This is a genomic window from Vibrio sp. Vb0888, from assembly GCF_033338835.1.
GTDB lineage: Bacteria > Pseudomonadota > Gammaproteobacteria > Enterobacterales > Vibrionaceae > Vibrio > Vibrio alginolyticus.
The window spans coordinates 1-57,671 of the sequence record NZ_JAWOTL010000001.1; the positions used below are offsets into that span (position 1 = coordinate 1).

The 57,671-nt window shown below is 44.2% G+C and carries 50 protein-coding genes and 4 tRNA genes (1 of these 54 running past the window's edge); 25 read left to right on the forward strand and 29 right to left on the reverse strand.

The annotated features are described in order from the left end of the window. Nucleotides 1-312 precede the first annotated feature (312 nt). Together R7P72_RS00005 and dld are read left to right on the forward strand one after the other, a co-directional pair. Nucleotides 313-1,215, forward strand: coding sequence for a LysR family transcriptional regulator (locus tag R7P72_RS00005; RefSeq protein ID WP_017633645.1), 903 nt, complete (start codon nucleotides 313-315; stop codon nucleotides 1,213-1,215). 382 nt (nucleotides 1,216-1,597) lie between these two features. Beyond that, nucleotides 1,598-3,304 (forward strand): D-lactate dehydrogenase, encoded by a 1,707-nt coding sequence (gene dld / locus R7P72_RS00010; protein WP_005375984.1) that lies wholly within the window; start codon nucleotides 1,598-1,600, stop codon nucleotides 3,302-3,304. 140 nt (nucleotides 3,305-3,444) lie between these two features. Here dld and R7P72_RS00015 read toward each other — a convergent pair whose 3' ends face one another. The 4 genes from R7P72_RS00015 to R7P72_RS00030 all read right to left on the reverse strand — a co-directional run bounded on the left by R7P72_RS00015 (nucleotide 3,445) and on the right by R7P72_RS00030 (nucleotide 7,855). Further along, the gene (locus R7P72_RS00015) at nucleotides 3,445-3,753 is read right to left on the reverse strand and encodes an AzlD family protein (RefSeq protein WP_005375985.1); all 309 of its coding nucleotides are present in this window, start codon (nucleotides 3,751-3,753) and stop codon (nucleotides 3,445-3,447) included. Then, nucleotides 3,750-4,481 carry an AzlC family ABC transporter permease gene (locus R7P72_RS00020; protein WP_005375986.1) on the reverse strand — a complete coding sequence of 244 codons (732 nt, stop codon included), beginning with the start codon at nucleotides 4,479-4,481 and terminating at the stop codon, nucleotides 3,750-3,752. Before R7P72_RS00020 ends, R7P72_RS00015 begins: the two co-directional genes overlap by 4 nt. Before the next feature lie 311 nt (nucleotides 4,482-4,792). After that, nucleotides 4,793-6,022: an alanine racemase gene (gene alr / locus R7P72_RS00025; RefSeq protein WP_005375987.1), complete on the reverse strand. Its 1,230-nt coding sequence runs from the start codon at nucleotides 6,020-6,022 to the stop codon at nucleotides 4,793-4,795. A 201-nt stretch (nucleotides 6,023-6,223) separates the two neighbouring features. Then, entirely contained in the window at nucleotides 6,224-7,855 is a 1,632-nt protein-coding gene (locus tag R7P72_RS00030) for a methyl-accepting chemotaxis protein (protein ID WP_005375988.1), read from the reverse strand. Between the two features lie 549 nt (nucleotides 7,856-8,404). Between R7P72_RS00030 and R7P72_RS00035 the strand changes: the two genes are divergently transcribed. The 4 genes from R7P72_RS00035 to R7P72_RS00050 all read left to right on the forward strand — a co-directional run bounded on the left by R7P72_RS00035 (nucleotide 8,405) and on the right by R7P72_RS00050 (nucleotide 10,817). After that, a tRNA-Leu gene (locus R7P72_RS00035) sits at nucleotides 8,405-8,491 on the forward strand. 36 nt (nucleotides 8,492-8,527) lie between these two features. Continuing rightward, a tRNA-Cys gene (locus R7P72_RS00040) sits at nucleotides 8,528-8,601 on the forward strand. Between the two features lie 307 nt (nucleotides 8,602-8,908). Continuing rightward, nucleotides 8,909-10,432, forward strand: a complete 1,524-nt coding sequence (gene amyS, locus R7P72_RS00045) for an alpha-amylase (protein ID WP_005375989.1) — start codon at nucleotides 8,909-8,911, stop codon at nucleotides 10,430-10,432. A gap of 130 nt (nucleotides 10,433-10,562) precedes the next feature. Beyond that, nucleotides 10,563-10,817 carry a hypothetical protein gene (locus R7P72_RS00050; protein ID WP_005375990.1) on the forward strand — a complete coding sequence of 85 codons (255 nt, stop codon included), beginning with the start codon at nucleotides 10,563-10,565 and terminating at the stop codon, nucleotides 10,815-10,817. Nucleotides 10,818-10,891: 74 nt separating this feature from the next. On the opposite strand, the gene R7P72_RS00055 is transcribed toward R7P72_RS00050, so the two are convergent. After that, complete coding sequence (locus R7P72_RS00055) at nucleotides 10,892-11,680, reverse strand: lipase family protein (RefSeq protein ID WP_005375991.1); 789 nt, start codon at nucleotides 11,678-11,680, stop codon at nucleotides 10,892-10,894. A 69-nt stretch (nucleotides 11,681-11,749) separates the two neighbouring features. Continuing rightward, nucleotides 11,750-12,679, reverse strand: a complete 930-nt coding sequence (locus R7P72_RS00060) for a CHAD domain-containing protein (RefSeq protein ID WP_054574471.1) — start codon at nucleotides 12,677-12,679, stop codon at nucleotides 11,750-11,752. A 301-nt stretch (nucleotides 12,680-12,980) separates the two neighbouring features. On the opposite strand from R7P72_RS00060, the gene R7P72_RS00065 reads away from it, so the two are divergent. Then, nucleotides 12,981-13,067 (forward strand) — tRNA-Leu (locus R7P72_RS00065). A gap of 36 nt (nucleotides 13,068-13,103) precedes the next feature. After that, nucleotides 13,104-13,177: transfer RNA gene (locus tag R7P72_RS00070), tRNA-Cys, on the forward strand. Between the two features lie 5 nt (nucleotides 13,178-13,182). On the opposite strand, the gene R7P72_RS00075 is transcribed toward R7P72_RS00070, so the two are convergent. The 5 genes from R7P72_RS00075 to rnk form a co-directional block, all read right to left on the reverse strand. Further along, nucleotides 13,183-14,175: an LLM class flavin-dependent oxidoreductase gene (locus R7P72_RS00075; RefSeq protein WP_005376038.1), complete on the reverse strand. Its 993-nt coding sequence runs from the start codon at nucleotides 14,173-14,175 to the stop codon at nucleotides 13,183-13,185. 222 nt (nucleotides 14,176-14,397) lie between these two features. After that, on the reverse strand, nucleotides 14,398-15,603 hold the full coding sequence (locus R7P72_RS00080; RefSeq protein WP_226977227.1) for a GGDEF domain-containing protein: 1,206 nt from the start codon (nucleotides 15,601-15,603) through the stop codon (nucleotides 14,398-14,400). 133 nt (nucleotides 15,604-15,736) lie between these two features. Further along, nucleotides 15,737-16,723: an ABC transporter substrate-binding protein gene (locus R7P72_RS00085; protein WP_005376042.1), complete on the reverse strand. Its 987-nt coding sequence runs from the start codon at nucleotides 16,721-16,723 to the stop codon at nucleotides 15,737-15,739. Between the two features lie 227 nt (nucleotides 16,724-16,950). Next, complete coding sequence (locus tag R7P72_RS00090; RefSeq protein WP_031778912.1) at nucleotides 16,951-17,910, reverse strand: GGDEF domain-containing protein; 960 nt, start codon at nucleotides 17,908-17,910, stop codon at nucleotides 16,951-16,953. 238 nt (nucleotides 17,911-18,148) lie between these two features. After that, nucleotides 18,149-18,556 (reverse strand): nucleoside diphosphate kinase regulator, encoded by a 408-nt coding sequence (gene rnk / locus R7P72_RS00095; protein ID WP_005376048.1) that lies wholly within the window; start codon nucleotides 18,554-18,556, stop codon nucleotides 18,149-18,151. A gap of 526 nt (nucleotides 18,557-19,082) precedes the next feature. Here rnk and nirB point away from each other — a divergent pair. From nirB to cobA, 4 genes are all read left to right on the forward strand, one after another. Further along, nucleotides 19,083-21,647, forward strand: coding sequence for a nitrite reductase large subunit NirB (gene nirB, locus R7P72_RS00100; protein ID WP_005376051.1), 2,565 nt, complete (start codon nucleotides 19,083-19,085; stop codon nucleotides 21,645-21,647). Between the two features lie 13 nt (nucleotides 21,648-21,660). After that, nucleotides 21,661-21,984 carry a nitrite reductase small subunit NirD gene (gene nirD, locus R7P72_RS00105; protein ID WP_005376053.1) on the forward strand — a complete coding sequence of 108 codons (324 nt, stop codon included), beginning with the start codon at nucleotides 21,661-21,663 and terminating at the stop codon, nucleotides 21,982-21,984. 195 nt (nucleotides 21,985-22,179) lie between these two features. Continuing rightward, complete coding sequence (locus R7P72_RS00110) at nucleotides 22,180-23,028, forward strand: formate/nitrite transporter family protein (protein ID WP_005387971.1); 849 nt, start codon at nucleotides 22,180-22,182, stop codon at nucleotides 23,026-23,028. Nucleotides 23,029-23,235: 207 nt separating this feature from the next. Then, complete coding sequence (gene cobA / locus R7P72_RS00115) at nucleotides 23,236-23,994, forward strand: uroporphyrinogen-III C-methyltransferase (protein ID WP_005376057.1); 759 nt, start codon at nucleotides 23,236-23,238, stop codon at nucleotides 23,992-23,994. A gap of 16 nt (nucleotides 23,995-24,010) precedes the next feature. Here the strand turns inward: cobA and R7P72_RS00120 are convergent, their stop codons facing one another. Then, complete coding sequence (locus tag R7P72_RS00120; protein ID WP_005376058.1) at nucleotides 24,011-24,451, reverse strand: DUF4174 domain-containing protein; 441 nt, start codon at nucleotides 24,449-24,451, stop codon at nucleotides 24,011-24,013. 119 nt (nucleotides 24,452-24,570) lie between these two features. Between R7P72_RS00120 and R7P72_RS00125 the strand changes: the two genes are divergently transcribed. Further along, nucleotides 24,571-25,059, forward strand: a complete 489-nt coding sequence (locus tag R7P72_RS00125; protein ID WP_005376059.1) for an NYN domain-containing protein — start codon at nucleotides 24,571-24,573, stop codon at nucleotides 25,057-25,059. A gap of 85 nt (nucleotides 25,060-25,144) precedes the next feature. Here the strand turns inward: R7P72_RS00125 and R7P72_RS00130 are convergent, their stop codons facing one another. After that, nucleotides 25,145-26,476, reverse strand: coding sequence for an anaerobic C4-dicarboxylate transporter (locus R7P72_RS00130; protein WP_005376060.1), 1,332 nt, complete (start codon nucleotides 26,474-26,476; stop codon nucleotides 25,145-25,147). A 419-nt stretch (nucleotides 26,477-26,895) separates the two neighbouring features. Between R7P72_RS00130 and R7P72_RS00135 the strand changes: the two genes are divergently transcribed. After that, nucleotides 26,896-27,633 carry a siderophore ferric iron reductase gene (locus tag R7P72_RS00135; RefSeq protein ID WP_005376062.1) on the forward strand — a complete coding sequence of 246 codons (738 nt, stop codon included), beginning with the start codon at nucleotides 26,896-26,898 and terminating at the stop codon, nucleotides 27,631-27,633. Between the two features lie 89 nt (nucleotides 27,634-27,722). Further along, on the forward strand, nucleotides 27,723-29,894 hold the full coding sequence (locus R7P72_RS00140) for a TonB-dependent receptor (RefSeq protein ID WP_005376064.1): 2,172 nt from the start codon (nucleotides 27,723-27,725) through the stop codon (nucleotides 29,892-29,894). Between the two features lie 49 nt (nucleotides 29,895-29,943). Here R7P72_RS00140 and R7P72_RS00145 read toward each other — a convergent pair whose 3' ends face one another. After that, nucleotides 29,944-30,135, reverse strand: a complete 192-nt coding sequence (locus R7P72_RS00145) for a DUF2986 domain-containing protein (RefSeq protein WP_005376066.1) — start codon at nucleotides 30,133-30,135, stop codon at nucleotides 29,944-29,946. 136 nt (nucleotides 30,136-30,271) lie between these two features. On the opposite strand from R7P72_RS00145, the gene R7P72_RS00150 reads away from it, so the two are divergent. Then, a complete protein-coding gene (locus tag R7P72_RS00150; protein WP_005376068.1) occupies nucleotides 30,272-30,781 on the forward strand; it encodes a GNAT family N-acetyltransferase in 510 nt (169 codons plus the stop codon). A 14-nt stretch (nucleotides 30,782-30,795) separates the two neighbouring features. After that, nucleotides 30,796-31,185, forward strand: a complete 390-nt coding sequence (locus R7P72_RS00155) for a nitrous oxide-stimulated promoter family protein (RefSeq protein ID WP_005376070.1) — start codon at nucleotides 30,796-30,798, stop codon at nucleotides 31,183-31,185. A 58-nt stretch (nucleotides 31,186-31,243) separates the two neighbouring features. On the opposite strand, the gene R7P72_RS00160 is transcribed toward R7P72_RS00155, so the two are convergent. Together R7P72_RS00160 and trxC are read right to left on the reverse strand one after the other, a co-directional pair. Further along, nucleotides 31,244-32,404, reverse strand: a complete 1,161-nt coding sequence (locus R7P72_RS00160) for an MFS transporter (protein ID WP_005376072.1) — start codon at nucleotides 32,402-32,404, stop codon at nucleotides 31,244-31,246. A 176-nt stretch (nucleotides 32,405-32,580) separates the two neighbouring features. Further along, on the reverse strand, nucleotides 32,581-33,015 hold the full coding sequence (trxC, locus tag R7P72_RS00165; protein WP_005376074.1) for a thioredoxin TrxC: 435 nt from the start codon (nucleotides 33,013-33,015) through the stop codon (nucleotides 32,581-32,583). A gap of 162 nt (nucleotides 33,016-33,177) precedes the next feature. Between trxC and R7P72_RS00170 the strand changes: the two genes are divergently transcribed. Further along, complete coding sequence (locus R7P72_RS00170) at nucleotides 33,178-34,272, forward strand: ketoacyl-ACP synthase III (protein ID WP_053349917.1); 1,095 nt, start codon at nucleotides 33,178-33,180, stop codon at nucleotides 34,270-34,272. 86 nt (nucleotides 34,273-34,358) lie between these two features. Here the strand turns inward: R7P72_RS00170 and R7P72_RS00175 are convergent, their stop codons facing one another. The 10 genes from R7P72_RS00175 to R7P72_RS00220 form a co-directional block, all read right to left on the reverse strand. Further along, complete coding sequence (locus tag R7P72_RS00175; protein WP_213906873.1) at nucleotides 34,359-35,684, reverse strand: DUF1501 domain-containing protein; 1,326 nt, start codon at nucleotides 35,682-35,684, stop codon at nucleotides 34,359-34,361. 9 nt (nucleotides 35,685-35,693) lie between these two features. Beyond that, entirely contained in the window at nucleotides 35,694-37,262 is a 1,569-nt protein-coding gene (locus R7P72_RS00180; protein WP_005376079.1) for a DUF1800 family protein, read from the reverse strand. 407 nt (nucleotides 37,263-37,669) lie between these two features. Next, nucleotides 37,670-38,932, reverse strand: a complete 1,263-nt coding sequence (locus tag R7P72_RS00185; RefSeq protein WP_005376082.1) for a hydroxymethylglutaryl-CoA reductase — start codon at nucleotides 38,930-38,932, stop codon at nucleotides 37,670-37,672. Nucleotides 38,933-39,284: 352 nt separating this feature from the next. Then, the gene (gene manA / locus R7P72_RS00190; protein ID WP_005376084.1) at nucleotides 39,285-40,502 is read right to left on the reverse strand and encodes a mannose-6-phosphate isomerase, class I; all 1,218 of its coding nucleotides are present in this window, start codon (nucleotides 40,500-40,502) and stop codon (nucleotides 39,285-39,287) included. A 124-nt stretch (nucleotides 40,503-40,626) separates the two neighbouring features. Then, entirely contained in the window at nucleotides 40,627-41,967 is a 1,341-nt protein-coding gene (locus tag R7P72_RS00195; RefSeq protein WP_005376086.1) for an MFS transporter, read from the reverse strand. Nucleotides 41,968-41,973: 6 nt separating this feature from the next. Beyond that, nucleotides 41,974-43,476, reverse strand: coding sequence for a signal transduction histidine-protein kinase/phosphatase UhpB (gene uhpB, locus R7P72_RS00200; protein WP_213906871.1), 1,503 nt, complete (start codon nucleotides 43,474-43,476; stop codon nucleotides 41,974-41,976). Continuing rightward, nucleotides 43,476-44,084 carry a transcriptional regulator UhpA gene (gene uhpA, locus R7P72_RS00205; protein WP_005376090.1) on the reverse strand — a complete coding sequence of 203 codons (609 nt, stop codon included), beginning with the start codon at nucleotides 44,082-44,084 and terminating at the stop codon, nucleotides 43,476-43,478. Before uhpA ends, uhpB begins: the two co-directional genes overlap by 1 nt. Before the next feature lie 138 nt (nucleotides 44,085-44,222). Further along, on the reverse strand, nucleotides 44,223-45,617 hold the full coding sequence (uhpT, locus tag R7P72_RS00210; protein WP_021707729.1) for a hexose-6-phosphate:phosphate antiporter: 1,395 nt from the start codon (nucleotides 45,615-45,617) through the stop codon (nucleotides 44,223-44,225). 406 nt (nucleotides 45,618-46,023) lie between these two features. Beyond that, nucleotides 46,024-46,854 (reverse strand): formate dehydrogenase accessory sulfurtransferase FdhD, encoded by an 831-nt coding sequence (gene fdhD / locus R7P72_RS00215; protein WP_005376095.1) that lies wholly within the window; start codon nucleotides 46,852-46,854, stop codon nucleotides 46,024-46,026. Between the two features lie 53 nt (nucleotides 46,855-46,907). Continuing rightward, nucleotides 46,908-47,792, reverse strand: a complete 885-nt coding sequence (locus R7P72_RS00220; protein ID WP_005376096.1) for a LysR family transcriptional regulator — start codon at nucleotides 47,790-47,792, stop codon at nucleotides 46,908-46,910. Nucleotides 47,793-48,459: 667 nt separating this feature from the next. Between R7P72_RS00220 and R7P72_RS00225 the strand changes: the two genes are divergently transcribed. Further along, the gene (locus R7P72_RS00225) at nucleotides 48,460-50,784 is read left to right on the forward strand and encodes an FdhF/YdeP family oxidoreductase (RefSeq protein WP_005376098.1); all 2,325 of its coding nucleotides are present in this window, start codon (nucleotides 48,460-48,462) and stop codon (nucleotides 50,782-50,784) included. A 195-nt stretch (nucleotides 50,785-50,979) separates the two neighbouring features. Further along, on the forward strand, nucleotides 50,980-51,456 hold the full coding sequence (locus R7P72_RS00230) for a DM13 domain-containing protein (RefSeq protein ID WP_005376099.1): 477 nt from the start codon (nucleotides 50,980-50,982) through the stop codon (nucleotides 51,454-51,456). A 198-nt stretch (nucleotides 51,457-51,654) separates the two neighbouring features. On the opposite strand, the gene R7P72_RS00235 is transcribed toward R7P72_RS00230, so the two are convergent. After that, nucleotides 51,655-52,104 (reverse strand): YkgB family protein, encoded by a 450-nt coding sequence (locus R7P72_RS00235; RefSeq protein ID WP_005376100.1) that lies wholly within the window; start codon nucleotides 52,102-52,104, stop codon nucleotides 51,655-51,657. A 147-nt stretch (nucleotides 52,105-52,251) separates the two neighbouring features. Between R7P72_RS00235 and R7P72_RS00240 the strand changes: the two genes are divergently transcribed. Beyond that, complete coding sequence (locus R7P72_RS00240) at nucleotides 52,252-53,052, forward strand: PhzF family phenazine biosynthesis protein (RefSeq protein WP_213906870.1); 801 nt, start codon at nucleotides 52,252-52,254, stop codon at nucleotides 53,050-53,052. Nucleotides 53,053-53,192: 140 nt separating this feature from the next. Beyond that, entirely contained in the window at nucleotides 53,193-53,891 is a 699-nt protein-coding gene (locus tag R7P72_RS00245; RefSeq protein ID WP_005376102.1) for an aspartate/glutamate racemase family protein, read from the forward strand. Nucleotides 53,892-53,958: 67 nt separating this feature from the next. Here the strand turns inward: R7P72_RS00245 and R7P72_RS00250 are convergent, their stop codons facing one another. Continuing rightward, entirely contained in the window at nucleotides 53,959-55,662 is a 1,704-nt protein-coding gene (locus tag R7P72_RS00250) for an FAD-dependent oxidoreductase (protein WP_042520939.1), read from the reverse strand. Between the two features lie 151 nt (nucleotides 55,663-55,813). Between R7P72_RS00250 and R7P72_RS00255 the strand changes: the two genes are divergently transcribed. Genes R7P72_RS00255 through R7P72_RS00265 form a run of 3 tightly spaced genes read left to right on the forward strand, consistent with a single transcriptional unit; the run spans nucleotide 55,814 to nucleotide 56,978 of the window. After that, a complete protein-coding gene (locus R7P72_RS00255; RefSeq protein ID WP_005376206.1) occupies nucleotides 55,814-56,104 on the forward strand; it encodes an ArsR/SmtB family transcription factor in 291 nt (96 codons plus the stop codon). A 5-nt stretch (nucleotides 56,105-56,109) separates the two neighbouring features. Continuing rightward, nucleotides 56,110-56,523 (forward strand): YeeE/YedE family protein, encoded by a 414-nt coding sequence (locus tag R7P72_RS00260; RefSeq protein ID WP_372058356.1) that lies wholly within the window; start codon nucleotides 56,110-56,112, stop codon nucleotides 56,521-56,523. A 14-nt stretch (nucleotides 56,524-56,537) separates the two neighbouring features. After that, the gene (locus tag R7P72_RS00265; protein WP_054700899.1) at nucleotides 56,538-56,978 is read left to right on the forward strand and encodes a YeeE/YedE family protein; all 441 of its coding nucleotides are present in this window, start codon (nucleotides 56,538-56,540) and stop codon (nucleotides 56,976-56,978) included. Nucleotides 56,979-57,031: 53 nt separating this feature from the next. Here R7P72_RS00265 and R7P72_RS00270 read toward each other — a convergent pair whose 3' ends face one another. Continuing rightward, nucleotides 57,032-57,671, reverse strand: the 3' portion of a protein-coding gene (locus R7P72_RS00270) for an endonuclease/exonuclease/phosphatase family protein (protein ID WP_005376211.1). It continues 224 nt past the right edge of the window; the window shows 640 of its 864 coding nt (coding positions 225-864); its start codon lies off the right edge, out of view — the gene reads right to left on this strand; it ends in the stop codon at nucleotides 57,032-57,034.

The window sequence follows — 57,671 nt, forward strand, 5'->3', positions numbered from 1 at the left end:
ACACTAGCTCAGTTGGTAGAGCGCAACCTTGCCAAGGTTGAGGTCACGAGTTCGAACCTCGTGTGTCGCTCCAAATTATTCAGATATGGCCATGGCGGTATCTCGATGCCAAGTGCATCAACTTAAAACCAGCGAAAGCTGGTTTTTTTGTATCTGAAGACTGATAAATTCACACCATCTCTTTTTCATTACCTGTGAGCTTAGCAACCCCATCTCTGTCACGAGTTTCTGATATTAAGTGTGACCCGATGTTTCGCACCTCAGCCAATTTCAGTTTACAATACGGGCTTCCAAAGGATTTGACGAAGACGCATGAGAAATACCGACGATTACATCATTTTTTATCACTTGATCGAGCAAGGTTCATTCAGTGCTGCCGCGAGACATATGTCACTGACCAAATCGGTCGTCAGTAAACGGATTGCCAAGCTTGAACAAGAGCTTGGTGTACAGCTTCTCTACCGAACAACGCGAACGCTAACGTTGACTGAAGCAGGACGAGCGTTTTTTACTCATGCAAAAGCGGTTTATCAAGCGGTGGCAACGGCGGAAGAATCCATTGTGGGTTTAGGTAAAAACTTATCTGGAAACATTAAAATTTCGGTGCCTACTATCTCTGGTGAATTAATTCTTCCTCAAGTGATTAATGAATTTAATCAGAAATACCCAGACATCAATATCGATATGGATCTAGATAATCGTTTCGTCGATATCGTGAATGAACGTTTTGATTTGGCAATTAGAACGGGTGTGTTGCCAGATTCTAGTCTGATTGCAAGAAAGCTGGTGGATGCAAATTGGATCATTTGCGCGTCACCCCAATACCTAGCTAAACATGGCATACCTAAACAACCTCAAGCCTTGGCTAAACACAATTGTTTAGTCTATTCCTACCAAGAAACCGGAGCGCATGAGTGGGCGTTTAAAGATGGAGACGAGGTATATCAAATCACCGTCGACGGTAACCTCTGTACTAACAATTCTTCTGTATTGAGAAATGTGGCGCTGTTAGGGCAGGGAATCATCTATGTGCCGCGTGTATTGGTTTATGAAGACTTAAAGCAAGGCAGTCTGATTCAGTTATTTAAAGACGAAACAGCCAAATGTTTGGGTATTTATGCGGTGTACCCTTACACTCGTCAGCAACCAGAAAAAATTAAGATCTTTATCGATCATCTATACACAAGCTTTCAAAGTCAAAACCATCGATTTTAAGCCAATAACTCAACACCGATCGTTATGTTGGTGTTGAGCTTATGTTTCCATCTTCATTTCTAAGAGTCCTCTTAAATTTAGGAGCTTACGCTTCTCCTCGTTTTCTTCACTAATATTGATAACAAGATACCCCGCACAACTGTTAACAAATGGTTTTGCTATTGTTTCTTTTAAGAAACGGTCTGTTTCTTACGTTAAATTTCTCAAATGTGAAAGATAAGTAACAGAAAAATAAAGAATTATTTTGTTTGTTGTTTATTGATTACGTATTGTTCGTCCGCCTGACATAGACGCAGAGAAATGGACTGCTTATAGTGGCTCAAACGCCATGCCTGCCGCTAAGCGGTGTTGTGAGCGAAGTACAATAACTAGAGATACGGATATGAAACAAAAGCAGCTGATTGAAGAATTTAAAACCATCGTGGGGGAAGAAAATGTTCTAACCGACGAGGTTAAAACGAAATATTACCGCTCGGGGTTTCGTTCGGGTAGTGGTAATGCGCTTGCTATCGTGTTTCCTAACACTCTTCTAGAACAATGGAAGATTATTAAACAGTGTGTTGAAGCAAACTGCATCATTATCATGCAGGCGGCTAAAACAGGTTTAACAGAGGGCTCAGCTCCGAGTGGTAATGATTATGATCGCGATGTGGTTGTGATCAATATTACCAAAATCAAGAAGATTCACTTATTAGATGGTGGTAAGCAGGCGGTTTGCTTGCCTGGTGCGAGCTTACACTCTTTGGAGAAAGAGTTGAAGGCAGTGAACCGAGCACCGCATTCTATCATCGGCTCTTCATCGCTAGGTGCCACTGTGGTCGGTGGTATCGCCAATAACTCAGGCGGTGCGCTAGTTAAGCGTGGTCCTGCTTATACGGAACTGGCGCTCTACGCGCAGGTCGATAAGCAAGGCCAGTTACATTTGGTGAACCACCTTGGTATTGAAGGGTTAGGTGAAACGCCAGAAGAAATTCTAACAAACCTGCAAGAAGGGAACTTTGACCCAGCGAAGATCATTCATGATGAGCGAATGGCATCAGACAAAGAATACGATGAACGTGTTCGAGACGTGACTTCTGACATTCCTTCTCGCTTTAATGCCGATGAACGCCGATTATTTGAAGCCAGTGGCTGCGCTGGTAAGTTGGGGGTTTTTGCCGTTCGGGTTGACAGCTACCCAGTACCCGAAAAAGAGCAGGTTTTTTACCTTGGCACCAATGACCCTGCGAAACTAACGAAGTTGCGAAAAGACTTCTTATCTACGTTTGATAACTTGCCTGAGATGGGAGAATACTTGCATCGAGATATCTTCAACATGGCAGAGAAGTACGGCAAGGATGTGTTCTTATCCATCGACTTGTTAGGCACAGATAAGCTGCCAAAAATGTTCGCACTTAAAGCTAAGGTAGAAAACTTCTTAGAGCGCATCCCGTTTGTCAGTAAATATCTGCCAGACACCATTTTGTACTACGCGAGCAAGTTGTTCCCACAACATTTACCAGAGCGAATGCTGGATTTCCGTGACAAGTATGAGCATCACCTGGTATTGAAAATGAGTGATGGTGGTATTGCTGAAGCACAAAAATACCTCAAAGAAGTTTGGGCTGTTGAAGACGACTGTGATTTCTTCGAGTGTACGCCGGAAGAAGGTAAAAAAGCTTATTTACATCGCTTTGCAGCCGCTGGTGCAGCAATTCGGTACGAGACGATTCATCGAAAAGACGTAGAAGACATCGTTGCACTTGATATCGCATTGCGACGCAATGATGAAGAGTGGCTAGAAACTTTGCCTGAAGAGGTGAGTAAGAACCTTGTTCAAGCGCTCTATTATGGTCACTTTATGTGTTACGTCTTCCATCAAGATTACATTTTCAAAAAAGGGACTGACACGAAGTTGATGAAAAAGCTGATGCTAGAGCACCTCAATAGCCGTGGTGCCAAATACCCAGCAGAACATAATGTGGGTCACTTGTATGAAGCCGAAAACTCGTTGCAGAAGTTTTACCACGAATTAGACCCAACCAATACCTTTAACCCTGGTATTGGTAAAATGGACAAATATAAGCGCAATTGTAACTGCTGTGCGTAATGTGCTGTCTCACTATGATTAATAATCGTTGTTCATCGTTCAAATGATGAGCATAAGATAAGCCCTGATGACACTTGTGACATCAGGGCTTTGTGTTTTGGGTCTTTTATTGATGACTGGTATCGGCGTTGAAACAGCGACTAAAGAGCACGTACCGCGGCGGCGGCGATGATGCCTGCTGCAATTGCTGGTAGAGGCTTTTTCACGATGAACATGACAACAGCAGTAGAAAACAGTGCTGCTCTAGCACCATTATCACCCTCTACTGCTAGCGGAGCTAAAAGGGCAACCAGTACGGAGCCTGACATCGCAGTAATGAAACGTTGAACCCGTTCGCTAATTGGAATGAATGACATAACATACACTCCGCCCCAGCGGGTTATGAGCGTGACTAACGCCATAGCGATGATGATAAGCAGTGTGCCACCTATGGTTGTTTCGATGTTCATGCTTTCTTCTCCTTCCAACAAGCACCCAATACTCCGCCAGTAATGGCGCCAACCACTACGTGGCTATTCTCTGGCAAATACCAATACGCCAACATAGAAGAGGCTGCTGCTATGGCCCAAATCGCAAAGATTCTTAAGTCTTTCGGCCCGGCCACCACCATAGACAGCAGGAAGCATCCCATAACCATATCGAGCCCGAGGCCCACCGGATCTTTGATTGCGCTACCAAAATAAATGCCGATCCAGGTGCCCACAATCCAAAAAGACCACATCGCTAAGCCGCCACCAACAAGCAAGCCAAAGCCTGGTTCTTTTCTACCAAATGCATTGAGTGCCATTGCCCAGTTAGCGTCTGATGCTACCAGCATTACACCGTAACGTTTTGTTGGTGGGAGTTGTCGTAACCATGGATAAAGTGTGGCTCCCATCAAGAGGTGACGAGCATTAATCGCAAATACAGTAATAAGTACTGGAATGAAAGGGACTTCCGCTCCCCACATTTCTAACGTGGCAAATTGTGAAGCACCGGCGAAGACCAGTGTGCTCATCAACATAGTGGGAAATACATCTAGTCCAGTCTGTACCGCAGCAACACCGAAAGCGAGGCCAAATATGACCACGAACATAGAGAGGGGTAAAAGTTGGGTGAAGCCGTTCCAGACGTCAAGCCGATTAAATTCGTGCAACTCAGTGGAGGAGCGTTGAAGATGTTGAGTATTTTCTGTCATAGAGATACCTAGCTAGCAGGCAAAGGGGCAGTGCCATACGAGTGTGTTTGTTATTCTTTTGTAAACTTCATGTTTAACATCAATTGGAGGGGCTTTCAAACTCTAAGTGCTATATAAAATTGAGCCATCCAAGCGGCTTTAAGAAACAGAGTGTAGAGAGTCGCGCTTGGTAGTGCTAAAGGAGAATAAAACAACAGAAATAGTAAGCTCTGTTTAATTGATAACATCACGAGCTAGTACAGATTAGTAAATAAGAAAGAAAGCGAGCACGAGGCTCGCTTTTTCGCTCTGTTACGAATAACTGAATAGGTTTATTTTACGTAGACACGAGGGTTCGCGCTTCCCCAAACCGTGTATAGTTCAGGGAAGATGACTTCTGCGTGTTTTTCCATCTCAGCAGCTGAAATCGTTTTGCCTTGTTGGGAGCCAAACAAAACAACTTCAGAACCAGGCTCAACATCTTTGATACCTGTAACATCTACCATTGTGGTGTTCATTGAAGCAACGCCCGCAACTTTTGCACGTTGGCCATTGATCAGAACTTCTGCCGTATTCCCCATTTTTCGTGGATAACCATCAGAGTAACCAACAGGAATGTTCGCCATTAAGCTTTCTTTGCTTGTTGTGTAGCTGCTGTCGTAACCGACTGTGCTATTTTTTGGCAGGTGGTGAACGGATGCCACGCGTGTTTTGAAAGACACGATAGAAGGGTACTCAGGGTTAGTTGGTAAGTCTCCGTATAAAACGCCACCAGGACGAACCATATCAAGCTGCGCCTCAGGAACATTAAGCGCGGTGTAAGAGTTTGCTACGTGCAGTAAAATGTTGTCGCGTTTTAGATTCGCTTCTTTAATCAGCCATGCAGAACTGTCTTTGAATGAAGCTAACTTTTGGCGCACGTCGTCTGCATTGTAGTTAGGGAAATGAGTCATGATACCAACAATATTAACGCCAGCTTGTTGAGCGATTTCTAGCGCTTCTTTCTTGCCCGCTTCTGTCGTCATATCAACACCATTACGTCCCATACCACCGTCGTTCAGAGCAAGGTGAACTTTGATTTCTTTACCAGCTTTCTCGGCTAGTTTAGACAGTGCTTTAGCTTGCTCTGCTGTGCCTATCAACTCTTCGACATTTAGGTCGATTACGGCTTCAATCTCGCCAATATCCGCTGAGCGTACACGCATAAGTTGGCCTTTAAAGCCACTGTCGCGAACAGTTTGTGCTTCGGCGTTACTTGCAACGGCAACGCAAGGAATTTGTTGCTCGATAATAGTCGGCATCAGGCCTGCGATACCATTGCCGTATGCGTCGGCTTTCATCACGGCGCAGATTTTCGTTTTGCCATCCATGTGCGATTTAAACTGCTCAATATTATCGCGGAACTGACCTAAGTTTATTTCTAGCCAAGCGTTAGCACCTTGAACTTGCTCTGCTTTTGCTGCTGTATTGCTAATTTGAAGAGGAGCGGCAGTGGCTTGCATTACAGGAACCGCGACTGCAGCAGCGATAGTCAGTGATAGTAAGGTTTTATTTAAGCGCATAAAGTCTCCGTACGCGTTTTTTGTATTGGTTATGTTATTGAGTACTTGGGGAAAGTACCTGACGAAGTAAAACGCTCCAAGTGGTGCTTTGGAGCGTTTATTAAGATAGTGATTTAATATATACCTAAATATACCTAAGTGATGACATTCAATTTAAGCAAATCGGGATTGATTTGATATCTACTAAGGTATCCACTGAGTTTAACTCAGTTTAAAGCGGCTCATTACATCTTTAAGAGAAATGGATAGCTGGCTTAGTTCGCGGCACGCCTGTGCGGTTTGCTCCGAACCTTGCGAGACCTCTTGAGATGCCAAATGTATGTTTTCAATGCTGCGGTTAAGCTCTTCCGCAACAGAGTCTTGCTGGTTACAAGCCGTGGCGATTTGGGTACCCATGTCTGAGATGTCCGAAATCGAATGCTCAATGTCGCTCATCAGCTGTTTTGATTGAATGCCTTGTTCTGCACATTCTGAAATACTGGTTCTAGAAAGTTCAGTGGCTGATTTTGCGTCTTTTGCAAGTGATTGTAGCTGCTCAATGATCGAAGTGATTTCACTCGTTGAATCTTGCGTACGGCCGGCAAGAGTTCGAACTTCGTCTGCAACGACGGCAAAGCCACGACCAGACTCACCAGCACGCGCCGCTTCAATGGCTGCATTAAGTGCAAGTAGGTTGGTTTGATCGGCGATGTCGCGGATAACATCCACGATCACGTTAATTTTATTCGATTGCTGTTCAAGCTCAGCTACGGTATCGCCTGCAGCGCCAATTACGTTTGAAACTTCTTGAATCGCGTCAACCATACCTTGGGTTTCACGAACACCGTGTTGTGTGCGGCGGTTTGCTTCGTTAGCTTGGTTCGCTGAGTCTTCAGTGTTACGAGCAACATCGGCTACGGCCGCTTTCATTTCTGTCATTGCTGTTGCGATGTGCGTAATTTGCAGCTGTTGATCTTTCATACCAGACGCAGAAATATCGGAGATTTGGTTCATCTCTTCGACAGCGCTGCTTAACTGAGTAACTGCAGCAATCACGTTATCGATAACTTGGCGTAAGTCATCTTGCATCTTAGTGGTCGCGTCTGCCAGTTCACCAAGCTCATCATTGCCGATTGCTTTACGGTCAATGTCACTTGATAGATCACCTGTTGCGATGGCATTTGCTTGCTCAACAACAAGTTTAAGTGGGCCACAAATTAGGCGAGTCAGCACGTATGTCATGCCTACCATGATCAGTAGAATAATCACGTTACTTGCAATTGAAGAATTACTCAATCCATTTACAGAGGACAGGATATGAGTTTTGTTGCTGTCCATAGCTTCTTTAAGGAGACGGATTAGTTCGCCTAACTCTGAGTCAACCGCTTCGAAAGCAGACAAAGAGTTCGCCAAAATAGGGTGGGCCTTGCTTTTGTCGTTAGCTAGCATCGCTTCATTGTACTGGTCCATAGTAACCAAGTACTTTTTCCACTGACGCATAAGACGCTGGTAAGTTTGCTGCTCTTCGCCAGGCCAGATAGTTTCACCGTAAGCGTTGAGCTCTCTAGTGATCTTTTCGCGTTCTCTAATATTGTTAGAAATTTTAGTTTTGACTTGATCTGCGTCTTCATAAGTGTACGCAGCAAATTGAGCTCGGCGCCAGCGAGACAAGTGATCTCGAATCGAATCGACCCTTTCCATTGCAGGAAGCGTATCGTCGGTATAGTTTAAAAGCTCAGATTTGATGCTTTTGAGCTCTGTAGATAAAAATACGCCAAATGCAATGTTGACGATGGCAATGAGTAAAAACGATAGCGATATCTTTTTCGCTATAGAAAGATTCTTGATAGACATTAGTGATATACCTTGTTTTTCTTATGTTGTGTCGCCAAAGTAAACCACATCCTTATATGTGATATATGTCCATTAAATTACTGCAACTCGTGTAACGTACCATTATTTATTGATATTTTCGATAATGAATTGAGCTTTGTTTGAAAATAAAAAAAGTCAATGATTTTATAAAGGTACGACCACATTCGATATAAAGTTATCGGTAACAAAATATGATGTTCTGTACGCAGTCGTGCCAAGAGTAGGGAATCAAATTGTTACAGATGTTACAGCGGTGAAAAGATCAGCGTTCATAGCTGATAGTCGCGTGTTTACCTCGAAGCAGTTTCGGGCACTAGTATGCGTATGACTTTATAGCTAATGAAAGGGAACGGGTGCTTATTGGTCTAATTGAATGCCAAATATACTAGGCAGATCGCTTTTTAAGCACTTAAATCAAAAAGATAAAATTTATTGTTGACCAGATAAATTAATCCGTTAAAGTACGCCTCGTTCTCACGGCAAAGGTCGCTGAGACAGATGGTGTCTAACCCATCGCATGATTGCGTTGCCCTGGTGGTGGAATTGGTAGACACAAGGGATTTAAAATCCCTCGGCGTTCGCGCTGTGCCGGTTCAAGTCCGGCCCGGGGCACCATCAAAATCTTTGGTGACAGAGATAAAAAATCAGAAAGGCGCCTTGGCAGAGTGGCTATGCAGCGGATTGCAAATCCGTGGACCTCGGTTCGACTCCGGGAGGCGCCTCCACTATTTCGAAAGCCAGTCTTAAATGACTGGCGTTTTTCGTTTTTAGTCCACCTTTTCGTAACCCTTCGCGCTTTCCTAAAGTCTCCCATGTTTTGATCACCATTCAATATTTTTAACGTGCTAATCATTGATTTTATAAATGTTAGACAACTCAATAATTGTATAGTGTGATTGGTGATAGTTTCTCTTCGATTGTAATCCGAACTTTTTGTATTACAGGCAGCAACCTAGCTAGCGTCATAGTTAGTATCGCTTGGTGCGTATATGCAGAAAGGAGGATTCTAGTCCTTAACGTGAGAGAAAAATAATGAAAACATTCAACCTTAAACCTACACTTTTACCCTTAACTTTGCTGCTCAGTTCGCCTGTAATGGCGGCACAAAATGGCACCATGATGCAGTATTTCCATTGGTATGTGCCAAATGACGGTGCACTCTGGACACAAGTTGAAAACAACGCTTCGGCACTATCTGACAACGGCTTTACTGCGTTATGGTTACCGCCCGCCTATAAAGGTGCTGGTGGTAGCAACGACGTCGGTTATGGCGTTTATGATATGTATGATTTGGGAGAGTTTGATCAAAAAGGTTCGGTGCGCACCAAGTATGGCACCAAAGATCAGTACCTAAGCGCCATCAATACTGCCCATAAAAACAATATCCAGATTTATGGCGATGTGGTGTTCAACCATCGCGGCGGTGCGGATGGTAAATCCTGGGTCGACACCAAGCGAGTCGATTGGAACAACCGAAATATTGAACTTGGTGATAAATGGATTGAAGCGTGGGTAGAGTTTGATTTCCCTGGGCGCAACGATAAGTACTCAAACTTTCATTGGACGTGGTACCACTTTGATGGCGTGGACTGGGACGATGCTGGCGAAGAAAAAGCTATCTTCAAATTCAAAGGTGAGGGTAAGGCATGGGATTGGGAAGTGAGCTCGGAAAAAGGCAACTACGATTACCTTATGTACGCTGATCTAGACATGGATCACCCTGAAGTTAAGAAAGAACTTAAAGACTGGGGTGAGTGGTATATCAACATGACTGGTGTTGATGGGTTTAGAATGGACGCGGTGAAGCACATCAAATATCAATACCTGCAAGAATGGATTGATCACCTACGTTGGAAAACAGGGAAAGAACTATTCACGGTCGGAGAGTACTGGAACTACGATGTGAATCAGCTGCATAACTTTATCACCAAAACCTCTGGCAGCATGTCTTTGTTTGATGCACCGTTACATATGAACTTTTATAATGCGTCTAAATCGGGTGGTAGCTACGATATGCGTCAAATCATGGATGGTACGCTGATGAAGGACAATCCAGTCAAAGCGGTTACCTTAGTAGAAAACCATGACACTCAGCCTTTGCAGGCGTTGGAATCAACCGTTGATTGGTGGTTCAAGCCGCTCGCTTACGCATTTATCTTATTGCGTGAAGAAGGTTATCCATCCGTGTTTTATGCAGATTACTACGGCGCGCAGTACAGTGATAAATGGCATGACATCAATATGGTCAAAGTGCCTTACATTAAAGAGCTAGTAACACTGCGTAAAGATTATGCCTATGGCAAACAACATTCTTATCTCGACCACTGGGACGTAATTGGTTGGACTCGAGAAGGTGATGCAAAGCATCCACATTCAATGGCCGTGATCATGAGTGATGGACCTGGCGGCTCGAAGTGGATGTATACGGGTAAACCAAGTGCTCGCTACGTAGACAAGTTGGGTATCCGAACTGAAGACATTTGGACTGATGCGAATGGTTGGGCTGAGTTCCCAGTAAACGGCGGATCTGTCTCGGTTTGGGTTGGCGTTGAATAATCCATTCCTGTGATTTTGATACAGAGTAGGCAATTCTTGATAAAACTCTTCAATGAATCAATGTGTTATTTGATATTCATTCGACAAATGAGTAACTTATAGTTGAGCATAATCTAGAGGAAGATAAAGAATGGAATCTATTGCTGATGTATTGGTTGTGGCTATTGTGTTCGGTGCCATATTTGGGGGCGGGATAATAAAGTTAATCTTGAACCATCGTAAAGAAGTAAGAGCGTTGGAGATATCTGAACGTAATACGATGAGCCGAGAAGAACAAGATAACCTTAACAAGCAAATTGGTGACTTGAAGCGACGTGTTGAAGTGTTAGAGCGAATTGTCACAGATAACAAATATCAACTTGAAAAAGAAATCGCCTCTCTGTAGATCACCACTTAATCGTAAAGCCGGCGAAGTCCGGCTTTTTGGTGTCTGTACGTCATACCTTTCGGATGTTTAACTCAGCGTTCATCAAAAAAGTCTTTGTCGCGAATGTATTTACTCATAAAGTGATAAGAGAACGGTCGCATTAACCAACTAAATAAGGAGCGCCCAAGCCGTATGAGCGTTGGGGTGTTCTCGTATATTCTCCCGTTATATAACCATAGCATTTTGCCTACATGCCAATACAAAAAAGGTACGGGCGGCATAAAGGTCACGATGTCGATGTCGCAACAAATCCTGTATGTTTTGTGCCCCAAACGGTAGCGTTTCTTAAACGTCCAATCTCCGACAGCGGGCTGTCCGAAAGTGACCACGCGTTTAATGCTTTTGGGGTATTTTTTCTCAATATAGTCAGCAAAAACACTGCCAATCGCGCCACCTGAAGAGTGGCCAGTAATAGTGATTCTTTTTCCCCTGAGAATAAGTGGTACAACGATACCTTCGAGGCGTTCGATCACGGTCAACCCTAACCGATCTTCATTCCGGCTCGGTAAACTTTCTTGGAACAACAGATGATAGAAACCCGCGTGAATGCGATAGTTTAGTCCCAACCTTCGACAGCTTCTCGTCCACATCGCGAAGTTCAACAACCAATCACTGATACTGTGTGAGCCTTTAATCACTACGACCACTTCACTCTGTTTTTTACTCCAGAGCACGCGAATCATAATCTTACCGTGTTCATTTCTAATGACTCGTTGCCCATTAGGATCGAATCCATATTGAGTTTGTCTGAAGACGCGAGGGTAGGCGAGATTACAAAGCACCGCATAGCGCTCGTATTGGTATCGTTTTAATGGTTTCACGTTATCTTTCTTAGTGGAGCCCAACGATTGACTGTAATTAATGAATATTAAGAATACGTGAACCTTGATTTAGGGTCGGTAGAGATTTTGTGTATTGGAATCGCGAATGAAAGACTCAAACTGGCTTAAATGCGTCAAGATGGTTTGGCGAGAGAGTTCATGATGTTCGCTAAGCACGTTAATTAGCTTTTTCAAAGCCTTACGATCTTGTTTATTGAGATTTGCTGTTTCTTTGAGTTGTGCGAAAAATTCAATTTGACTTGAAGTGTCGTTAAAGTCACCGAGCTTGTCTTGCAATAGTTTTAGTTGTTTCACGTTGTTTTTGTGCTGTTGGGAAGGATAGAGCGTGGAAAATCCTTCTAACAAATAACGAAGCGCTTTGCACTTTATCCGCATCGAATGAATCACGCTGTCACGACTTTTGTCCGAGATTTTGCGTCGTGCTTTATCAACTTTTTTAAATTGATCGGAGATTTTTTGGCTTGCGAAGAGTAACGCAGGTACGTTGCTATCCACTCGTTCGTGTTGCGTACTTCGCAGCAGACTATTCCTGACCAAAGTGCAGTGCGTTGTGTATTCTTCTGTAGCTAGCCAACGCGTAACTTTTGCCTGTTCGTAAGCACGTTCGGCTTCGATAAAGCCAAAAAGCTGCTCAAGAGACGATTTGTGGTTTGGGATCATTTCAATGTATTGGTTTTTGCCCAAGATAAATACGTCCAAATCACGCAGCTTATTTGTTTTCTTCATCATTATTTTTAAATGAGGTTTCAAAATACGCTGTTCAAAAGGAGGGATCAGTTCGCGAAGTAGTAAGCATAGTGAGCGTATGCGCCTCAGTGTGACGCGATATTGATGTGTATATTCAGGATCTAAGTCTTGGATGACTCCCAGCTCCAGAGAGCGTCCATAATCAAATTCACTAAGGAAGAAGTAGGGCACTACGAAGTCGAGTTCGGAGTCGGCATGTAAGGGTAAGTGAAATGATGATTTTCGAAACATGATGAGCGCTATTTTGTTCTCTGAAATACACGTTAAGTTTATACCCATACTGTTAACTTGCGCGATTTGTTGGCTCTTCATTGATATAAAATGAGAAGGTTAAAAGGCACGAAAGCAAAGCGCATTGATGATCAAATAAGCAAAATGATCACCCTTTGTTCGTTGGAGTCGTCTTTTTAACCATTTGAATAAAAAAGACTAATTTTTTGTTGACCAGATAAATTAATCCGTTAAAGTACGCCTCGTTCTCACGGCAAAGGTCGCGAGATAGATGGTGTCTAACCCATCGCATGATTGCGTTGCCCTGGTGGTGGAATTGGTAGACACAAGGGATTTAAAATCCCTCGGCGTTCGCGCTGTGCCGGTTCAAGTCCGGCCCGGGGCACCATCAAAATCTTTGGTGACAGAGATAAAAAATCAGAAAGGCGCCTTGGCAGAGTGGCTATGCAGCGGATTGCAAATCCGTGGACCTCGGTTCGACTCCGGGAGGCGCCTCCATTCTTTTACTTGTCCATGAGTTCCGATAGTAACCTGTAGGATCTCAACTTCTCAGATTGTTCAAACACCATCGTGTTTACCATAATTTCATCTGCCCCAGTGCGTTCCAAAAGTTTCTCAATTTTCTGTCTTACATATGTTTGATCACCATGGATAGATTCACGTAATTGAGTTTCAACGTGAAGCTTTTCCTGTGCTGACCATAGTGGTGCCATACTTTTCACTGGTGCGCGAAGTTTTTCGCGATTGCCGCGAATCATTTTTAAGAATTTTTGCTTCTCTGTTGTCGCGAGAAAATCTGCATGTGACTGAGTATCCGCTACGATAACGTTGGCACAAATCATCACATAGGGTTGAGCTAAATGCTCGGATGGGACAAACTCATCTCGATAAAAGTTTAGAGCACGAGACATTGCATCTGGAGCAAAGTGTGCAGCGAATGCGAAAGGTAAGCCTCTCTTAGCTGCTAAACGTGCACTGTATGTACTCGACCCCAGAAGCCAAATCGGCAGAGATGTGTTGTTACCTGGATAAGCCGCGACTGGTTGATTTCGAGATACGGGACCAAGAAAGAAATTAAGTTCCTCCAACAGCTCTTCAAAGTCAGGATCCATATGCTCTGGTTCCCGCCTTAATGCATGCATTGTTTGGTAGTCGGTGCCTGGTGCGCGTCCTAATCCGAGGTCAATACGACCAGGGTATAATGCCTCTAACGTTCCGAATTGCTCTGCAATTACTAGTGGGGCATGGTTAGGTAACATGATTCCACCTGAACCTAAACGGATCGAGTTCGTGTGCGCTCCAATATGACTGAGTAATACACTGGTTGCGGCACTGGCGATATCGGGCATGTTATGGTGTTCAGCCATCCAAAACCGATGATAGCCCCAGGACTCGATTGATTGAGCTAATTCAACGGAGCGTTCGAACGTTTCGGTGAAGTTTGTTCCGTCGGACACGGGTGCCAAATCCAGAACAGATAAACGAGGAAAAGACATTGGATAGTTATAGCCTGTTAATGAATCTTAACTATCATATGGTGGTGAAAGTTGACGTTTAAAAGGGGAGGATTAACCATTCACAATGGATTATTTTTCTTCAATGCCTGGAGGGCGTTTAGCTTTTGCTATGTGATAAAAGCGGCTTTATTACTGTAAGTGGCCACAGTGGTCGATGTCGTTGAATATTCGCACGTAGAACGTTTCCACAGCTACTTTAGATTAAAACATAGGCCTCTTTAACAGCGAACTGCTGTTGTCGACAATAGTGAACGAGCTAGCTTTAGAACGTTTTGACTGATACATAGACTTGTCTGCGGCTGTTAATAATTCATGTACATTCGACCCATGCTCAGGATAGAGTGCAATACCAATGCTAGCTCCGACGCATAACTCTTTACCTTTAAAATGAATTACTTTTTCTATTTCTTGGATATAACGTAGTGCACATGCAGACAGAGACGTACCTGTTGTGTGTGAACGATGAATAATAATAAATTCATCTCCACCAAAGCGGCCTACCATGTCTGATTCGTCGATAATACTTGATAATCTACTAGCTACAGATTTTAACACTGCATCACCTGCCTCATGGCCATGGCTATCGTTAATATCCTTAAATAAATTTAAATCTATAAAAAACAAACTAAAACTATTCTCACTGCCTCTGAAATTACGCGTAAGCTGGATCAAATGTTTTTCTATTGCTCGACGATTGTAGATATTAGTTAAGGAGTCGTGCTCAGACAAAAATACCAAACTTTCTTTTTGACGATTTAGAACTGAAGTTTGATTCTCTACTTCTTCTTTAAGTTTTGATTTTGATATTGTTGTGTGGTTTAACAATGCCGCCATTTTATTGAAGTAACAAGACAGATTTTCAAATTCCGTGAATTGATTTTCTGAAGGGATTTTATAGTCAAAATTTGACCTGCTTAATTGTTTTATTCCATTTATAAACCTTTGAAAGCTTCTCTTGAACTTTATTTTTATATAAAAGCACAATAGCATAACAACCAGAGAGATAAAAATAATACCTGCTTGAGTGTAATAATTTAAATTTTGTAGTTTTGTAGACTTATTATTAAGTATTTTTTTATAAATATATATTATTTCATTATTCATATCCTGGGATACAATGTTTATTCTGGATTGTATGACAGGATTTGATTTATTATAATTTACGACTGAATCATAATGGCGATCTTTGTCTAGTAAATGATTATTTTCGTATTGAACTAAAAAATACAGCTCGAGATTCATTTTTTTTAGGTCTTTAGTAAGGTATAAAACATCTTCATTTTGAGATAATAATTCGTTTAATTTGTTATGAGAAATCATGAATTGTGTGAAATTGTTTTTTCCCCTATTTTGAGTGTAAGCCCAAAGATAACTACTTAATGACTCTAATGATATTTGTATGTCCATTATTTGGTTTAATTGTTTCTTGGCTTTATAATCTTCTATTTTTATGAAGCTTATGTATACTATAACGCTGATACATAGTATTACGCTTAGACTGAATAGTGATGCTAAATAGTGGTTTAACGAACGATGCATTTTAATCTAGACCATCAAAATATGAATTGATATAGTTTTCTTTAAATATTTTTCTGTAATTTGGAATCTGTCCTTCTACATAGTTTTGTTTTAATGCCCAATTAGCTTCTGATTGTAATGTAAATAATAAAGAATTCGTTAAATTTAATCGAAAGTTATAATCATCCCAACTCCAAGATATTTCTTCAACTGTTGTGTTAAGTTTTTGTGATAGTATTTTCATTGTTAAATGAGGGTTTTTATCCATCCAGTTAATTGAGTGATGAAGTGACTTTATTATTTTCATTACTTCTTGATCTGATTTTTCAATGTGTATTTCTTTTGATACAAGCAAAAAGTAAAGTTTATACACGCCAATAATTCCTATGTTCTTTACTTCTTCATTTATTCTATTCTTGGCCATAAATCCGTATGGCTCCCAAGTAGATATTGCATCGACGTTTCCTTGCATTAAATGATTTATAATAACCTGCGTTGTTGATGATATTTTTTCTACTTTTTCTAAATCAATGTCATTTACCTGTAGCAACAAGTCTAAGTAATATTCGCTAGCGCTCTTTTTTATTACACCAACCTTTTTTCCTGGTAATTTATCTATACTTTCTATGCCAGACCGCTTTTTAGTTAGCAGCTTAATATCATTCGTAGAAGATGCAAAAGAAGTGATTAATGCTAAATCTTTGTATTCAAAGCTTTTAAACATCAGTACGCTTTCAGAAAAAGTGGCGTAATTAACATGGTTTTCTAGAAGTAGGTTTGAACATTCGACCCCTCCAAAGCACATGATAAGTTCGACGTTTAAATCGTTTTCTTCAAACGCACCTATGTGCTCTGCAATGATAAAAGGGGCTGACAGAGGCGTCTTAGATATACCGATTGTTGTAGGTTTGTGGATAGCATTTGATACCGTTGTTAACTTTAAATAAGCAACTACTAATGCAGAAAGAACTAAAATTATGATAACTGTAGAAATCTGTTTTGTATCCATCAAAAACAACTCCCTTCATAATAGTAGTAATTAATCTATCAGTTAAATGAGTGTAGTTGCTTATTGGGTTGATGCTAGGAGAGGAGGGGATTTATTTGTATCGTGCCAAATTTATGAGTACCTAGGGGTAATTTCGGTAACTGGCTTAGATATAAAGAATTTATCTTGAGTTAGTTCAAGTTGTAGCAAATGACTGATTTCATAACATGATGATTTATGGAGAGATATCAACTTTTTAAGTTGAAAAATTGTACTCCATTTTTGCCATTTTTCTTTATCTCATACATTGCGTGATCGGCTTTTTGATACACTTCATTAAACGGTTGCTTTCCTTTGTTAAAGAGACAAACACCGATACTCATTCCTATCGTTACTTTATGTAAGTCTTGATTCATCGCTGGAATGATTGAATCTAAGAGTTGATTGCAAAGTTGGGATATTTCCTCTCGACTTGAATGCCAGTTTAAGATAACAAATTCATCGCCTCCTATGCGTCCAACTTGAGACTTGCTTGACGCAAGCTCTGTTAAGCTATTGGCGATATTGATGAGGAGGGTGTCGCCAGTATGATGGCCTAGCTGGTCGTTAACTGCTTTAAAATTATCTATATCAACAAACACTAAAGCAGACTGCTGAGACGGTTCGGTTTGAGGTTGATGATTAAAGTTTTCCTCAATTGCTTTTCTATTTAACAATCCAGTCAATGGATCACTCGAAGCCAACTTGGCCAGTTGCTGCTCATAACGCTTTTCTTTTGAAATATCGATATGAGTACCCATCATCCGTAGTGGTTCGCCATCAGAACCATACTCGACGATGCGCCCTCGATCGTAGACCCAGCTATCACTGCCGTCTTTATGAATCATGCGATGCACTACCTCATAAAGGTCGGTCTTGCCTGCTAGGTGATCTTCAAATGCACCCACCGCAAGATCGTAATCTTCAGGGTGGAGATTGTTTTTCCACGTTTCAACCGTCGCGGTTAACTCATGGGGCTGATAACCTAGCATTTTGCCCCACTGCATATTGAATATCGTCAAAGTACCTGAAGGAATATGCTGCTCCCACAAACACAGTCCATTACTGTCGAGTGCAGCATTCAACTTTTCTTGTAGTCGCGCATTCTTCCGCTTCAGCTCTTCATTTTCTTTTTCTAAGCAGGCAATTCGAGTTAGATATTCTTCCATTTTGCGCATAATTTACGTCGTTTTCGGAGCGACAATATACGAAAAATACTTTGCAATTTCTATGATTGAGCTTGGAGATATAAGTATTGAATATGCGGTAAATAATAAAGAATCGGTGATGTTACTTAAGAGCTGCAAAGTAAATGCTTGGAAAACAAAGAAGGAAATAGGGGGTAAGCGAGGGGCTCTCCTGGTGCAAAGTCTTAAATGGAGGCCTTTGCACCGGGACTACTGAGGGTTAGCGGTTTAGTGCACCACAACGCTCAGGCTGGTAGGTGATATCGACAATTTCAATTGTCTTCACTTGATTATTTGGCATTGGCCATTCAAGTTTTTGGCCGACAGACAAACCGATCAGTGCACTGCCTACGGGCGCGAAAATAGAGATATCATCACTGCTTTTCAGTTCAGAAGGGTAAACCAGTGTCTTTGTCATGGTTCTATCTTCACCTGAAAATTTAAACTCTACAGTCGAGTTCATCGTGACCACGTTATCTGGCATTTGTTCTGGCTCAAGAACTGTTGCTCGGTCGAGCTCTGCTTCTAATTCCACAAGCTCCGCTGCGATGTTTGGCATTTTATCCAACAAGGCCGTGATTCGGTTCATATCTAAGCTTGAGATGTAGATAGAATTGTTTTCTGACATTTTATGACTCCCAAATAAAAGGCCGCCTCACAAAAATGGGACGGCACTCTATATGTCAATTACGGTATCAATCATATGGACGCTATTCCATATGAACTAAACCTGATTTTAGTCTTTATAGTGCGACTTAGCTAGTAAAAAATTTTTGTTGTGAAGCTTGATTTTTCTAAATCTTTCAATCACTTCAGATATTGTTCTCTGATCACCTTGAAACGGTGAAGTCAAGTGAGTGCGTCGTTTAGAAGCAAAGCAGGATTTATCGTAGGTGTGCTCGGTTTCGATGGTCAGCCTTACTTCATAAAGCAAAACGGTATAGTCCGTTGCTAGCATGGCTTCGGTTATCTCAGTTTGTTAAAACTACCAATATCCGTTAATAAATTACTTTTTATTTCGCAATAGTCAGATAAATACGTTCATCTACCCCTTTAGGGTAGTTTGAAATTGTAATTGATTTACATCATGTATTAATTTTCTTTCACAATTAACAATGAGCTCAGTGATAAGAACCTAACCCTTAGGAATTATAATGAGCAAGTTGAAGCTAGTAGTCATCGGTAACGGTATGGTAGGGCACCGTTATATTGAAGACTTAGTCGAGAAAGCTGATATGTCTAATATAGACATTACGGTTTTCTGTGAAGAACCTCGTGTCGCATACGACCGTGTGCACCTTTCCTCTTACTTTTCTCACCATACTGCAGATGAACTTTCTTTAGTAAAAGAAGGCTTCTACGAGAAACACGGTATTAACATGCTGATCGGCGAACGCGCGATTAACATCAACCGTGAAAACCGCATTGTTTACTCAAGCACTGGCCGTGAAGTTCAATACGACAAGCTGATTCTTGCTACTGGCTCATTCCCATTTGTTCCACCTATCAAAGGTCACGAAAGCAAAGACTGTTTTGTTTACCGTACTATTGAAGATCTTAAAGCGATCGAAGCGTGTGCGAAGAAGAGCAAATCAGGCGTTGTTGTCGGTGGTGGTCTGCTAGGCCTTGAAGCAGCAGGCGCACTGAAAGCACTGGGTGTAGAAACGCACGTTGTTGAGTTCGCGCCAAAACTAATGGCTGAACAACTTGACCTTGCTGGTGGTAACCAACTTCGTCAAAAGATCGAGCGTATGGGCGTGAACGTTCACACCAGCAAAAATACGCTTGAGATTGCGCCAGAAGGCACAAATGCACGCAATGTTATGCGTTTTGCTGACGGTTCAGAGCTAGAAACAGACTTCATCGTATTCTCTGCAGGTATTCGTCCACAAGACAAACTAGCACGCCAAATGGAGCTGGAAGTGGCACCTCGTGGCGGTGTTGCTATCAACGACCATTGTCAGACTTCTGATGAGAACATCTACGCTATCGGTGAGTGTGCGTCTTGGAACGAAATGTTCTACGGCCTTGTTGCTCCTGGCTACAAGATGGCGACAGTTGCCGTTGATCACCTACTAGGTAACACAGAAAGCAAATTCGAAGGCGCTGATATGTCTGCGAAGCTGAAACTTCTAGGTGTAAAAGTAGGTTCAATTGGTGACGCGAACGGTCGTACTGAAGGCTGTAAGAGCTACGTTTATCAAAACGAAGAGCAAGAAGTTTACAAACGTCTTATCGTTTCTAAAGACAACAAGAAACTGCTTGGCGCGGTTATGGTTGGCGATACGTCTGACTACGGCGACCTGCTTCAACTTATGCTGAACGAAATCGACCTACCAGAACACCCAGATGCGTTGATCCTTCCTGCACACGCAGGCGCTGAGAAACCAGCACTAGGTGCAGATGCTCTACCAGAAAGCGCAGTGATCTGTTCTTGTTTCGACGTAACCAAAGGCAAGATCGCACAAGCGGTTGCTGATGGTCACCACACATTGGGCGACATCAAAGCAGTGACTGGCGCAGGTACAGGCTGTGGTGGTTGTATTCCTCTAGTGACGTCTGTTCTAAATGCTGAGCTTGCTAAATCTGGTATCGAAGTGAAGAACGACGTGTGTGAGCACTTTGCATACTCACGCCAAGAGCTGTTCCACCTAATCCGTATTGAAGAGATCAAAACGTTTGATGAGCTTCTAGAGAAATACGGTAAAGGTTACGGCTGTGAAGTTTGTAAACCACTGGCTGGTTCTATCTTGGCTTCTTGCTGGGGTGAGCACATTCTTAAGCCACAACTGGTTAAGCTGCACGACACGAACGATAACTTCCTAGGTAACATCCAAAAAGACGGTACTTACTCTGTTATCCCACGTATGGCGGGTGGTGAAGTAACACCTCAAGCACTGGGTGCACTAGCGAACGTTGCTGCAGAGTACAACCTATACACCAAAGTCACCGGCGCTCAACGTATTGGTCTGTTTGGTGCTCAAAAAGACGATCTTCCAGAGATTTGGCGCAAGCTTATCGACGCTGGTTTCGAAACAGGTCAAGCGTACGCAAAAGCCCTTCGTATGGCGAAGACATGTGTGGGCTCAACTTGGTGTCGTTACGGCGTTCAAGATTCTGTTGGTCTGGGTTCTTACATCGAGAACCGTTACAAAGGCATTCGTACCCCTCATAAGATGAAGTTCGGTGTTTCTGGTTGTACTCGTGAGTGTGCGGAAGCACAAGGTAAAGACCTTGGCATTATCGCGACTGATGCAGGTTGGAACATGTACGTATGTGGTAACGGTGGTATGAAGCCTCGTCACGCAGACCTACTTGCAAGTGACCTAGATAAAGAAACACTAATCAAGTACATCGACCGCTTCATGATGTTCTACATCCGTACTGCTGCGCCACTACAACGCACATCAGTTTGGATGGAAAACATGGAAGGTGGCGTTGACTACCTACGCGAAGTGATTGTTAACGACAAGCTTGGTATCAACGCTCAACTAGAGGCAGACGTAGCGAAGCTTGTAGACGAGTACGAGTGTGAGTGGACTGCGACCATCAACGACGAATCACAACTGACTCGTTTCGCGCACTTCATCAACTCTGACAAGCGCGATGACAACGTTGTGTTTGTACAAGAGCGTGAACAGCACCGCCCAGCAACCTTCACGGAAAAACATCCTGAAGCGAAAGGCGACATCCTACACGTAGCGATCACTGAAGCATAAGGGAAGGTTGATTATGTCATTTGAAAAGATTTGCCAAATCAGCGACATCGTACCGGGCACGGGTGTTTGTGCACTGGTTGATGGTCAGCAAGTTGCGGTATTCCGCCCAACACAAGCAGAAGAAGTGCTGGCGATCAGCAACACAGACCCGTTCTTCCAATCAAACGTGCTTTCTCGCGGTTTGATCTGTGAGCACCAAGGCGAGCTTTGGGTGGCTAGCCCACTTAAGAAGCAACGCTTTAACCTGACAACAGGTGCGTGCATGGAAGACGAGCGTTTTAGCGTGAAAGCGTACAAAATCCGCGTAACCAACGGCGAAGTAGAAATCTCTGCGTAAGCTTGGTTTTCATTCCCTCCTCTTAGGGGGAGGGAATGAACTGAAACCTAGATTTAATAGACAAAGGCTTTCCAAGCATCAACTCAGGGGAACAGGGAAGCGAGGTGTTGTAGATAGCGTTCAGGTGTCAACGGGAAGCCTTTCTCTATTCAATCTTTAACTTTTTAACTTTCAATTTTGGATAAGGACACATTCATGTCTACTGATTTTAAGCCTGCAGAATTCGTGCAAACCATGATCAATGTTGGTGAAGCGAAAACTAATACAAGCACGCGAGACCTTCTGCTTCGCGGTACGATGGCTGGCGTTATTCTTTCGCTTGCGGTGGTGGTTGCTATTACCGCGATTGTACAAACGGGTATCGGTCTTGTAGGAGCACTTGTTTTCCCCGTTGGTTTCGTGATTCTAAGTGTGATGGGGTATGACCTAGTAACCGGTGTTTTTGGTCTAGCGCCTCTGGCTAAGTTTGCAAACCGTCCTGGTATCACTTGGGGTCGTATCTTCCGTTGTTGGGGTCTTGTGGGCTTGGGTAACCTTATCGGTTCTCTAATCGTTGCTTACCTAGTGGCTATCTCACTAACAGGTAACTTCTCTCTAGAACTGAACGCAGTAGCGAAGAAATTTGTGGCTGTTTCTACCGCGCGTAGCCTTGGTTTTGAAAACATGGGTATGGACGGATGGATCACGTGTTTCGTACGTGGCATCTTCTGTAACCTAATGGTATGTCTAGGCGTTATCGGTAACATGACTGCACGTTCAGTGTCTGGTCGCGTAGCAATGATGTGGTTCCCAATCTTCATCTTCTTCGCACTAGTATTCGAGCACACAGTAGTAAACATGTTCCTATTCCCACTAGGTATGATTCTAGGTGCGGATTTTGGTATCGCGACTTGGTTGAACTTCAACCTTATCCCAACCATCCTAGGTAACATTGTTGGTGGTCTAGTAATGACTTGTATTCCACTGTACCTAACTCACGCTAAAACTGCGCCTTCTATCAATGCTGAAGAAGAAGTAAAAGCACAACCTGCAATGGCTAAATAACCATTAACGGGTAATTCGCTTAATATGGTCCCGCTTCTGGATGGGCGGGACTGTTCTCTAACTTGGATTTCAATTTTTAACTTTCACTTTCGCGACATATTTTATTGGTTTAGCTATAAAAAGTAATAACTCCTTAGAGTGGTTTTAGCCCTAAGTGCATAACGCGAGTGTTACTCTTTATATCTAAATTTTTCGATAGGCGTTGATATGACTACTGCTCACTCATCTTTAAACAGCGGCTTAGTTTCTCTTGTTGGTGCAGGTCCAGGTGATCCTGATTTGCTCACAGTAAAAGGCTTAAAAGCCATTCAAGCGGCTGAAGTTGTGGTGTACGACCGATTGGTGTCGAAAGATATTCTTGAATTGGCTCATGCATCAGCAGAGATGATTTACGTTGGCAAAAAATTGGACTTTCACTGCGTGCCTCAAGATCAAATCAATCAAATCTTGGTGCAGAAAGCGCAAGAAGGTAAGCGTGTTGTACGTCTGAAGGGCGGTGACTCATTTATATTTGGCCGTGGTGGTGAAGAGCTAGAAGAGCTAGCCGAATTTGGCATCAAATACGAAGTGGTTCCGGGTATTACGGCGGCGGCGGGCGCGACGGCTTATGCTGGTATTCCATTAACACACCGCGACCATGCACAAAGCGTTCAATTTATCACTGGTCATGTACAAAAAGATGGTCGTGAGATTGAATGGCATTCACTAGCGCAATCCAACAACACACTTGTGTTCTATATGGGTTTGAAGCAAAGCGGCCATATTATGGATAAGCTGGTCACTCACGGGTTAGATCCTGAGATATCATGCGCCATTATTGAAAACGGTACGCGCCCAGAGCAGCGCGTGTTCCAAGGAAAGTTGAACGAGCTATCGATCATGGCAGAGCAAGCCGTGAGCCCTGCATTGATTGTGGTTGGCAGCGTGACTCAACTTCACAACAAGTTGGATTGGTTCGCAAAGTAATACTGCTCAGAAGTGACTATATTTTACAGGGGCTTTGTTGCCTCTGCATTTCTTGCTTACGCATAGGCATTTGATCAATGAGGTTGTTGATAAACGGCCAGTCTGTTTCTGCGCCCCAACGGTGCTTTTCTAGACCATCTTTACCAAGCAAAATAGCGGTATGAGAACCTTTTTCGACCTCATAAAGACGAGCTAGCATTTTTAGGTCGAACTCTTCTTTAAGCCAAGCAGGAAAAGTATAACCTTGTTCTGTAATGACCAGCGTGACGACATCTCTGTCTTCCAACTCACACTCATTCATAAGTGTTTCTAGCAAGAATTGTTTGACGTATTCATCATTTTCTGGCGCAAAGTAGAGCACACTTCTATGTGGCCAGTATTTGGAGTGCGCTGGATAACCAAATGCTGTCGATGACAAGATACAAGAAAGCAGTATCACTAGTAACTTTCCGCCCATGACAGTTCCCCTAGAAACCCAAATAACTTTTTATACGTTAAGTTTAGTGGAATTGGCTCATTGTGCTTTTTCCAAAACTGGCATAGGGTAGGCAGCAAATAAATTGAGCGTAGAAATAGATGAGTTCGGAAAGCAAACAAAAAATCGCCATTTTGGTTGATGTACAGAATGTGTATTACACCTGTCGCGAAGCGTATCGAAGCAATTTTGATTACAACCAGTTTTGGTATGTTGCCACACAAGGGAAAGAGGTGGTAAGTGCTCGTGCTTATGCTATTGCGAGCAATGATCCCAAGCAACGTCAGTTCCACCATATTCTTCGGGGTGTTGGCTTTGAGGTGATGCTTAAACCCTACATCCAGCGTCGTGATGGTAGCTCGAAAGGCGATTGGGATGTGGGTATTACTCTCGATGCAATTGAAATTGCTCCCGAAGTTGAGGAAGTGATTCTAGTTTCGGGAGATGGAGACTTTAGTCTGCTAGTAGAGAGAATTCAGCAGCGCTTCAATAACACGGTGACCGTTTATGGTGTACCTAAGCTAACATCCCAAACTCTGATTGATTGTGCCGACAATTTTGTCGCGATTGATGACGATTTCTTGCTGTAGTAATAGTGCAATAAAGAAAGGCGAGTCACTCAGGCTGTACGAAACGTACAATGACTCGCCTCTAATTTATCGTTGATTTGGCTAGTTACGAAGGAATGATCATTTGCCCTAGCAAGTAACCCAAGCAACACGCACCAATCACGCCGATTAAGCCCACAGACATGAATGAGTGGTTGAAGTACCACTTACCAATCTTAGTTGTGCCCGAGGTATCGAAGTTCACAGTCGCGATATCTGAAGGGTAGTTTGGAATAAAGAAGTAGCCGTATACCGCTGGCATCAAGCCGATAAGCAGCGCAGGTTCCAAACCTAAGCCGAGACCAACAGGCAGCATCATGCGAGCCGTTGCAGCTTGAGAGTTCACCACAACCGACACAATGAATAACGCAAGCGCGAATGTCCAAGGGTAGTTGGTTACCATCTCTACGATGCCGGATTTAAATTGAGGCATAGCGTACTGGAAGTAGGTATCTGACATCCATGCAATACCGAAGATAGCAATCGCCGCCACCATACCAGATTTAAATACCACCCCATTTGGTACGTCACGCGGGTCAGTTTTGGTCGCAAGCAAAATGATACCGCCGAAGCAGAGCATCATCATTTGAATCACAACTGCCATGCTGATTGGCTTCGAGCCATCTACGATGGTACGAATGTCTGGCCACATCGCGATAACGACGATAACCAAGATAGAAGCAATGAACAGCAATACAGAGTTACGAGCACTTGTTGGTAGTACTTCATCAAGAGACGTTGCAGTTGTGTTGAGGATCTTTTCGCGCCACACAGGATCTTTCAAACGCTCTTGGTATTCTTCATCGTCGTCTAGCTCTTTACCACGCTTTAGGCTGTAAAGTGACATCAACAACGTACCGAATAAGGTTGCAGGTACAGTAACGAGCAGAATTGAGAGCAGAGTGATCTCGTGTTGAATGTCGGAGAGTTGCGCCAAGTAGTAAACCACTGCTGCTGAAATTGGCGAGGCTGTGATTGCGATTTGAGACGCGACAGAAGCGGCAGCCATAGGACGCTCTGGACGAATGCCATTTTTAAGTGCAACGTCGCCAATGATTGGCATGATAGAGTAAACCGCGTGACCTGTACCAAGTAGGAAGGTCATAAAGTAAGTCACGAACGGAGCAATAAGGGTGACGCGTTTTGGGTTCTTACGAAGCACACGCTCGGCAACTTGCAGCATGTATTTCAAACCGCCAGCGGCTTCAAGAATGGAAGCACATGTTACCACCGCTAAAATGATCAACATAACGGTGACAGGAGGAGAGGTTGGCGGCATCTTAAAGATGAAGACTTCAATCACCAAGCCAATTCCGGATACGACCCCAAGGCCGATACCACCATAACGTGAGCCGATATACAGCATCACGAGCAAAAATAGAAACTCAAGATACAACATGTGGATTTCCTTATTCAAAACAGAGGGCTACATAGCCAAATTACCTCTTTGTATTGTCTCGATATTCAGAAAGAAAATACTTCATGTTGTTCACAATCCGCTGGATAAGAAACAGCAATATTCAATTATTGGCAATAACTCACGCTACACAGGGAAACTGTTAACACAGTTTTATCAGGGTGTTTTTATGCTGTGTATTTTTGCGATCATGTGAGCGTTAAATGCGAAGAGGTTTAAGAGTTTGTTGCTATTCATCGCATACGTAACCAGACCTTACAGCTTCACAGAACTCGGAAATACATTCATAACTAACCCTAAGAGTGCTTCTTTGTTATGAAAACGCAAAGGATAATAGTTTGCATTGCGATTGGTGCTTGGGTATAAAGGTGTCAGAATGACTACACCAACAATAAGCCATCATGTCTGAGCAATTTTTCCCGCAACTGTTTCAAACTTCGAGTGAGATTACACCTTACCTACACGGTGATATCGGCGAGATAGGGCAAGAAGCTATCCATATCGAGAATGATATCAACCCGATCATCCAAGGCCTTTACCAGCAAATCTCGGAGGCTCATCCGGAAGCGGGAAAAGCATATTGGTTGACAAGAACGTGGGATTTACTTTGTTGGCAGCCAGTTTATGTCGCATTCATCTCTATTTACGGTTACCACACGTTGCCAAACATTCGCGAGATAGCGCAGCACCTCAAACCTTGTTTTGTTTCTGGGTACCGATTCGCCGACGAAGCGCATATACATGGCGAGCCAGAAGCGTTGATAAAAGAGGCGGGGCGTCAAATCCGAGAACTGTTCGACTTCTATCAACAAGAGATGAGTCAATGGACACGCATTCGTCCTGGCTTCACCCATCAATTGATGTCGGACGGAATCATGGCTTGTTTAATTCGTCTCCAACAGCGCTTTCCGCAAATGACTAACTCGACACTTCAGGAGCATGCGGTCTTGTGGCTAAGCGCAATGGGTTTGGATGTTGATAATAGCCGCTCACTTCATGAGACGGAATCAGATCAGTCGCTAAAGTTAGTAAGAAAAAGTTGTTGTTTAGTCTATAAGTGTGAAGGCAGAAAGCTTTGTGCAGATTGTCCTCGTTTAGAGGAAAATCGACAGCTTATGAGCAAGAAGGTTCTTAATTAACATTTATTTAACTTGTGTAACAGTGCTCGATTTGAGAGTGAGAATAAGTATCATTGCATGCTCTTGTTGACAACAAAAAGATAAATACAATGATGAAAAGGACGTTTTCTTTCAATCTCATCGTACTTGCGATGAGCAGTGGATACGCAGTTAGCTCAATAGCAGCAGAAGATCTTCAACAAACATCGACTCCAAGCGATGAGCAATTGGTTGTTGTAGGCAGTGTGATGCCGAAATCGATCTCCGATATTCCAGGAACGGTTTGGTTTGTTGGCCAAGAAGAGATTGCTCAGCAATATCGTGCGGGCAAGACACTGGGTGATATTCTTTCTGCAACCATCCCTTCTTTAGACGTCGGCACCGGTGGTCGAACTAACTATGGTCAGAACCTTCGCGGTAGAGCAATGTTGGTAATGATTGATGGTGTCTCGTTACAGTCTTCTCGCCCGATTAGTCGTCAGTTAGACGCAATAGACCCATTCAACATCGAGCGAATTGAAGTACTATCTGGTGCAACCTCCATTTATGGTGCAGGCGCTACTGGTGGTGTTATTAACATTATCACCAAGAAAGCGTACTCGGATGACTTGTCGTTTGAATCCTACGTGAGTGGCACTACAGGCTTTAATAGCAGCGATGACTTTGATTACAAACTCGCTCAGTCTATCTCGGGTGGTAATGAGCGAATTACCGCTAGAGGTTCGGTTGTGTACACCGAGACACAAGGTGCATTTGACGCAAATGGCGACATTGTCACCCCAGACATTTCACAGGGCTCTTTGCAGTATAATTCAACGCTCGATGTTATGGGATCGACCGAGATTCAAATCTCCGATGCCAGCAAGTTAAACCTTGTCGCACAATACTATGACAGCCAGCAAGACTCGCCATACGGTTTGTACATTGTTAACAATAAATTTGTTGATGTACGAGAGGGGTTCGATTCCGACCGTGAACATGGTACAGAGCGAGTTCTCTTAAGTGCGAACTACGCTCACGACAGCGTATTCGGTCATCAACTGATAGGCGAGTTATCTTACCGTAGTGAAGACCAAACCTTTACTCCTTATTACCAAAGTGCCTCTCAACAAAAAACAGAAGTTTTTGCTGGGCGCTTAGCGTTAGCTAAAAGCTGGGAGTCGTTCAAACTTGTTTATGGTGTCGATGCGTACTTAGACCGTTTTGAAAGTAACCAGGCTCTGTTCGATCCAACCATTGCGAACAGCTCTGGGAACTTAATTAATCGAACCTATGCCGAAGTGGGGCGTTACCCAGATGTTGATGTGGCGTCTTACGCAATGTTTGTCCAAGGGGATTACCAAATCAATCAAGATTGGTCAGTACAAGCAGGCTACCGCTACCAATACATGGACAATAAGATTGATGATTTTGTTGCCTATAGTATACAAAAGAAGATCGCATCGGGTAATGGTGTATCAGCGGATGCGGTACCAGGTGGCAGCACTGACTACTCTGTGAGCTTATTTAATTTGGGCACCATTTATCAGCTTAACGATGAATCTCAGCTTTGGGCGAACTTCTCTCAAGGTTTCGAACTCGCTGATCCTGCAAAGTACTACGGCCAAGGTAGCTACGATGCCGCGGATGCAAATGGTCACTACGCGTTGAACAATAGCATTAATGTATCTGACTCAAAAATGTCGGGCATCAAAACGGACAGCTATGAAATTGGTTACCGATTAGATACGGATACTGTCGCACTGCAAGCGGCGGGTTACTATTCGGTTTCGGATAACTCAATCAAGTATGACAAGAAGACGCTCCTAATCACCAATGTTGATGACGAGCAACGTGTATACGGTGCCGAAGCAAACATTAACTACTGGGTAAACCGTGATATTTTGTTAGGTGCATCAGGTCACTATGTGGTTTCTGAGCTTAAAACCAACGGTAAGTGGGAAGATCTAAGCGCGGGTAAAGCAAGTACATCAAAAGCGAACGCGTGGGCGGCTTACTATCAGGATGGCTATTCAGTACGTTTACAAAGCCAGACGATGTTTGATTACGAAGATGACGCAAACAATAAACTAGATGGATACACTACGTTTGATCTTCTTGGTAACGTAACACTACCTATCGGGCAGTTAGGTTTTGGTATTCAAAACCTATTTGACGAAGACTACACAACCGCTTGGGGACAACGTGCGCAGATTCTTTATGCAGCACACTACGATGCTGCAGCGTACGACTACAAAGGAAGAGGTCGCACATTCACACTGAACTACAGTGTCGAATACTAAAGCTAACTATCTCCGAATATCAAAAAAGCCGCTTGAAGCGGCTTTTCTTTTAGGCTTGATCTGTCTGCGCTGTGTCTACAACGTTTTCCGTGTGTTCTGAAGCTTGGTTTTGTTCTTCAGCTTCCATTTTCGCGCGTTCAGCTTTGGAGATATAACGCGGCTTATTGCTCTTATGTAGCTTAGCGTTATGCTTCTTCTGCTTCGCTTTCAAGATCTGATTGATTTTCTTCTTGCGGTTCATGGTGGTGGTCCTTTAATTTAGCGAGGCAGGATAGTTACTTTTTTATCAAGTTACAACTAAATAAGCGCCGGTATCGGTCGCAAAATTCAAGTACGTTCCTATGTCCAATCATCTATCGCGTTTTAATGGAGCCCAAATGAAAACACTGTACACCGAACGTTTGATACTGCGTCTTGTGAGTGTAGATGATGCACCATTTATACTAAAACTTTATAACCACCCAGACTTCTACCGTTTTGTCGGAGACAAACAAATTCGTACCGAATATGAAGCGGCGCGTTACATAAAAGAAAACATGCTACGCATGCAACAAATTAAAGGCGTGAGTTTACTCGTTGTAGAGAAGAAAGAAGATGGGCAACCCATCGGGATTTGTGGGTTGGTTAAACGTGACACATTACAACACTATGATCTCGGATATGGATTTTTACCTTCCGCTTATGGCTTCGGCTACGGAACGGAGTCTGCAACCGCAGTGCTGGAATACGCTAGAGAGGAAATGAAACTCGATAATTTGGTTGCCATCACCAACAATGACAATATTCGTAGTATAAGTTTGCTCAAAAAACTGGGCTTTGAGTTTGAACGAGTTGAGCAGCAATATGATAATGGCCGCACGTTAGAACTTTACACAATGATGTTGTGATTTTTGGATAGCGCATGAGCGATATTTTACTTGGCAAACTCGCCACTGAATTTAAGACAGTAAAAGCCATGGTAGAGGTTTACTGTCATGACCATCATGGAACAAAACGTGACTTATGCTCAGAATGTAGTGAGCTGCTTGAATACGCAGAAGTGCGCCTCGACCGCTGTCCTTATGGAGAGAATAAACCGACGTGTAATAAATGTCCGATTCACTGCTACAAACCAGAGCCGAAAGAACAAATGCGTTTGGTCATGCGTTACTCTGGCCCCAGAATGTTACTGAAACATCCCATCTTGGCGGTTCGTCATTTGCTTCATGAAAAGCGCATGGTACCGGAAAAGCCTGCAGCGAACGCGTCAAACCGTCACAAGCGTTTATCTAAACAAAAATGCGAAGAATAAAAAAACGAGGGCGACATGCCCTCGTTTTCGTTGAGCTCGTTGAGTAGAAGCGGCGTGATTAGAGGTCAGCGGCCATACGCTGCTTGGTTTTGCTCGCAGCAAGTAGCATGTATACGCCAGTCGCAACCAAAGCGGCAAACAAGTAGCCTAGCAAGCCGTGTTCTTGGCCCATAAATTTATCAGCGACAACAGGACCAGCAACAGAGCCGATGCTGTAGCTAAACAGCATGACTTGTGTCGCAGAGACAATAAAGCGTTCATCAAGTCCTTCGCAACCTAAGTTGATTGCAATCGGGTACAAGGCAAAAGTAGCTGCACCTAAAAAGAATAATGCAGCAGCCAATACCACGGCTGACGAGGAAATAAACGTCATACCGATCGAAAAAATACCCAAAATACAGAAAAACGCCATTAGCACTGTGCGGCTCATGTATTTGTTTAACGCGGTCACCATTGGTTGAACTAGCATGCCACCTAGAATCACTAGCGCCATCAATGTACCAATGTCTTGATGGCTAATTTTACGGTTAGTTAACTCAACTGGCATTAATCCGTAGATCGCACCTAAGGTCAAACCTGAAACAACACAACCAATAATTGCTGCATGGTTTAGTTTGGCAATTTGCTTAAATGATAAAGCGGTTGATTCATGGCTGTTTGGCTGCTCACACTCAATGAACATTAGCACCAGCATCGCCATTAGGATCAACGTCGTGATCGCAATAAACGGAACGCCGCCACTTACGCCAAGCACGCCAATACCAAACTGGCCTAATGCTGAACCACCATAAAGCGATAGCATGTACAAGCTCAAACGTCTCGCACGCGATGCTTCGTCTCCAGACATTAGCCAAGATTCAACAATGACAAAAACACCAGCAACCGCGATACCCGCAATAAAGCGAGCGGCAAGCCACATCAATCCGTTAGCAAACACGGGTAGTGTGACGATAGTTAGCGAAAATACGGCCAAGCAACCAATAAACGCGTTACGGTGACCAACTTGACGTACGATACGTTCAATAAAAATAGCACCGGTTAATAAGCCGCCATAAAACACACTCGCCAACCAACTCGCGTAATCTGCTGAGATGTTGTATTCACCGAGCATGAGAGGGATCAAGCTCATTAAATAGCCCGAAGCCACCGCATAAAGAGACAGTGCGACGACTGGAACTGTAACTCGTGGTGATGCTGCAGGAACGACTGTGTTTTCCACTGTTTTGCGCCTATAAGTTAAATGAAATCTGAGGGTTATTCGGCGCGAATATGAGGCTAATAGTTAGGCAAGTAAAATGATAAATTTAAGTCGTTTCGACAAATAATATTTGTTAACTAGATAGGTTGATAAGTTGCATAAAAACGCCAACCTACAAACAAGGTTGGCGTGGAAGATTATTTAGTAAGTGCTTGATTTAACCATTGATCGAATTGAGTTTTAGGTAACGCACCATTGATCATATCAACGCGTTGACCATTCTTGAAAACCATAATGGTAGGAATACTGCGAATACCAAATTGCGCCGCAAGTTGTTGTTGAGCTTCGGTATCAATCTTAACAAAACGAGCTGTTCCGGCTTGCTCATGAGCAACATCAGAGAAAACAGGAGCAAAACCAACGCACGGGTTGCACCATGGGGCCCAAAAATCTACTACAACAGGCATATCACTTTGTAATAGAGCAGAAAAGTTATCTTGTGTACCTTCGATAGGCGAGCCGTCTAAAAGTGCACTTTTACATTTACCGCAAGTTGCAGATTCGGCAACGCGCTCATTAGGGACACGATTTAGACCGCCGCACGAAGGGCAGCGAGTTTTAAACGATGACATGACTTCTTCCTTTATTACGTATTGATGAAAACATGACTTACCAGTCAGCCTCATTATTTGTATACTTATTTTTTAACCTGCCGAAATAACGCAGCGCAGGTTTGTATTTGAGCCTAAGGTTCTAAGAAATTTTATTAAAATACAACAATAAATAGGTCTGCGATGACAAATTACTACGCTGAAATTACAGGTTGGGGGAAATGTGTTCCGCCAGCCGTGCTCTCTAACGATGATCTTAGCACTTTCCTCGATACTTCCGATGAGTGGATTCGTACCCGCACTGGTATCGAAAACCGCCGTATTAGTCATGTAAACACGTCAGACATGGCGACCGTTGCTGCTAAACATGCATTAGCTCGAGCAGGCGTCGATGCAACAGACGTGGATTTAATCATTGTGGCGACTTGTTCACCAGATTCATTGATTCCAAATATCGCGTCTAAGGTACAGCAGAACCTAGGTATTCGTGCAGCCGCTGCCTTTGACTTAAATGCCGCATGTACGGGATTTGTCTATGGCCTAGAAACGGGCACACGTTTGATTCAATCAGGTAACTATCGTAACGCGATCATTATTGGTGCGGAAAGATTGTCTTTCTACATCGATTGGGCAATGCGAGATACCGCTGTTCTATTTGGTGATGGTGCGGGCGCCGTTGTGTTATCAAGAACGGAAAAAGAAACGGGTTTACTACAGTCTCAAATCGGTTGTGACGCAAAAGGCCGCGATATTCTGTCCGTACCAAAGTTTGGTACTTGTATGGATCGCTTTGCGGAAGACAACGGTTACTGGGATTTCAACTTTGTAGGACAAGAAATTTTCAAACGTGCAGTAAAAGGCATGGGGCTAGCTGCGAAAACCGTACTGAAAGCATCACAGTTAACGACGGAACAAATCGATGTTGTGATTCCGCATCAAGCGAATATTCGTATTATTCAAACCTTGTGTGACCTGTCTGGAATTCCACACGACAAAGCGTTTGTTAACATTCAAAACTATGGCAATACTTCAGCTGCGACGGTGCCAATTGCATTGTGTGAAGCGGTAGAGCAAGGTCGAGTTAACCCAGGTGATAATATGCTTCTTGCTGCATTTGGTGCAGGTTTGACATGGGGTGCGGCAGTATTGAAATGGGGTGACCGCGTAACGCCAGTTTCTGAAAGTGATGCGGTTCTGCCTGAATGTGAGCAATCCGCGTTAGAATTACTTGAGCGTGCCATTAAGCTGTGTAACGAACGCCGTCGCGACGAGGTGTAACGGACACTCTGCAAACATAAGATGAGTAAGGGAGCGCGAGGCTCCCTTATTTGATGATGCGTTCTACAGCTAACCTGAAAAATATCTTAAGCCATAAAACCCAGGTTTGAATGAGTAAAATTACGGATGTTCGGGAAGACGTATTCCAGTGCAGCGTTATCACTCACGCCCATCCACTGCGCTAGTGTTGAACCAACTTGATCAGCGGCAATTTTGGGTATGAGTCGGCCTTGAGAGTAATCATCGTTTCCGCCCAGTATTAGTTCCGGCCATGTACCGATAGGTTGTTTCCCATTTACCGCGCCTCCAATTAATAGTTGATGGCCACCCCAGCCATGATCGGTACCATTTCCGTTGCTCATCATCCGTCGACCGAAGTCAGACATAGTGAAAGAGGTGACTTGCTTGTTTAGCCCTAACCGTTCGACCGCACGATACATTGCTAAAAGGTTTGTCGCGAGATCCTCAAGTAACACTGGATGACGTGTCAGTTGCGAATCGTGCAGGTCATACCCAGAGTGTTTAACGAAAAAGACTTGTCGTTGCTGCTTCAGGACATCTTGGCTTGCTATCAATTTGTACACGGTTTGCATCTGCTTGCCGAGCGTCGATGACGTAAACAGCGGCTCGTCAGCAATGTGGTTGAGTTGCTCGCTCAGTACACTACTCATTACCATCGACTCATCAACCATCAAATTAAAATGACCATTAAATGGATTGTCAGTTTGATGAGAGAGAAGGCGATCATAGATCCCCTTGTATAGCGGGTTATCAATCGCGGTAAGCTGAACTGCGCGATCTTTTTTCAGGACGGTTTGGCGGTGTTCCATTGCCCGTAACCAAAGCGAGTTGCCATGCACACTGTATAGCGGTGTTATTTCTGATTCAGAGTTTAATACATCCAACAGTCTGCCAGCCCAACCAAGATTTTTAGACTCGCTCATTCCACCAAGTAACCAAGCGTCTGTTTGAGAATTATGAGAAAACAGTTGCTCGGGAAGTGATGCTTCACCTTGCTCAATAGCTTGTTTGGTGACGGGATGGTTGAGAATGCCACTATTGAGCACGATGCTGGCATCGCCTTGTTCGAAAACGGAAGTTAACGCATTTAACTTTGGGTGTAAGCCGAGCTTCACTGGGTGATTTGAGCTATCGACAGCACTTAAATTGATAGGGAGTATGTCTTCTTTGGCGACAGAGAGTGGCCCTCTGACTTTGGAATATTGACGATAGTGCGCCTCCGATAATGGCAGTATGGTGTTGAATGCATCGTTTCCGCCTGCTAAATACACACATATTAATGCTCGAAAGTCATTGGATGGCGCTGCGAGAGAGTAACCTGGCAGACTAAGAGAGGCTAGTGCGCCCATCGATAGCGTGCTTTGTATAAAATGTCGTCGTGAAATATCCATAATTCACTCCTAATCCTGAATATAGAATTCGTCGCCAGAAATGGCGGTAAATATCACTAGAGCGAGTTTTGTTGTTGGCACATAGTCCCCACGATAATCATTCAGGGCGGTGAGCATGAGCTCTTTCAATTCAGCAGAAGCCGTTCCAGCAAAGAAACGCTCGTTAACCAATTCGACTAAGGCACGGTGATCGTCCAGAAGAAGATAAAACTCGTTAAGATCGAAGTGGTAGGAATCACCACCTCCTCTACGAGTGCTGGTTAACATATAGTTGACCAAATCGGTATAAACAGACCAATTGAGAAGTTCATACTCTGGCGAGTTAATACCAGACTCCGTAAACTCGTTAGACGGCTGATAGTCTGGAGAGTAAAAATTAAACACGGAAGGAGAACGAAGCGGCCCTTGATTAGCGATGTTCATCATCGTTGTTGCGTCTTCGTAACGTGATCCTTTAATCGTAAAACCTGATGCTCGATGAAAATTAGTCAGGACCAGTATCGGTTCTTTCACTTTTATAGGCGGGGTATCCGTCATCCCTAATGCTTCAGGGTCGAGCAATATGGCTCGAACAACGGCGGTTAGATCGCCTTTTTCTCCTTCCCCATTGTTGTTAAATATCGTAGCAACACGCGCGACGTACTCTGGGCTTGGATTTGAACTGACCAAACGTTGGATAAGTAACTTTGAAACAAATGGAGCAACATTTGGGTGAGACATCAACATATCAATCACTTTTGAAAGCTCTTCTTGTGCGGTTAGACCCGGTGGGATCACGTTCCCTAGAAATCGCTTCTCGCCGGTGTCGTGTCTTTGACTGATAACTCGCATCGGTTTCACGAATGCGATGTCGGAATTTTTCCATCCAGTTAATGCTCGCGCGAGCTCTTGAATATCAGTTTGATTGTACGTGGGGATAGGTTTGCCTGTTGCGTGGTTTAGCTTTTTACTGCCATCTAAATTGAGTTCATACAAACCGATAGTGAATAACTGCATTAACTCTCGAGCAAAGTTCTCATCGGGAAGCGTTCCTGTCGCACTATTTTCTTTTGCACTACCGAGCATAGATAAATAGCTCCCCATGACTGGATGGATGGAAACGTCATACAACAGGTCTCGGTAGTTGCCAAACGCATGCTCAACCAACAGATCGTAGTAATTCACTAACCCTGTAGGTTTGCTGGAAAGAACGCCGCCATAACGAGAAACGACTACGATCTGACTCAATGCATAAGCCGTTCGCTGTCTGAGCTGATCTTCAGCAGTAACAACAATCTGATACCAAGCATTTTCTCGGTTTGACTGTAGGCCTTTAGAAAAAGGCGTTTGATAAAGTGGTTGATGGTAGGTTGCTGGCAGGTTGATTTGTTTCTGTATCCAATCCTCTAACCCGTTTTCCCTAACCTCATTAATTAACGCAGGTGTTGGTCCAAAAGAGGTTTGATAGAGAAAACGCGCAACGGTTTGATCGGATGGGGATTGCTGTATTTGTGCTGATACATTAGACACATGGCTCAGCAATAAGATAGCCAATCCTAGTACCCAAGCAGAGATTTTATTTAGCTTCTGACGTCTCATAGTTAACTCGCTTACCCGAAGTAACGATTTAAGTCCATTTAACGGGAGTTATTAAGCTCTTTTGAGCTGTTTAGTAAATTTATGAAAATCAAGCAGCTGCATAGGCGAGTATAGTAGCTATAAGTGGTGAACAAAAAACTCAAACGATGAATTTGGTACTATAGTGCTAGAAGTTTTTGATGCTGTTTTTTCTAAGATACTGATATTAAATATGGCCAATGAAGAGTAACAAGCAGAGATATCGCAATGGATATATAAGGGGGACAGCTAAAGTACTGTTAACAAGAGATTGGTATGTTTGTTAAGGCTTAAGTTAGTTTCAAGAAATTATTGAGCCAATAAATAAAGTCCATGGGTTTGCACAAGAGAAAACCACACGGATGTTCTCTTGTACAAAGCAACAAAGGTTATTTTCGGGCAAGCTTATGGTGAGCACGAGAAAAGTGATCGGCACAAAATGCGCCCACAATCGAGAGTTCGCCAGCCAGACAAAGCGAAGCTGCGACTTCGGCTAACGCTTTCGCATTGCCGTTGCCGTGCAAACCCAAAATATCCAAACATGCTTTTTGCGTTGGAAGGCCAGTACCACCGCCAACCGTTCCCACCATGATGTTTGGCAAGGTCACGCACGCGTACAAGTTGCCTTGAGCGTCCACATCCATACGAGTGATTCCAATGGCAGACTCTGCAACGCAAGCGGCATCTTGACCACAAGCAATGTAAAGCGCGGCAAGGGCATTTGCGTAATGCGCGTTGACGCCAATTGTCCCGCTGAGTAAACCACCCACCGTGGTCATTTTGCCAAATTGAACCATAGACTCCGGCGTCGTATGCAGATATTTTTCCACCAACTCAGCAGGAATGGTCACTTCGGCGGATACTTTCTTACCGCGTACCGAGCGCAGTGTGTGTGCGTTTGGTTTTTTGTCGCCTGATAAGTTGCCATCCAAGAATGCTTGAGTTGGTTTGATTGGGCTGGTCGCCAAAATATGATGGAACACTTCGTTTGTTGCGATGGTCACCATGTTTTGTCCGGAAGCGTCACCAGTCACGTATTCAAAGACCAAATAAACATGGTTTCCTTCGATATTTACATTGATGTCTTTGAGTTTGCCATGTGAGGTGGTGGATTCCGCAATTTGACGAAATACGTCAAACTGGGTCACAACCCAACTGACGAACTGGCCGGCGTCAGCAAGGTGATTAAAGGCGAACACTGGCGTTCGGCTCACCCCTTCACTCAGCAACAATGCGCTCGCGCCACCAGCGGCGGTAATAAGATTTGCGCCACGGTTGTAGGAAGCGACTAACGCGGCTTCTGTCGTTGCGAGCGGAACCAAAAAGTCATCGTTCGCATACAAGCCGTTGACGCGCAAAGGGCCTGCAATGCCGACCGGCACATTAACAGTACCAATGAAGTGCTCGATGTTGTTGGAGTAAGCATCGCAATGTGACTGCGTGAAAGGATCAAGGAGATGATCTTTATTGGTCACGTGTTCCAATACTTGCCAACGGCGCGCCAAATGCTTATCCGACAGGCCAGGGCTTAAGCAGAGACGTTTCTCTGGCTTGTGAAACTTCGGTTCTAATGCCGATTGAATCTTACTGCTGGTTTCGATATCGGAAAGGGCGGAGCTTTGAACAGGGTTATCTTGGTTTAACTTCGGCATACAAACGTTAACTGAAAAATCGAACCAGAGATTGTAGTGATTGAGGCTTTGATTACAACGTTGATTATACGTTTTGCAACAAATACCACTGTGCAAGCGCCTTTATTATCCAAGTGATTTGATATTGGAGCGACGAATTTACCGGACATAAATGGGTTTTGACAATGAATGTTGCAGTAAATGGCAGATCCGGGAGGTTATGCCTCTTAGAGAAACTGGCCTGTAGGTGTTTGGATTCGACAAGGTGTAAGCATGAGTGCCTTAAAAGCGGAATGGTTCAATCTATGAAAGGAATAAATTGTCTAACCCAGTCCCTTGGGTCAGACGTTAGTTTGAATCAGTTATTCAAAAACTAGTTGAAGGCGCGAGCCACACGTCCCGCACTTTGAATACGGTAATGACCAACGTAAGCAGGAACAAATACAGATTGTCCTTTCGAGGCAGTTAACGTCTCACCGTTATCACTGATGAGTGTCAGGTCGGCATCAATCGCCATCAAAATCTCTGCGCTATTGGCATCAACCACTTCATTGTTCGGTTGGTTAAGAATGCTGAAACTAAAGTCTGCCACTGGAACGGGGTAAAGGCTCTGGCAACCATTGGCATTGGGTTTTAGGACAAGGCTGTGAAACGGCTTAGGCACAAAGTCTGTGCATTTAACCAGTTCTTCAACATCCATATGTTTCTGCGTGAGTCCTGCACGCAAAACGTTATCTGAGTTCGCCATGATCTCTAATCCCGTACCTTTAATGTAAGCGTGTGGCGTTCTTGCGCTCAGGAACATGGCTTCGCCAGGTTGCAGCGTGATGACATTCAACAGTAATGGCGCAAACAAGCCGACATCGCCAGGGTATTGAGTGGATAGATCCAAGATGAGCTGGAAAACGTCGTTGTTAGTACCTTGCTCTGATTGGTCTGAAGCTTGGGCAAGAAGCTGTTTCAGTGCACGCTCTTTTGTTTCGCCTTCCATGGTCAGAATGTGCACAAAGAAATCGCGTAAACCTTGTGAGTTGATTTCGCGTTTGAATGCATCTAGCGGTGTGCGTAGCTCATTGATATCGCAAAGGCCAAATGCCTCAATAATCTCGTCATACGAACGAAAACCGTTCATGGCTTGGTAACTTGTCAGCGCGTACACCAACTCAGGTTTATGGTTTGGATCCTTGTAGTTACGATGGCTTGCGTTTAGTGGGATCCCGGCACTTTGTTCTTTTTCGAAGCCTATTTCGGCATCTTGTTTGCTTGGGTGAACTTGAATCGACAGTGCATGTTCGGCCGCTAAGATCTTAAACAGAAAGGGCAGGTCGCCAAATTTCGCTGCGGTTTCTGCTGATAAGTAAGCGGGTTGGTTTTGTTTGATCAGTTCAGACAAAGGCAGCGTGTTTTGCTCAACCTGAACTTCAGAGCAGCCGTTTGGGTGAGTACCCATCCATACTTCTGCTTGAGGCTCATTCGTTTCGTTAGAAAAGCCAAACAAATCGTGAATAGAAGAGGTGCTTCCCCAGGCGTAGTTTTGGATTTTGTTGTTCATTTGAAAGAAGCTATGCGATGAAATAGTGTTCAAATTCATGAATTTTTCCCATAGTTAACCCTCCGAACTGAATCGGAAGAAAAATTGAGCAGAGATACGTTAAATAAGGAGGGCGAGCGCGGTTAGGTCACTCGCCAATTTGCCCTAAGGGCGATAAGTCGATTTACAACCGAGGCTTTGGTTCGAGTGGTTTTCGTGATGGCTGCGCTTGCAAAAATGGCAGCAACAAAAGGCCAATGACGGCTGCACAAACTGAAATGGTGATGAAGAAACCCGTCCAATGATATTCTTCAAGAATTAACGCCAGTGGATAACCAGACAATGCTGCGCCCATGTAGGCGAACAAGCCCACGAATCCTGTTGCCGCGCCGGCAGAATCTTTGTGAGAGCACTCCGCCGCCGCCATACCGATCAGCATTTGTGGTCCAAAGACAAAGAAGCCGATGGAGAACAATCCCGCCGCTTGGAATGCAAAGTTGGTCAGAGGCATCAGCCAAAGCGCAGAGACAGATAAGAAAATCCCAATCGCGAACAGCAAGTTCATTGGCCCACGGTTACCGCCAAAGAGTTTGTCTGAGCCCCAACCCGCAACCAATGAACCAACAAAACCGCCGATTTCAAACATAGACAGAGCAGCGTTGGCGTTAATCAGGCTATAGTGATGCTGCTCGGTCAAGTACAGGTTTCCCCAGTCATTGATTGCGGTACGAACGATGTAAACCAACACATAACTGAACGCGAGCAGCCAGATGTATTTGTTGTTAAATACGTACGATTTCAGAATTTCGCGGTAGGTGAGGCCACGTCCGTAATTTTCTTGCGCAAGTTCTAGTGCGTCGTTGCGCCATTGACCGACACTTGGTAAACCCATTGTTGTGGGTTTGTCGCGCAATCGCCAACAAACGAATAGACCGAGCAATACCCCGATGATGCCGGGTAGAATAAAACCTTCACGCCAGCTGTAGTGCAACGTCAAATAGCCCACCAAAATAGGGATCAGCGCGCCACCAACGTTGTGTGCGGTGTTCCAAATCGCCCATAAGAAGCCACGCTCGGAACGTGAATACCAAGTGGTTAACAGCTTGGAGCATGAAGGCCAGCCCCAGCCTTGGAACCACGCGTTTAAGATCCACAGAGTAATGAAAGCCGCGAGTGAGCTAGAAAAACCGAACGCGATATTGACCAGACCTGTCGCAATCAATCCTAATCCCATGAAATAACGAGGATTAGAGCGATCCGAAATCGTGCCAGAAATAAACTTCGAACAGCCGTAAGTAATGTAGAAAAGTGTACCGATAAGACCCAAATCGCCTTTATCTAAGCCAAGATCGGTAATCATCGCTGGTGCGGCGTAGTTAAAGGTCTTACGGGTAAAATAGAAACCTGCGTAGCCGATGTACATCCCCAACATAATGTGCAAACGCCAATGGTGGTAACGCTGGTCGATTTGCTCGTTGCTCAGGCTCGGTTGAGTAAATTTAGGTGAACGTAAAAATCCAAACATCTTGAGTTACACCTTAGGTAAAGTAATGCTGATTTGTGTGCCGATCACTTGATCGCTGGTGGAGTAGATAACCATTTTTCCACCTAACGCGTGCACACGTTCTTGCATGCCGCGAACGCCCATGCCTTTCATGCTGTCCTGAACTTTGAATCCGACACCATCATCGTGAATCATCAGTGACACCGCAGCTTCTCCAATTGTCAGTTCAATATTGATCAACTGCGCTTCTGCGTACTTGGCAGCGTTATTTAATGACTCTTGGCATAAACGGAATAGGGTTACTTTGAGTGTGTCACTCAGGCTGGTGTAATCGCCTTGCCAGTTCAGTTGAACAGTCGTTCCGTGATTGGCGAATTCCATCTCTCGCGTCAGTTGCTCGACGGATTCTTTTAAGTCCAAATCATCCAGCATTTTGGGTCTTAGTTTGCTCAACAGTCGCTTAGTGGTGTCGTACACGTTGAGAGAAAGTCCCTCAATGGTATCTGCGCAATGTGCGCTCATTTCTGCGTTATCGATGCGCTTGATGATGTTGGCTTGAGTACGGATAGCGGTAATGTTCTGGCCGATTTCGTCATGCAGTTCGCGGGCAATGTCGCGTCTTACCGATTCTTCCGCTTCGATAAGTTGACGAGACAGGTTTTGATTGCGGGATAGCTCGCCACGCAGTTTGTGGTTGAGATCTTTTTGTTTCTGAACCCCTAAACCGAGCATAATGCCAGTAATGGTTTGCGCCGAGAGAGATAATAACAAATCGGTGATTTCTAGATTCGATACGCCGCTACGAGCCGCAATCAGCGCTATGCTGTTGAGCATGGTGGCGAGCAGAGCACCTTGCCAACCGTAACGCAGAGCAAGCACGATGATTGGAATCGCCATACAAAACGGCGCAAATCGTTTTAGCTCTTCAGGCAAACTGGTTTGCACCAAAATACTGCCGATCAAAAGCAGTGCATAAAGCACGATATGACGCACCTGAAATACAACGGCATTGCTAAGTAGGAGAGAGCTAAGCGGAGACCAACGACTTTGGAACAAATAGCTCCACAACAGGTAGCACATAGGCACCACGAGCAAGCCTCCAGAAATGCTAGCCAGCCATACCATGTAAACAGGAGGCACGTGAAATCCGACCGCCATTACGTTGATGAAGGCGGTAATGATGATTACAACGCCCATGACGGCAAAGTGGCGGTTTTGGTCACCGTAGTAGTATTTTTTCGCAATCAGTGTGACCGGGATGCTCGCAACACTGGCGATCAGCACTGTGAGCCATTGAGGTTGCTCTAATAGGGTCGCAAGTGCAATCGTCAGCGCCCATTCTGATACGTAGATTGTTGGCCAGTACGCGGTGCGAGTGTGCAGCGCAATCCCCAATCGTAAGGCGAATGGGAAAAGCAGAATGGCGAGCTCTGGATCGTTGACAAAGTAGTAGGCGATCACCCACAAACAGAACCAAGCACAGGCCATAACAAACAGACCACAAATCGTTGTGACAGAATAGGCTCGCATTAAAAGGACTCTTGAGAAAATAGTTTGGCGAGCTCAACGTTGTTTTTCACGCCGAGTTTGTCGATGGCATTCGCACGATGCACATGCACGGTCTTGTGGCTCAAGCCAAGCTCTGCCGCGACAGACTTTACATCCAACCCGGTCGCAAGTAGCTGACATACCTCGTTTTCACGTTTTGTCAGTTGGCATAGAGAGGTGGTGTTGTCGCTAGGCGTTGCAAGTTTAAGTGCAATATCTGATGTGAGGTAACAGCCACCAGAAGCACTGGTTCTCACGGCTTGAATAAGTTCGTCTGGGCTACAGCGTTTACTAAGATAGCCTTTTGCTCCTAGCTTTAGTGATTTTTCCACCATCGCAGGGGAGTCATGCACGCTAAGCATCACGCAGGCAATGCCAGTTGGTATTTCGCTGAGAAAGTTTAAGCCGCTTTCATCTGGCATGGAAATATCTAGGATGACGACGTGTGGGTGTACTGCAGGCAACCCTTTTCGCGCTTCGGCGACAGAGCCGAATTCACCAACAACGGTAATATCACTTTCTAAATTTAATAATTGTGCGAAACCCGAACGCACGATGACGTGATCATCAACTAGAGCAACATGAATCATTATTACAACCAAATAGAGCAGACGACTAACAACAATAAGCTCCAACAGGAGCCAATAGAAAAACCTTTAATGATACTGAATTGATCAACTCATTTTAATGATCTTGCGCGCTTTACCGAAGTAAAGCGCGCAGAGAAGTTAGGCTTGGTTTTGTGCAAGTTGAAGCTTCTTCGCGTGTCGAATCTTCTTCTCTTCCGCGATAGCGACGAAAGCAAGCAAAACAATACAAATCATGGCGGAGGTATCTAGGGCTGCGAAGGTACCTTTCCAACCTGTTAAGCCGAAGATAGGTGTACCGTCTGCAATCATACCGAGACCAAGTTTCGCGAAGCTGTCACCGATTAGGTAAGCGAATGTACCTTTTACGCCGTCAGCCACACTGATTGCTTTTTTAGGGACAAAACCAACCGCGGCAACACCGATAAGAAGTTGCGGACCAAACACCAAGAAGCCCAATACAAATAGTGAGGCCAAGTACATGAACTCGCTAGTGGCGTGTTGGTAGAACTCAAGCGATACGATGATCAAACCAAGAGACACACAAGCAACCAATGCGCGGCGACCGTTTGCTAAGTCAGATAAGTAACCCCACATCAAAGTACCCACAAGCGCACCGACTTCGAACAGAGTAAAGCCAGAGATTGCCGTTTCTTTTGACAGACCAAGCTCTTGGTACGCGTATACCGTTGACCATTGGTCGATACCAATACGCACGATGTAAAGGAAGATGTTGGCAAAGCAAAGTAGCCAGATAACTTTGTTTTTAAGAACGTATTCAACAAATATTTCTTTTTTGGTCATCTGGTTTTCTTCAGCGGCGGTGTCTTCTTCACTCACTGCTTCATCGAAAAGTTCTTCTACTTTACCTAGACCGTAAGCTTCTGGAGAGTCGCTACCAAAGCGCATACCGATAAAACCAACGATGATCGCGATGATAGAAGGGAACACGAACATGCCGATTACGTGGCCGTCGAATAGGTAGTTGGCACCGAAAAGAGCAACACCCGCTGCGCCCGCACCACCAACGTTGTGTGACATGTTCCACAAGCCTAGGTAAGAGCCGCGTTTGTTACGAGGTGTCCATTTTGTAATGGTTGAGTAACTAGAAGGGCCACCAGTACTTTGGAAGAAACCACTCAGAGCGTAGAAAGCCACCATCAAGAACAGGCTTGCACTACCGCCGCCCATGCTGAAGCTGAAACCAAGCATTGCAAGACCAGAAAGGATCAGCATAAAAGGGAGGAATTGCTTGGTGTTCTTACCGTCAGCGTAGTAAGACACAACGGTTTTACCGATGCCGTATGTGATGGAGAAGCCAAGGCCAATAAGACCTAGGTCTGTCATGCTCAAACCGTAAGTTGAGATCATGTCGTTTTGCGCGACATTGAAGTTCTTACGAATCAAGTACATGGTTAGGTAGCCGATAAATACGACCAAGTAAGATTGGATGAACGGTTTAAACCACATCTTTCTTCTAACTTCGACAGGAAGATCGAGGGTCGGCTTCCGCACCTGTTCGAGGAATTTTAACATGATGAACTCTCTTGTAATTGTTTTAGAAACACAACGGAGACCGTTATGCGCTCTTGTTACCTTTGACTGAGCGGAATTCTAGAGAGTGGTTTTGTGAGGCACATGAGATGGTTGCCTAGATCGGCTAGGAAAAATTCCTAGAAATGCCTAGGAAGGAGGAAAAGCGTGAAAAGAGTCACACAAAATCCTTACTAATTTATGGGTTTTTGACAGGGTTCTTATCGGATTGGAAAGCGTTCAAATGCAAGCGGGTTAATATGCGTAAGCTTAGTGCAGACAAGGGGTGAGCACGTTTGGTTGGAGAGAATAGTGGCTTGTCGCTAAGTATCAATTGGGAATCAGAAGCAAACAACAGAAACCCGGAGGTCTCTGTTAGAAATATTAGGAATTCGGCTAGGTTGACGTGTTAAGGCGCAGGGCTGTATAGACGCGGCGAGCCGTGTTTTGGTAAGTGAATTAGGTTCAAATGGTTTCTTCTTGCCCATTCGACGGTTAACGCTGTAGGTGCAGATAAGCAAACCAGAGTGGGGATACGCGCGCGAACGGCTTTGTGGATCAACTCCAAGCTGCAACGGCTTGTCATGATAGCGAAGCCACTTTGAGGCTCGATGTGATTGTTGGCTAATGCGCCAATCAACTTATCTAGCGCGTTGTGGCGGCCGATATCCTCTCGGCACAACTTGATGTTGCCTTGTAAATCTGCAAATAAGGCGGCGTGTAACGCGCCAGATTCACGTGCGGCTTCTTGATGCAGTGCGACTTTGTCTCGCAGCCCTTCAAATACATCGGAGCGCGGAGGAAGAGACGGTGTCAGCGGTGCTAAATCAGGCAAAGCTTGTTCCAGAGCCTCGACACCACAAATGCCGCATCCAGTTGTGCCGGCAAGATTCCGGCGTTGTGCTTTTAACGCCCAGAAAGCGCGGTTGCTGATTTCCACTTCCGCATAGTGAGATTCGTGATCGCCACCAACTTCAATGTCTTTGATCTCTTTGAAGTCGTGGACGATGCCTGTGCTTAGGCTAAACCCTTTCACAAAGTCTTCCAGATGGCCTGGCGTCACCATCATGACCGCTTGGCTAATGCCGTTATAGCTGATAGCTAAAGCAGACTCACTCGCCAGCGACATTTGTTGCACTGGGCGGCCATCAATCAATTCTCGGTAATTGAACGCACTTGGTTGAGGTGGTGCTTGATTGAAATCGGACAGTTCAAAATAAGATTGAGTAGTACATCTCATGAAATCACCTCATAAGCCGTTATGTATGCCAAACATTGACGTGTGGGTTGTTGTTATCGATTGAATATGTTTTTTGCTTCTGCGAAGCACTGATCGGTTAGCGCGGAGAAGGGTTCTTGTTTTCGCTTTAACAAACCTAGCGGGGCGTGAACGGCGGCTTCTTCAATAGGGATAATGCGAAGCGTATCGTTCAACTCTTCTAATCCACAGTTCAGCGGCATAATGGCGCAACAAAGGCCACTGGTTACTGCTTGGATCAAGTGAAAGGTGGAGTTACTTTCAATGACGGTTTGCGGAACTAGCCCTTTACTCACAAAGCTAAGATCAATTGAGTGGCGATAGTGCATACCCTTCGAAAGCAGCCCTAGCGGAATGTTATTGAGTGACTCCCACAACACTTCAGATTCGGCAAAATCAAAATGACGCTCATCGAATAAAACGCCAAGTTTGGTCGAGTCGAGCTCGATAACATCGAAGTAAGCGGTGTTAACTTGATCGACATAACACATCCCCAAATCTAGTTGATTGCGATTGAGTTGGTCTATGATCTGTTCGGTCGTCATGGAGAGTATTTGAAAGCGTAACTCAGGGAACTGGTGAGCTAATGGTTTGAGCAATTGCATCGGGTTTTGGCTGGCGAGTGGCACCATTCCAAGCCGAAGAGAGCCGACCAACTGACCACGGCAGTTGGCGGCTTCAGCTTGCAATCCATCATGAGCGGCTAAGACGGTTTTTGCCCAAGCTAAAATGCGTTCTCCGGCTTCAGTAAACCCTTCAAATCGTTGACTTCTTTGGATTAATTCGAGATCGAGTTCTTCCTCTAAGCTTCGGATTCTCATGGACAAGGTAGGCTGCGTAATGTGGCACAATGCGGCGGCTTGACCAAAGTGTTTGGTCTGTTCAAGTGCGATGAGATATTTAAGTTGTTTGATATCCATAATGGCTTGTTAACCTTGCGTTGTGAGTCACATGTACGGGGGGAACTCCCTAAAAAGGGCACAGCACTACCGTACTTTTTAAGCGCTGGAGCGTTTTAACTGGGGAATGGAAAACCAAAACCAAGTCAAGAATAAAACCACACTCAAAATTGATCTGAATCAAGGCTATTCCTGATATTAATTAGGGTCAAATTTAAAGTATCTATAGTGTGATAGATATTATCTATTATCAAGAGGGCTGATTTTATTGAGTTCGTTAAGCGAACTAGGTGGAATCGGATGGGAAAACGATTAACCTCATAAATTGTATTGATTAAAAATGTGACGACCGTCAGTGGAAAAATTCGTCATAGATTTTGTTTATCACTCGGTCAGGATTATCAATTGGACGCATATTGAATAACGACTTAATCTTTGATTTAGATCAAGGCGCAACAATGCGAATTGAATCTAACAGTCTTAGAAACAGTAGGCGGGTATCCGATATCAAGAATCTAGATAAGTAAACGCTCGGACAAGCGAGAGCATGTTGAGTGGTTACTTATTTGGATTAAAAAATACATGGATTAGAAACTAAGCCCTTCAATACTTCCGCATTATCTCAATAAATAACGCGCTTGTTTTCACGGGCACCCTGCTTGCTGGTATATCTGCGAGGAGTAAAGTCGTGAGCCAAAAAGAACAAATAAAAACATACAAAGGTCCAGCTGGTGGTTGGGGTGCACTGAAAGCCGTAACCAGAAGTTGGTGGGGCAGTGAAAATGCAGTTAAAAACATTCGCACTATGCTCAAAACCAACCAAAATGGCGGTTTCGACTGTCCGGGATGTGCATGGGGTGAGTCGCCAGATAGTGGTAAAGTCAATTTCTGTGAGAATGGCGCGAAAGCGGTAAACTGGGAGGCGACCAATCGTCTGGTTGATCCTGAGTTTTTTGCCAATCACAGCGTATCTTCTCTCTCAACGCAAACCGATTACTGGTTGGAATACCAAGGCCGTATCACGCACCCAATGCGATACGATGCTGAATCCGATCACTACGTGCCAGTCTCTTGGGATGAGGCTTTTGCACTTGTCGCGAAACATCTCAATCAATTGGATTCACCACACCAAGCTGAGTTTTATACCTCTGGTCGTGCAAGCAACGAAGCGGCGTTTTTGTATCAGCTATTTGTGCGCGCATTCGGTACCAATAACTTTCCAGATTGTTCCAACATGTGTCACGAAGCCAGTGCAATAGGGATGAAAGACACCATTGGCGTTGGTAAAGGCACAGTGATCTTTGATGATTTTGAAGAAGCCGATGCGATTTTCGTGATTGGTCAAAACCCGGGCACGAACCACCCACGAATGCTTGAACCTCTGCGCGAAGCGGTAAAACGTGGTGCACAGGTTATCTGTCTAAACCCGCTGAAAGAGCGCGGATTAGAGCGTTTCCAAAACCCACAAATGCCGATTGAGATGTTGAGCAACGGCTCAGAGCCTACCAACACGGCGTACCTGCGTCCTGCTTTGGGCGGAGACATGGCAGTGTTTCGTGGCATCGCAAAATTCTTGTTGCAATGGGAACGCGAGGCATTGCAAAACGGTGGCAAAGCGGTATTTGACCGCGAATTCATCAAACAACACACGATAGGTATTGATAAGTATTTGGCTGAAGTGGATGCAACCTCTTGGGAACACATCGCGGAACAATCGGGTCTTGATTTAAGTGAAATCGAGATGGTGGCGAGCATGTATCGACGTGCAGAACGTGTGATCATGTGTTGGGCGATGGGGTTGACTCAGCATCGTCACTCTGTGCCAACCATTAAAGAAGTCGCAAACGTGCAAATGTTACGAGGTAACGTTGGTAAGTCGGGAGCGGGGCTTTCACCAGTGCGTGGTCACAGTAACGTTCAGGGCGACCGTACGATGGGCATTGATGAAAAACCTTCAGAGCTGTTGTTGGATCGCATTGAAAGTCGATTTAACTTTGCCGTCCCGCGTGGTGAAGGCCACAACACTGTGCAAGCCATTAAAGCGATGGAAGAAGGACAAGCGAAAGTATTTATCGGTTTGGGCGGTAACTTTGCACAAGCAACGCCAGACACAGAACGTACGCACAACGCGATGCGAAACTGTAATTTAACCGTACACATTTCGACGAAGTTAAATCGTTCTCACCTTGTCACAGGTAAAGATGCGCTTATTCTTCCGTGCTTAGGCCGTACCGAGATTGATCAGCAAGCGACGGGCCCACAAGGTGTGACGGTTGAAGATACTTTCAGCATGGTGCATATCTCATTTGGTCAGCTAAAACCGCGTTCGGAGCATTTGCGTTCAGAACCAGCGATTATTGCTGGTATTGCCAATGCGACACTCGGGGCAAAACCAATTGATTGGTTGTGGGCAATTGAAGATTACGACCGTATTCGCGATTTGATTGCCGACACGATTCCGGGTTTTACCGACTTTAACCATAAGCTTAAACACCCAGGTGGATTCCACTTGGTAAACCCAGCTGCCGAGCGTCGATGGAATACACCAAGCGGCAAAGCACAGTTCAGCTCTAGCGAGTTGCCGAAGCAGTTGATCAGCGAAGCGATACTCGAAAAAGGCCAAAAGCCAGATTTGATTTTGCAAACCATGCGCTCACACGACCAATACAATACGACACTTTACGGCTTAAATGATCGTTATCGTGGTGTATTTGGCATGCGCGAAGTGCTGTTCATCAATGAAGCGGATATTCGTAAACTCGGTTTTGAACCGGGCGACAAAGTGGACATGGTGTCATTATGGGAAGATGGCGTAGAGCGTCGCGTAAGCGGATTTACGCTTGTTGCCTATGATGTGCCAGCAGGTCAGGCGGCGGCTTACTATCCAGAAACGAACCCATTGGTTCCTTTGGACAGTTATGGGGATAGAACGTTTACGCCAACCTCTAAGTTTATTGCGATCAAATTGGAAAAATCGACATCCGATAAGATCGCTTTGGTGGAAGCGGAATAGTGACCAAACCGGCACAACGACATTTCCGATAAGCAAACGGCTGATATTAATTATCAGCCGTTTTTAATTGCGCTCAGTCTGCATTTAGTGCGCATAGCTTGTGTATAATGTTAATGACATTATGCTGCTCGATAATAGACAGATAAGGCCGATTTGAATCTAATTTCAAGTAGTAAAACTAATAAGAAGATGCTTATGACCTTGAAAAATATAATTAAATTAACAATCAGTCACTTAGTGGCAGTTTCTATTGGCATTGCGATAGGTATCTATACTTTACCGATCCTTATTGCACCACCTGCGCCGACCGATGAACAAGTTGCTAAGAGCAAGCAAGGTGCAGAATACAGCGCAGTGTTTAAGAGGGAACTCAAAGGTAGCGATGCTTTTCATTGGGGAGAGGGAGAAATTCATTTGAGTTCTGAAGTCATTACGTTGGTAGGAAAACTCGCTCCCGGACCAGACTATAAACTCTATCTATCTCCTAAGTTTGTCGAAACGGAACAAGAGTTTAATGACCTTAAATCTGAGATGAGCTTAATTGGTGATGTCAAAACGTTCGATAACTTCGTTGTTGAGGTTCCTCAAAGCACTTCAATTTCTGAATACAATACGGTTGTTGTATGGTGCGAGACATTCGGTGAGTTCATTACTTCGGCAAAGTATCAATAAACCTTAGCAGTAGAGTGAAAGGCTTTTCTTTTCACTTTACGCTAGGATGTTGTTTCGCATAATTAAGAGGCAAAGACTCTTAAACATTCTAAATTTAAGAGCCTTTGTTTAGAGTTATTGACAGAACCATTCGACTTGTAAGTCGTTTGCACCTTTCAGGCTACGTTCTGGAAAAACAAGATTTCGAACTATTTAGAGTTATTCTCTGTTTGGCTTGTTTCGTTCGATGACGCTAATCGCAATGGCTAAAAATAGAATATCTTTTACTAAAAAGAAGTTTGTCACCAAAACCCCATCAGACACTTTCCATGTATTCGGTGTCGTAATTAGAAAGCTGAGTGTCGCAAGAAAAATAATTGCGGCGGCTATGCCAGAAAAATAAGCGACTCGTGTGTTTTTAAGGCCAACGATTAATCCAATAGCGACAATGATTTCTGTTGCGCCAATGATGTTTGATACGGCTTGAACTGACATCACATCATACAACCAACTCATCAGAAAATGATTTTCAACGAGCGGTTGTATAAGCTTGGCCTCTGTAGGTGTGAATTTATAAATACCAATCCATATTAGGACTAAAGAAACGCCGAAAACTCCGATAAGATATCCAATTGAGTCACATTGATGATGGCTTTTTACGTTTTGCATAATTAACTACATTCTCCTGTTTGTTAGCGCTTCCAACAAGACCTATAAGGTTGGTAGAAAATTTCATAGGTTTTTTTCGCTCAAACAACAGATATTAAAAATCACGTGATACAGAATTACGTGTTTGATAGAACTTAAGGATATTTCGTGGAAGTTAAAATTTTTCAGGTTGACTCGTTTACATCAGAGGTTTTCAAAGGTAATCCCGCGGGTGTTTGTATCACAGAGTCAAGCCTTGATGAGGAAACGATGTTGGCCATCGCGGCCGAGATGTCGTTATCTGAAACGGCATTTCTGTCACTCAATACAATGCAACTTCGTTGGTTTACACCGAGGACGGAAGTTGCTTTGTGTGGACACGGCACACTTGCAACGGCGCACGTTCTGAAAGAGCAGGGGTTATATAATACTGGAGATACGATTGAGTTCGTTACGCTATCTGGGGTTTTAACTGCACAACTCGATCATGAAGAAATTCATTTGGTGTTTCCTGCGCCAACTTTAGATATGAGAGCGAGTATTAACAAAGACTTACTTCATGGCTTGGGGCTAGATGCCGCCAATGTAGTCGCCTACGGTCAGTTTGATAATAAGCAGTTGATCGTCATTAATGATGAATTTGTGCTTGAACAGCTCGACCCTGATTTTGGTGCGCTGCTTAAACAAAAAGGCCGTGGCGTCGTCACCACTGCTCAATCAAGCACTGACGCCGATTTTGTCTCTCGATACTTCGCGCCTTGGGTAGGTGTTAATGAGGACCCAGTTACAGGCTCTGCACATTGCGCTTTATGTGTTTACTGGGCTAAAGAGCTCAACAAAAAGCAACTGAAAGGCTTCCAAGCCTCCAAGAGAAGTGGGGTCGTTCATACAGAGTTGTTAAGCACTGAGCACGTTAAACTTTCTGGAAGTGCGGTAACGATATTGCGAGGATATATGAGAATCGCGTAGCGGTCCTTGTGGGAATGATTTTATTTTCGTGTTACCCAATGCTCAATAGTGAAGACGCTTGAATGCTGCTTATTTAAGTGGCTGATTTTTTTTTGTAAACCCCCCCCTGGCACGGTGGTGTATAACGATTGGAGAGTTATATGAAAACTATCGGTCTTCTAGGTGGTATGAGCTGGGAGTCGACGCTTAGTTATTACAAATTGATCAACGAAGGAGTCAAAGAGGCGTTAGGCGGCCTAAATTCCGCAAAAATTTGTATGTATAGCGTGAATTTTTCGGAGATAGAGAAACTTCAACATCAAGGTAAATGGGAAGAAACGGCAAGCATTCTATCAGATGCTGCATCTTCAATAGAAAAAGGGGGCGCTGACTTCATTCTTATTTGTACTAACACAATGCACAAAGTTGCGTCTCAAATTGAAGCCAGTATTAACATCCCCATACTACATATCGCAGACGCGACTGCTGAGTTACTTCGTGAGAAAGGGGTTCAAAAGGTCGGACTCCTTGGTACTCAATTCACAATGGAGCAAGACTTTTATAAAGGAAGGCTTTCCGACCGTTATGGGCTTGATGTCGTCATTCCCGATCAAGACGACCGCTCTAAAGTACATAACATTATTTATAAAGAGTTATGCCAAGGTGAAATCAAAGAGGAGTCAAGGACGATATACTTGCAAATTATTGAAAAACTAAAAGAGCAGGGAGCTGAAGCTGTGATTCTCGGGTGCACTGAAATTGCCTTACTTGTAAACCAAAGTCACACCGATGTTACACTACTCGATACCACTTCTATCCATGCTCAAGCAGCAGTCCGTTTGGCAATTGAAGGTGAATGATCTACGCTTTCTTTCCTGCAAAAAAAGAGAAAACCAAGCACAAGGTTTTCTCTTTTTTATTATCAAGTTATAAGCGAGAAAATTTGAGTGTTCTGTATCCACCAATCAAGTTGCGGGCTTTGTAACCATTGTTGACCAGCTGACGGTATGCTACGTTACCGCGTAACCCAACTTGACAGTAAATCACGATCTCTTTGTCTTTAGGAAGTTCGTGCATGCGACGACGTAGTTGATCGACAGGAATATTAATTGCACCTTCAAGATAACCAACGGACTCCAATTCACCAGGATTACGAACATCAAGTAACAGTTGGTCTTCTGTCAGTGAATCCATTTCATCATAATGAATCGCGGTCGCATCGCCTTTGATGATGTTATTTGCCACAAACGCCGCTTGGTTAATTACATCTTTAGCAGAGCCGTAAGGTGGCGCGTAAGTTAGCTCGAGGTGTTGCAGTTGCTCTACCGTCATACCAGCACGCTGGGCTACTGCCATTACGTCGATACGTTTATCAACGCCATCTTTACCTACTGCTTGCGCACCTAATATTTTACCTGTTACTGGATCAAACAACATTTTGAACGACACAGTTTCTGCGCCAGGGTAGTAGCTAGCATGACTTGCTGTGTGGACATACACTTTTTCATAAGGGATGTTTTCACGTTTCAGCTGTTTCTCGTTTTTACCAGTAGAAGCAACGGCTAAATCAAAGATCTTACAGATCGCCGTGCCTTGCGTACCTTGGTAAGTTTCTTGGCGGCCAAGCATGTTGTCTGCTGCCATTCGGCCTTGACGGTTTGCTGGGCCCGCAAGTGGCACTAGAGTTTGCTCGCCAGTCACGAAGTCTTTCTCTTCTACCGCGTCGCCGACAGCGTAGATCGAAGGATCGCTGGTTTGCATGTATTCATTGGTATAAATACCACCAAGAGCGCCGATTTCTAAGCCAGCTTCTTTTGCTAATTTGGTCTCGGGGCGAACACCAATTGCCATAATCAGAATATCGGTGGTGAGTCTTTCACCGTTGTTTAGTGTTAATTCCAATTCACCTTCTAGATGTTGGTGTTTTTCGCTCTCACCAGAGTCGAAACTTGCCACGTGCTCGTTAGGTACGAATTTCACCGACTCAAGTGCGACGCCAAGTTTAAGGTCGATGCCTTTCTCACGAATTTCAGCATGTGCGAAGCCAGCCATTTCACGGTCAACGGGCGTCATCACTTGATCCGCCATTTCAACTAATGTGGTTTTTATGCCTAGCTGGTGGAAGGCTTCCATCATTTCCAAACCGATAAAACCACCACCAACGACCGTAGCGTGTTCAACTTTGTTGGTTTCGATCGTTTTAATGATGCGATCCATATCTGGCATATTGCGCAGCGAGTGCGTTAACGGGTTATCAATACCCGGAATAGGCGGCACAACTGGACCTGCGCCAGGGCTGAGTAGAAGAAAGTCGTAGCTCTCTTGGTATTCCGAGCCATCAAGCAAATTCTTAACCGTAACCGTTTTGTCTTGACGGTTAATAGAAACCACTTCGTTCATCACACGGACATCAACATTGAAACGCGCTAAAAAGCTCTCAGGCGTTTGAAGAAGCAGTTTGCTGCGCTCTTGGATATCGCCACCAATGTGATAGGGTAAGCCACAGTTTGCAAATGACACAAATGGACCGCGTTCAAACATAATGATTTCTGCATCTTCACTTAAACGACGAGCGCGAGCTGCTGCAGATGCACCGCCAGCAACCCCACCAATAATCACGATTTTGCTCATGGATTTCTCCTGCTGAATGATCGAAAACGCCTACACCTTACTTAAATAAATTAGCTAAGTCTAATGTTATTTAATCTACATTAGCATTGACTTAATAATATTAATTAGTAATATCTAATAAAATGTAATGTAGTAATGAAGAGGCATAAGAATGGGCGACAGTATGCTACAAAGTGCGACCGAAGCGAGTGAGCTGCTTAAAATTATGGCTCATCCAGAGCGCCTAATCGTGATGTGTAAGCTGATTGAAGGCGAGAAAGGGGTCGGTGAACTGTTTGAAGGTTCATCATTAAGCCAATCTGCTTTTTCACAACATCTCACCGTATTGAGAAAGCACGACATTATTAAAGCTAGAAAAGTTTCTCAGCAGGTATTTTATTCAATTTCTGATGAAAGAGTTGGTCCGCTGGTTGAGGCCTTTAAGCAAGTTTTCTGTAAGTAATTAGTTTGGCGGTTGCTATGTTTGAAGTTCCTTGGATGTCGCTGTTGGGCGGCATAATAGTTGGCGTATCAGCGATAACACTGATGCTATTTACTGGCAAGACTGCTGGGATCAGTGGGATCTTAAACGGTGCCGTTGAGAACGCAGATCGCGTTTGGCGCATTGTTTTTTTAATTGCGATGGTATTAGGTGGCGTGTTTGCTGTTTATGTTCTTGGCGGGCATGTACCAGAACAGTACAGCGGTTCTGTTGTTTTAGTTATCGTTGCTGGCTTGTTAGTCGGTGTCGGTACGCGTATCGGCAATGGTTGTACTAGTGGTCATGGCATTTGTGGGATAGGGCGTTTCTCAATCCGTTCTGTGGTCGCGACGTGTACTTTTATGGCCACAGCCATGTTAACCGTCTTGCTAGTATCGTGAGGAATAGTGTCGTTATGAAAACTCACGTAATGAAAAGTATTAAGCAAATGTCCGTTGTTGCATTTTCTGGTGTGCTCTTTGGTATTGGTATGGTGGTCTCTGGTATGGCTGAACCGGCAAAAGTGATTGGCTTTCTCGATATTACTGGGGCATGGGATCCAAGCTTAGCCTTCGTAATGGGCGGAGCACTTGCGGTGTTCGTTCCAGCTTATCTTTTATTAATAAAGCCAAGAAGCGAATCTGTGTTTGGTGATGAGATTGTATGCCCAACTTCTAAAGCGATAGACAAAAAGTTAGTCGGTGGTGCTGTACTGTTTGGTATTGGTTGGGGCTTACTGGGTGTGTGTCCTGGTCCTGCGGTTGCCAGCCTTATTACTGGCAACACACAAGTTCTGCTCTTTATAGCGGCAATGTTGGTTGGGTCATTCACCGCTAAAAGAATGGTTCGTGGCTAAAGAGTTCTTCAACGCAAAAAAGAGTATCTCAACGTTAACAGAGAACTTAAACGCTAAAAAGTGAGTGTCGTAGAAACCGGGCAATGGTCACTCAGTTTATAGTCGAGTACATCTTGTGTTTTGAAAACGGTTTGAACACCAGACGACGCCTTTAAATCACCACTCGCAATGATGTGGTCTATCACCGAGCGGAATTGGTGGGTTTTATTCGGATTACGATTAGAGCGCACTTTACATTCCGCTTTAGTGTCTTTAGTCACTAGCTTTGCACTAGTATTGTCCGATATCACGTCCCACAACCAATCTCCTTGATAACCCAAGTTGTGGTTAAAGTCGCCAAGCACGACATAATGTTGTTTGTTGTCCTCGCGCGCCTTTATCCACTTAGCTAGTGCCTGTCCTTGTTGTTTCACTATCTTACAATCGCGGTTATTACGATACGCGCCACTGCAACCCGCTTTCAGATGTACAGAGAGTAGGTGAGTCTCGTTTTCTTGGTTTGGATTTAAAACAAGGTAGCTCGCGAAGCGCAGCTTGCTGTTGCCTCGTGTGATAGAGAAGTCTGGCTTGTCTAATACGCTTACGCCATTGCGCACGGCAAAGCCTGTGTATTGGTTGGTGTCGTTAAACTGAAGGTGTCGGTTGGAGGCGTTTGAACGATCGGAAAGATAAATAGTGAAGTCATTGCCAACG

What these genes read in the sequence shown, in the direction of transcription:
- R7P72_RS00005 (WP_017633645.1), top strand. Translation starts at nt 313, where the DNA reads ATGAGAAATACCGACGATTACATCATTTTTTATCACTTGATCGAGCAA.
- dld (WP_005375984.1), top strand. Translation starts at nt 1,598, where the DNA reads ATGAAACAAAAGCAGCTGATTGAAGAATTTAAAACCATCGTGGGGGAA.
- R7P72_RS00015 (WP_005375985.1), bottom strand. Translation starts at nt 3,753, where the DNA reads ATGAACATCGAAACAACCATAGGTGGCACACTGCTTATCATCATCGCT.
- R7P72_RS00020 (WP_005375986.1), bottom strand. Translation starts at nt 4,481, where the DNA reads ATGACAGAAAATACTCAACATCTTCAACGCTCCTCCACTGAGTTGCAC.
- alr (WP_005375987.1), bottom strand. Translation starts at nt 6,022, where the DNA reads ATGCGCTTAAATAAAACCTTACTATCACTGACTATCGCTGCTGCAGTC.
- R7P72_RS00030 (WP_005375988.1), bottom strand. Translation starts at nt 7,855, where the DNA reads ATGTCTATCAAGAATCTTTCTATAGCGAAAAAGATATCGCTATCGTTT.
- amyS (WP_005375989.1), top strand. Translation starts at nt 8,909, where the DNA reads ATGAAAACATTCAACCTTAAACCTACACTTTTACCCTTAACTTTGCTG.
- R7P72_RS00050 (WP_005375990.1), top strand. Translation starts at nt 10,563, where the DNA reads ATGGAATCTATTGCTGATGTATTGGTTGTGGCTATTGTGTTCGGTGCC.
- R7P72_RS00060 (WP_054574471.1), bottom strand. Translation starts at nt 12,679, where the DNA reads ATGTTTCGAAAATCATCATTTCACTTACCCTTACATGCCGACTCCGAA.
- R7P72_RS00075 (WP_005376038.1), bottom strand. Translation starts at nt 14,175, where the DNA reads ATGTCTTTTCCTCGTTTATCTGTTCTGGATTTGGCACCCGTGTCCGAC.
- R7P72_RS00080 (WP_226977227.1), bottom strand. Translation starts at nt 15,603, where the DNA reads ATGGACATACAAATATCATTAGAGTCATTAAGTAGTTATCTTTGGGCT.
- R7P72_RS00085 (WP_005376042.1), bottom strand. Translation starts at nt 16,723, where the DNA reads ATGGATACAAAACAGATTTCTACAGTTATCATAATTTTAGTTCTTTCT.
- R7P72_RS00090 (WP_031778912.1), bottom strand. Translation starts at nt 17,910, where the DNA reads ATGGAAGAATATCTAACTCGAATTGCCTGCTTAGAAAAAGAAAATGAA.
- rnk (WP_005376048.1), bottom strand. Translation starts at nt 18,556, where the DNA reads ATGTCAGAAAACAATTCTATCTACATCTCAAGCTTAGATATGAACCGA.
- nirB (WP_005376051.1), top strand. Translation starts at nt 19,083, where the DNA reads ATGAGCAAGTTGAAGCTAGTAGTCATCGGTAACGGTATGGTAGGGCAC.
- nirD (WP_005376053.1), top strand. Translation starts at nt 21,661, where the DNA reads ATGTCATTTGAAAAGATTTGCCAAATCAGCGACATCGTACCGGGCACG.
- R7P72_RS00110 (WP_005387971.1), top strand. Translation starts at nt 22,180, where the DNA reads ATGTCTACTGATTTTAAGCCTGCAGAATTCGTGCAAACCATGATCAAT.
- cobA (WP_005376057.1), top strand. Translation starts at nt 23,236, where the DNA reads ATGACTACTGCTCACTCATCTTTAAACAGCGGCTTAGTTTCTCTTGTT.
- R7P72_RS00120 (WP_005376058.1), bottom strand. Translation starts at nt 24,451, where the DNA reads ATGGGCGGAAAGTTACTAGTGATACTGCTTTCTTGTATCTTGTCATCG.
- R7P72_RS00125 (WP_005376059.1), top strand. Translation starts at nt 24,571, where the DNA reads ATGAGTTCGGAAAGCAAACAAAAAATCGCCATTTTGGTTGATGTACAG.
- R7P72_RS00130 (WP_005376060.1), bottom strand. Translation starts at nt 26,476, where the DNA reads ATGTTGTATCTTGAGTTTCTATTTTTGCTCGTGATGCTGTATATCGGC.
- R7P72_RS00135 (WP_005376062.1), top strand. Translation starts at nt 26,896, where the DNA reads ATGTCTGAGCAATTTTTCCCGCAACTGTTTCAAACTTCGAGTGAGATT.
- R7P72_RS00140 (WP_005376064.1), top strand. Translation starts at nt 27,723, where the DNA reads ATGATGAAAAGGACGTTTTCTTTCAATCTCATCGTACTTGCGATGAGC.
- R7P72_RS00145 (WP_005376066.1), bottom strand. Translation starts at nt 30,135, where the DNA reads ATGAACCGCAAGAAGAAAATCAATCAGATCTTGAAAGCGAAGCAGAAG.
- R7P72_RS00150 (WP_005376068.1), top strand. Translation starts at nt 30,272, where the DNA reads ATGAAAACACTGTACACCGAACGTTTGATACTGCGTCTTGTGAGTGTA.
- R7P72_RS00155 (WP_005376070.1), top strand. Translation starts at nt 30,796, where the DNA reads ATGAGCGATATTTTACTTGGCAAACTCGCCACTGAATTTAAGACAGTA.
- trxC (WP_005376074.1), bottom strand. Translation starts at nt 33,015, where the DNA reads ATGTCATCGTTTAAAACTCGCTGCCCTTCGTGCGGCGGTCTAAATCGT.
- R7P72_RS00170 (WP_053349917.1), top strand. Translation starts at nt 33,178, where the DNA reads ATGACAAATTACTACGCTGAAATTACAGGTTGGGGGAAATGTGTTCCG.
- R7P72_RS00175 (WP_213906873.1), bottom strand. Translation starts at nt 35,684, where the DNA reads ATGGATATTTCACGACGACATTTTATACAAAGCACGCTATCGATGGGC.
- R7P72_RS00180 (WP_005376079.1), bottom strand. Translation starts at nt 37,262, where the DNA reads ATGAGACGTCAGAAGCTAAATAAAATCTCTGCTTGGGTACTAGGATTG.
- R7P72_RS00185 (WP_005376082.1), bottom strand. Translation starts at nt 38,932, where the DNA reads ATGCCGAAGTTAAACCAAGATAACCCTGTTCAAAGCTCCGCCCTTTCC.
- manA (WP_005376084.1), bottom strand. Translation starts at nt 40,502, where the DNA reads ATGAATTTGAACACTATTTCATCGCATAGCTTCTTTCAAATGAACAAC.
- R7P72_RS00195 (WP_005376086.1), bottom strand. Translation starts at nt 41,967, where the DNA reads ATGTTTGGATTTTTACGTTCACCTAAATTTACTCAACCGAGCCTGAGC.
- uhpB (WP_213906871.1), bottom strand. Translation starts at nt 43,476, where the DNA reads ATGCGAGCCTATTCTGTCACAACGATTTGTGGTCTGTTTGTTATGGCC.
- uhpA (WP_005376090.1), bottom strand. Translation starts at nt 44,084, where the DNA reads ATGATTCATGTTGCTCTAGTTGATGATCACGTCATCGTGCGTTCGGGT.
- uhpT (WP_021707729.1), bottom strand. Translation starts at nt 45,617, where the DNA reads ATGTTAAAATTCCTCGAACAGGTGCGGAAGCCGACCCTCGATCTTCCT.
- fdhD (WP_005376095.1), bottom strand. Translation starts at nt 46,854, where the DNA reads ATGAGATGTACTACTCAATCTTATTTTGAACTGTCCGATTTCAATCAA.
- R7P72_RS00220 (WP_005376096.1), bottom strand. Translation starts at nt 47,792, where the DNA reads ATGGATATCAAACAACTTAAATATCTCATCGCACTTGAACAGACCAAA.
- R7P72_RS00230 (WP_005376099.1), top strand. Translation starts at nt 50,980, where the DNA reads ATGACCTTGAAAAATATAATTAAATTAACAATCAGTCACTTAGTGGCA.
- R7P72_RS00235 (WP_005376100.1), bottom strand. Translation starts at nt 52,104, where the DNA reads ATGCAAAACGTAAAAAGCCATCATCAATGTGACTCAATTGGATATCTT.
- R7P72_RS00245 (WP_005376102.1), top strand. Translation starts at nt 53,193, where the DNA reads ATGAAAACTATCGGTCTTCTAGGTGGTATGAGCTGGGAGTCGACGCTT.
- R7P72_RS00250 (WP_042520939.1), bottom strand. Translation starts at nt 55,662, where the DNA reads ATGAGCAAAATCGTGATTATTGGTGGGGTTGCTGGCGGTGCATCTGCA.
- R7P72_RS00255 (WP_005376206.1), top strand. Translation starts at nt 55,814, where the DNA reads ATGGGCGACAGTATGCTACAAAGTGCGACCGAAGCGAGTGAGCTGCTT.
- R7P72_RS00265 (WP_054700899.1), top strand. Translation starts at nt 56,538, where the DNA reads ATGAAAACTCACGTAATGAAAAGTATTAAGCAAATGTCCGTTGTTGCA.